The 56,958-nt window shown below is 55.0% G+C and carries 57 protein-coding genes, 1 tRNA gene, 1 other RNA gene and 1 pseudogene (1 of these 60 only partly in view); 35 read left to right on the plus strand and 25 right to left on the minus strand.

What is annotated here, in order from left to right:
• Positions 1-223: 223 nt before the first annotated feature.
• Positions 224-760, minus strand: coding sequence for a crossover junction endodeoxyribonuclease RuvC (gene ruvC, locus A7P97_RS08830; RefSeq protein ID WP_067441723.1), 537 nt, complete (start codon positions 758-760; stop codon positions 224-226).
• A gap of 208 nt (positions 761-968) precedes the next feature.
• Between ruvC and minC the strand changes: the two genes are divergently transcribed.
• The 19 genes from minC (at position 969) to rfbD (ending at position 17,167) form a co-directional block, all read left to right on the plus strand.
• Positions 969-1,688, plus strand: a complete 720-nt coding sequence (gene minC / locus A7P97_RS08835) for a septum site-determining protein MinC (protein ID WP_067529480.1) — start codon at positions 969-971, stop codon at positions 1,686-1,688.
• A 129-nt stretch (positions 1,689-1,817) separates the two neighbouring features.
• Positions 1,818-2,630 (plus strand): septum site-determining protein MinD, encoded by an 813-nt coding sequence (minD, locus tag A7P97_RS08840; RefSeq protein WP_067441717.1) that lies wholly within the window; start codon positions 1,818-1,820, stop codon positions 2,628-2,630.
• A gap of 3 nt (positions 2,631-2,633) precedes the next feature.
• Positions 2,634-2,906 (plus strand): cell division topological specificity factor MinE, encoded by a 273-nt coding sequence (gene minE / locus A7P97_RS08845; RefSeq protein ID WP_067441713.1) that lies wholly within the window; start codon positions 2,634-2,636, stop codon positions 2,904-2,906.
• Between the two features lie 3 nt (positions 2,907-2,909).
• The gene (locus A7P97_RS08850; RefSeq protein WP_067529482.1) at positions 2,910-3,830 is read left to right on the plus strand and encodes a hydrogen peroxide-inducible genes activator; all 921 of its coding nucleotides are present in this window, start codon (positions 2,910-2,912) and stop codon (positions 3,828-3,830) included.
• 124 nt (positions 3,831-3,954) lie between these two features.
• Complete coding sequence (glyQ, locus tag A7P97_RS08855) at positions 3,955-4,866, plus strand: glycine--tRNA ligase subunit alpha (protein ID WP_067529484.1); 912 nt, start codon at positions 3,955-3,957, stop codon at positions 4,864-4,866.
• A 113-nt stretch (positions 4,867-4,979) separates the two neighbouring features.
• Entirely contained in the window at positions 4,980-7,043 is a 2,064-nt protein-coding gene (gene glyS / locus A7P97_RS08860; RefSeq protein ID WP_067529486.1) for a glycine--tRNA ligase subunit beta, read from the plus strand.
• A 129-nt stretch (positions 7,044-7,172) separates the two neighbouring features.
• Entirely contained in the window at positions 7,173-8,084 is a 912-nt protein-coding gene (locus tag A7P97_RS08865) for an FkbM family methyltransferase (RefSeq protein WP_197474140.1), read from the plus strand.
• 32 nt (positions 8,085-8,116) lie between these two features.
• On the plus strand, positions 8,117-9,190 hold the full coding sequence (locus A7P97_RS09845) for a glycosyltransferase family 9 protein (protein ID WP_082887657.1): 1,074 nt from the start codon (positions 8,117-8,119) through the stop codon (positions 9,188-9,190).
• A gap of 29 nt (positions 9,191-9,219) precedes the next feature.
• On the plus strand, positions 9,220-9,801 hold the full coding sequence (locus A7P97_RS10260) for a glycosyltransferase family 9 protein (RefSeq protein ID WP_156497505.1): 582 nt from the start codon (positions 9,220-9,222) through the stop codon (positions 9,799-9,801).
• A 19-nt stretch (positions 9,802-9,820) separates the two neighbouring features.
• Positions 9,821-10,450 carry a glycosyltransferase family 9 protein gene (locus A7P97_RS08870; protein ID WP_067596351.1) on the plus strand — a complete coding sequence of 210 codons (630 nt, stop codon included), beginning with the start codon at positions 9,821-9,823 and terminating at the stop codon, positions 10,448-10,450.
• 21 nt (positions 10,451-10,471) lie between these two features.
• Positions 10,472-11,578, plus strand: a complete 1,107-nt coding sequence (locus A7P97_RS09850; RefSeq protein WP_082887658.1) for a glycosyltransferase family 9 protein — start codon at positions 10,472-10,474, stop codon at positions 11,576-11,578.
• Positions 11,571-12,632, plus strand: coding sequence for a glycosyltransferase family 4 protein (locus A7P97_RS08875; RefSeq protein ID WP_067529492.1), 1,062 nt, complete (start codon positions 11,571-11,573; stop codon positions 12,630-12,632). Before A7P97_RS09850 ends, A7P97_RS08875 begins: the two co-directional genes overlap by 8 nt.
• 21 nt (positions 12,633-12,653) lie before the next feature.
• Positions 12,654-13,724 carry a dTDP-glucose 4,6-dehydratase gene (gene rfbB / locus A7P97_RS08880; protein WP_067529494.1) on the plus strand — a complete coding sequence of 357 codons (1,071 nt, stop codon included), beginning with the start codon at positions 12,654-12,656 and terminating at the stop codon, positions 13,722-13,724.
• A 12-nt stretch (positions 13,725-13,736) separates the two neighbouring features.
• A complete protein-coding gene (locus A7P97_RS08885) occupies positions 13,737-14,111 on the plus strand; it encodes a hypothetical protein (RefSeq protein WP_082887659.1) in 375 nt (124 codons plus the stop codon).
• Between the two features lie 77 nt (positions 14,112-14,188).
• A complete protein-coding gene (rfbA, locus tag A7P97_RS08890; protein ID WP_067529496.1) occupies positions 14,189-15,055 on the plus strand; it encodes a glucose-1-phosphate thymidylyltransferase RfbA in 867 nt (288 codons plus the stop codon).
• A gap of 20 nt (positions 15,056-15,075) precedes the next feature.
• Complete coding sequence (locus tag A7P97_RS08895; RefSeq protein WP_067596352.1) at positions 15,076-15,513, plus strand: hypothetical protein; 438 nt, start codon at positions 15,076-15,078, stop codon at positions 15,511-15,513.
• A 20-nt stretch (positions 15,514-15,533) separates the two neighbouring features.
• Positions 15,534-15,731 (plus strand): hypothetical protein, encoded by a 198-nt coding sequence (locus A7P97_RS08900; RefSeq protein WP_067529500.1) that lies wholly within the window; start codon positions 15,534-15,536, stop codon positions 15,729-15,731.
• Positions 15,728-16,270, plus strand: coding sequence for a dTDP-4-dehydrorhamnose 3,5-epimerase (rfbC, locus tag A7P97_RS08905; RefSeq protein WP_067529502.1), 543 nt, complete (start codon positions 15,728-15,730; stop codon positions 16,268-16,270). The genes A7P97_RS08900 and rfbC overlap by 4 nt, the downstream gene beginning before the upstream one ends.
• A gap of 24 nt (positions 16,271-16,294) precedes the next feature.
• Complete coding sequence (gene rfbD / locus A7P97_RS08910; RefSeq protein WP_067529504.1) at positions 16,295-17,167, plus strand: dTDP-4-dehydrorhamnose reductase; 873 nt, start codon at positions 16,295-16,297, stop codon at positions 17,165-17,167.
• Positions 17,168-17,246: 79 nt separating this feature from the next.
• Here the strand turns inward: rfbD and metE are convergent.
• The 3 genes and pseudogenes from metE to A7P97_RS08925 all read right to left on the minus strand — a co-directional run bounded on the left by metE (position 17,247) and on the right by A7P97_RS08925 (position 20,988).
• Positions 17,247-19,462: pseudogene (gene metE / locus A7P97_RS08915) on the minus strand (5-methyltetrahydropteroyltriglutamate--homocysteine S-methyltransferase).
• A 341-nt stretch (positions 19,463-19,803) separates the two neighbouring features.
• The gene (locus tag A7P97_RS08920; RefSeq protein ID WP_067529506.1) at positions 19,804-20,325 is read right to left on the minus strand and encodes a hypothetical protein; all 522 of its coding nucleotides are present in this window, start codon (positions 20,323-20,325) and stop codon (positions 19,804-19,806) included.
• Positions 20,326-20,538: 213 nt separating this feature from the next.
• Entirely contained in the window at positions 20,539-20,988 is a 450-nt protein-coding gene (locus A7P97_RS08925; protein WP_067529508.1) for a hypothetical protein, read from the minus strand.
• A 134-nt stretch (positions 20,989-21,122) separates the two neighbouring features.
• Here A7P97_RS08925 and ligA point away from each other — a divergent pair, with 134 nt between their 5' ends.
• The 5 genes from ligA to A7P97_RS08950 all read left to right on the plus strand — a co-directional run bounded on the left by ligA (position 21,123) and on the right by A7P97_RS08950 (position 27,117).
• A complete protein-coding gene (gene ligA, locus A7P97_RS08930; RefSeq protein ID WP_067529510.1) occupies positions 21,123-23,462 on the plus strand; it encodes an NAD-dependent DNA ligase LigA in 2,340 nt (779 codons plus the stop codon).
• Positions 23,463-23,542: 80 nt separating this feature from the next.
• Positions 23,543-24,088, plus strand: coding sequence for a ClbS/DfsB family four-helix bundle protein (locus A7P97_RS08935; protein WP_197474142.1), 546 nt, complete (start codon positions 23,543-23,545; stop codon positions 24,086-24,088).
• A 219-nt stretch (positions 24,089-24,307) separates the two neighbouring features.
• Positions 24,308-24,961, plus strand: coding sequence for a (d)CMP kinase (cmk, locus tag A7P97_RS08940; RefSeq protein WP_067529512.1), 654 nt, complete (start codon positions 24,308-24,310; stop codon positions 24,959-24,961).
• Between the two features lie 164 nt (positions 24,962-25,125).
• Complete coding sequence (gene rpsA / locus A7P97_RS08945; protein WP_067529514.1) at positions 25,126-26,802, plus strand: 30S ribosomal protein S1; 1,677 nt, start codon at positions 25,126-25,128, stop codon at positions 26,800-26,802.
• A gap of 12 nt (positions 26,803-26,814) precedes the next feature.
• Positions 26,815-27,117 carry an integration host factor subunit beta gene (locus tag A7P97_RS08950; protein ID WP_067448486.1) on the plus strand — a complete coding sequence of 101 codons (303 nt, stop codon included), beginning with the start codon at positions 26,815-26,817 and terminating at the stop codon, positions 27,115-27,117.
• Positions 27,118-27,351: 234 nt separating this feature from the next.
• Here the strand turns inward: A7P97_RS08950 and A7P97_RS08955 are convergent, their stop codons facing one another.
• Positions 27,352-27,903: a nitroreductase family protein gene (locus tag A7P97_RS08955; protein WP_067529516.1), complete on the minus strand. Its 552-nt coding sequence runs from the start codon at positions 27,901-27,903 to the stop codon at positions 27,352-27,354.
• Between the two features lie 128 nt (positions 27,904-28,031).
• Here A7P97_RS08955 and A7P97_RS08960 point away from each other — a divergent pair, with 128 nt between their 5' ends.
• From A7P97_RS08960 to guaA, 6 genes are all read left to right on the plus strand, one after another.
• Entirely contained in the window at positions 28,032-28,478 is a 447-nt protein-coding gene (locus A7P97_RS08960; RefSeq protein ID WP_067529518.1) for a peroxiredoxin, read from the plus strand.
• A gap of 12 nt (positions 28,479-28,490) precedes the next feature.
• Positions 28,491-28,952, plus strand: a complete 462-nt coding sequence (locus tag A7P97_RS08965; RefSeq protein WP_067529520.1) for a methylated-DNA--[protein]-cysteine S-methyltransferase — start codon at positions 28,491-28,493, stop codon at positions 28,950-28,952.
• On the plus strand, positions 28,946-29,851 hold the full coding sequence (gene xerD, locus A7P97_RS08970) for a site-specific tyrosine recombinase XerD (RefSeq protein ID WP_067529522.1): 906 nt from the start codon (positions 28,946-28,948) through the stop codon (positions 29,849-29,851). Before A7P97_RS08965 ends, xerD begins: the two co-directional genes overlap by 7 nt.
• A 129-nt stretch (positions 29,852-29,980) precedes the next feature.
• Positions 29,981-30,517: an RNA pyrophosphohydrolase gene (locus tag A7P97_RS08975; protein ID WP_067529524.1), complete on the plus strand. Its 537-nt coding sequence runs from the start codon at positions 29,981-29,983 to the stop codon at positions 30,515-30,517.
• Positions 30,514-31,233, plus strand: coding sequence for an indole-3-glycerol phosphate synthase TrpC (locus A7P97_RS08980; protein WP_067529526.1), 720 nt, complete (start codon positions 30,514-30,516; stop codon positions 31,231-31,233). Before A7P97_RS08975 ends, A7P97_RS08980 begins: the two co-directional genes overlap by 4 nt.
• A gap of 326 nt (positions 31,234-31,559) precedes the next feature.
• Positions 31,560-33,128 carry a glutamine-hydrolyzing GMP synthase gene (guaA, locus tag A7P97_RS08985; RefSeq protein ID WP_067529528.1) on the plus strand — a complete coding sequence of 523 codons (1,569 nt, stop codon included), beginning with the start codon at positions 31,560-31,562 and terminating at the stop codon, positions 33,126-33,128.
• Between the two features lie 181 nt (positions 33,129-33,309).
• Here the strand turns inward: guaA and A7P97_RS10915 are convergent, their stop codons facing one another.
• The 3 genes from A7P97_RS10915 to tgt all read right to left on the minus strand — a co-directional run bounded on the left by A7P97_RS10915 (position 33,310) and on the right by tgt (position 36,695).
• On the minus strand, positions 33,310-33,435 hold the full coding sequence (locus A7P97_RS10915) for a hypothetical protein (protein WP_255361651.1): 126 nt from the start codon (positions 33,433-33,435) through the stop codon (positions 33,310-33,312).
• Between the two features lie 294 nt (positions 33,436-33,729).
• Positions 33,730-35,355 carry a DUF4874 domain-containing protein gene (locus A7P97_RS09855; protein ID WP_082887661.1) on the minus strand — a complete coding sequence of 542 codons (1,626 nt, stop codon included), beginning with the start codon at positions 35,353-35,355 and terminating at the stop codon, positions 33,730-33,732.
• Positions 35,356-35,579: 224 nt separating this feature from the next.
• Entirely contained in the window at positions 35,580-36,695 is a 1,116-nt protein-coding gene (gene tgt / locus A7P97_RS09005; protein ID WP_067529536.1) for a tRNA guanosine(34) transglycosylase Tgt, read from the minus strand.
• A 213-nt stretch (positions 36,696-36,908) separates the two neighbouring features.
• On the opposite strand from tgt, the gene A7P97_RS09010 reads away from it, so the two are divergent.
• Positions 36,909-36,985, plus strand: a tRNA-Val gene (locus A7P97_RS09010).
• Positions 36,986-37,348: 363 nt separating this feature from the next.
• Positions 37,349-39,256 (plus strand): threonine--tRNA ligase, encoded by a 1,908-nt coding sequence (gene thrS / locus A7P97_RS09015; protein WP_067529538.1) that lies wholly within the window; start codon positions 37,349-37,351, stop codon positions 39,254-39,256.
• Positions 39,257-39,410: 154 nt separating this feature from the next.
• Here the strand turns inward: thrS and metK are convergent, their stop codons facing one another.
• From metK to A7P97_RS09085, 16 genes are all read right to left on the minus strand, one after another.
• Entirely contained in the window at positions 39,411-40,580 is a 1,170-nt protein-coding gene (metK, locus tag A7P97_RS09020; protein ID WP_067529540.1) for a methionine adenosyltransferase, read from the minus strand.
• 49 nt (positions 40,581-40,629) lie between these two features.
• Positions 40,630-40,752: a hypothetical protein gene (locus A7P97_RS10920; RefSeq protein ID WP_255361652.1), complete on the minus strand. Its 123-nt coding sequence runs from the start codon at positions 40,750-40,752 to the stop codon at positions 40,630-40,632.
• 183 nt (positions 40,753-40,935) lie between these two features.
• The gene (gene hscA / locus A7P97_RS09025) at positions 40,936-42,795 is read right to left on the minus strand and encodes a Fe-S protein assembly chaperone HscA (RefSeq protein WP_067529541.1); all 1,860 of its coding nucleotides are present in this window, start codon (positions 42,793-42,795) and stop codon (positions 40,936-40,938) included.
• Positions 42,796-43,035: 240 nt separating this feature from the next.
• Positions 43,036-43,214: non-coding RNA, 6S RNA (gene ssrS / locus A7P97_RS09030), on the minus strand.
• A gap of 17 nt (positions 43,215-43,231) precedes the next feature.
• Complete coding sequence (locus tag A7P97_RS09035; protein WP_067529543.1) at positions 43,232-43,528, minus strand: cell division protein ZapA; 297 nt, start codon at positions 43,526-43,528, stop codon at positions 43,232-43,234.
• Positions 43,525-43,902 carry a hypothetical protein gene (locus tag A7P97_RS09040; RefSeq protein ID WP_156497506.1) on the minus strand — a complete coding sequence of 126 codons (378 nt, stop codon included), beginning with the start codon at positions 43,900-43,902 and terminating at the stop codon, positions 43,525-43,527. The genes A7P97_RS09035 and A7P97_RS09040 overlap by 4 nt, the downstream gene beginning before the upstream one ends.
• A gap of 114 nt (positions 43,903-44,016) precedes the next feature.
• Positions 44,017-44,997, minus strand: coding sequence for an NAD(P)H-dependent glycerol-3-phosphate dehydrogenase (locus tag A7P97_RS09045; protein ID WP_067529546.1), 981 nt, complete (start codon positions 44,995-44,997; stop codon positions 44,017-44,019).
• Between the two features lie 129 nt (positions 44,998-45,126).
• A complete protein-coding gene (gene fabF / locus A7P97_RS09050) occupies positions 45,127-46,374 on the minus strand; it encodes a beta-ketoacyl-ACP synthase II (RefSeq protein ID WP_067529548.1) in 1,248 nt (415 codons plus the stop codon).
• A gap of 117 nt (positions 46,375-46,491) precedes the next feature.
• The gene (gene acpP / locus A7P97_RS09055) at positions 46,492-46,728 is read right to left on the minus strand and encodes an acyl carrier protein (protein WP_003824915.1); all 237 of its coding nucleotides are present in this window, start codon (positions 46,726-46,728) and stop codon (positions 46,492-46,494) included.
• 278 nt (positions 46,729-47,006) lie between these two features.
• Positions 47,007-49,025 (minus strand): prolyl oligopeptidase family protein, encoded by a 2,019-nt coding sequence (locus A7P97_RS09060; RefSeq protein WP_067529550.1) that lies wholly within the window; start codon positions 49,023-49,025, stop codon positions 47,007-47,009.
• Positions 49,026-49,151: 126 nt separating this feature from the next.
• Positions 49,152-49,673 (minus strand): DUF4189 domain-containing protein, encoded by a 522-nt coding sequence (locus tag A7P97_RS09860; protein WP_197474144.1) that lies wholly within the window; start codon positions 49,671-49,673, stop codon positions 49,152-49,154.
• Between the two features lie 229 nt (positions 49,674-49,902).
• Positions 49,903-50,466, minus strand: a complete 564-nt coding sequence (locus tag A7P97_RS09070; protein WP_067529553.1) for a TIGR01440 family protein — start codon at positions 50,464-50,466, stop codon at positions 49,903-49,905.
• Positions 50,467-50,629: 163 nt separating this feature from the next.
• Positions 50,630-51,256, minus strand: coding sequence for a recombination mediator RecR (recR, locus tag A7P97_RS09075; protein ID WP_067529637.1), 627 nt, complete (start codon positions 51,254-51,256; stop codon positions 50,630-50,632).
• Positions 51,257-51,373: 117 nt separating this feature from the next.
• Positions 51,374-52,558, minus strand: a complete 1,185-nt coding sequence (locus A7P97_RS09080; protein WP_067529555.1) for an LD-carboxypeptidase — start codon at positions 52,556-52,558, stop codon at positions 51,374-51,376.
• A 65-nt stretch (positions 52,559-52,623) separates the two neighbouring features.
• Positions 52,624-52,773 carry a hypothetical protein gene (locus tag A7P97_RS10265; protein ID WP_156497507.1) on the minus strand — a complete coding sequence of 50 codons (150 nt, stop codon included), beginning with the start codon at positions 52,771-52,773 and terminating at the stop codon, positions 52,624-52,626.
• Positions 52,774-52,831: 58 nt separating this feature from the next.
• Positions 52,832-53,263, minus strand: coding sequence for an HIT family protein (locus A7P97_RS09085; RefSeq protein WP_067529558.1), 432 nt, complete (start codon positions 53,261-53,263; stop codon positions 52,832-52,834).
• 304 nt (positions 53,264-53,567) lie between these two features.
• On the opposite strand from A7P97_RS09085, the gene A7P97_RS10820 reads away from it, so the two are divergent.
• The 3 genes from A7P97_RS10820 (at position 53,568) to A7P97_RS09100 (ending at position 55,930) form a co-directional block, all read left to right on the plus strand.
• Entirely contained in the window at positions 53,568-54,494 is a 927-nt protein-coding gene (locus tag A7P97_RS10820; RefSeq protein WP_067529560.1) for a M48 family metalloprotease, read from the plus strand.
• Complete coding sequence (locus tag A7P97_RS10825) at positions 54,494-55,366, plus strand: hypothetical protein (protein ID WP_067529562.1); 873 nt, start codon at positions 54,494-54,496, stop codon at positions 55,364-55,366. The genes A7P97_RS10820 and A7P97_RS10825 overlap by 1 nt, the downstream gene beginning before the upstream one ends.
• A gap of 66 nt (positions 55,367-55,432) precedes the next feature.
• Entirely contained in the window at positions 55,433-55,930 is a 498-nt protein-coding gene (locus tag A7P97_RS09100; protein ID WP_067529564.1) for a hypothetical protein, read from the plus strand.
• Between the two features lie 93 nt (positions 55,931-56,023).
• On the opposite strand, the gene hslU is transcribed toward A7P97_RS09100, so the two are convergent.
• Positions 56,024-56,958: the 3' portion of an ATP-dependent protease ATPase subunit HslU gene (gene hslU, locus A7P97_RS09105; RefSeq protein ID WP_197474145.1), read on the minus strand. Its footprint extends 403 nt past the window's final position; only the last 935 of its 1,338 coding nucleotides appear in the window; the start codon falls outside the window, past its right edge; the stop codon is at positions 56,024-56,026.

The raw sequence follows: 56,958 nt of genomic DNA on the forward strand, positions 1-56,958 counted from the left end.
AAAACACCCACACTTATCGGTAATCTGATTGTTAAAGAGCTGCTGAACCGTAAAACCGACAACAAAACCGTGCCGTAAGGAACAGCGAAGATGCGGACTATACGCCTACCAAAATATTTTGTCAAATACCGGAAAACAAAATATCCACAAACAAAAACTAAATCACTAAGGTGAAATGAAATTTACCCGGCATAAATACAACTGACTACTGGCTGCCTGAAAATCAAATCTGAAACCGGCCACCTTTAATTTGCGAAGCATTGCGCAATTTCGCTGCCAAACTATGATTACGTAACGCATGGGTAAGCGCCACGGCTAAGCCGTCGGCCGCATCGGCTTGCGGCTTCCCTGACAGCCTCAGCATCTGCACCACCATATGCTGCACCTGTTCCTTGGCTGCCTTACCCTGCCCCACCACCGCCTGTTTCACCTGCAAAGCCGTGTATTCATACACAGGCAACCCGCGCAGCACCAACGCCGCCACTGCTGCCCCGCGCGCCTGCCCCAGCATCAACGTGGCAGCGGGATTGACGTTCACAAACACCTGCTCCACCGCCGCTTGGTTCGGTCGATAAGTATCGATAATCTCGCCGATGTGCTGCACGATAATGCCGATTCGTCCGGCCAGCTCGTCGCCGGGAATGGTTTTGATGCGGCCGGATGCCACATAGCTCTGATTCTGCCCCAGCACATCAATAACGCCAAATCCCGTTACCCGGCTGCCCGGGTCGATGCCCAAAATCCGTATCGGCTTCCGCATAGTTTTTCCCTTTAAATTACTCAAACTGGTTTTCAGGTATCCTCCAGCTTGCCAAGCAGGCTACCTGAAAACCGATTCGCCGCATTATTATAAGCCAAGTTTTCAGGTAGCCTGATATAAGCCAAGAGTCACACAGATTTGAAGTAGCCTACATAAAACGGTAAACTGCGAGCCGTTTCAATTCTTAAATTACGACTCCATCGCACCGATGAAGCCAGCATTCGACATCAAATCCGCCCGTCTCGACGCGCTCGCCATCCAGCTCAACACCGCCGAGCTGGCGACCATCCGACAAACCCTCACCGAGCGCGCCGCACAATACCGCGAGCTCAGCGATATGCCGCTGCTGCTCGACGTGCAGGCATTCGACTCGCCAGATAATCTGGATTTAGACAGCCTGCTCGGCCTGTTTGCCGAACACAGCCTGCCCATCGGCGCCCTGCGCCATCACGACGAACAATGGCAGGCAGCCGCCCGCGCCCATCATTTAGCCTTTTGCAGCGATAACGCCAATGGTGAAGAACACAAAAGGCTACCTGAAAATACGCAACACGAAACGCCCAACACCCCGCCCGCCCCTGCCGTGCGCCAAACCCTTGTGGTGGAGAAACCTATCCGCACCGGTCAGCAGGTGTATGCCGAAAATGCCGACCTCATTGTACTGGGCTTGGTAAACGAAGGGGCCGAAGTCATTGCCGACGGCCATATCCACATTTACGCTCCCCTGCGTGGCCGCGCCCTGGCTGGCGCCAGCGGCAACCAAAATACCCGCATTTTCGCCCAATCGATGCAGGCCGAGTTGGTATCCATCGCCGGCATCTACCGCACTTTCGACCAACAGCTGCCGCCGCACCTCCACCGTCAGGCCGTGCAGATATATTTGCAAAAAGAGCGGCTGTCCATCGCCGCCCTCAACAAGATTATTTGAAACAACTTTATTTAGCTACACAATACAAACGGCGGCAAACCATTTTCAGGTAGCCTCCTTCAGGTAGCCCGCCAAACGTAACAACCCATTTCAACAAAACAGATTCACATAAGGGAAAGGATCATAACCGTGGCAAAAATTATTGTAGTAACCTCCGGTAAAGGCGGTGTGGGCAAAACCACCACCAGTGCCAGCATCGCCAGCGGCCTGGCTCTAAAAGGACACAAAACCGCCGTTATCGATTTCGACGTCGGCCTGCGCAACCTTGACCTCATCATGGGTTGCGAACGCCGTGTGGTGTACGACTTAATCAACGTTATCCAAAACGAAGCCTCGCTGCGCCAAGCGCTGATTAAAGACAAGCACTGCGACAACCTGTTCATTCTACCCGCCTCGCAAACCCGCGACAAAGACGCGCTCACTCGCGAAGGCGTGGAACACGTGCTCACCGAGCTCACCGAAAAAATGGACTTCGAATTTGTGATTTGCGATTCGCCCGCCGGTATCGAAACCGGCGCACTGATGGCACTGTATTTTGCCGATGAAGCCATCGTTACCACCAACCCCGAAGTATCCAGCGTGCGCGATTCCGACCGCATTTTGGGCATTTTGCAGAGCAAGAGCCGCCATGCCGAAAAAGGCGAGCAAGTGAAAGAACACCTGTTGATTACCCGCTACAATCCCGATCGTGTAGAAAGCGGCGAAATGCTTTCGGTAAAAGACATCGAAGACGTACTGCGCATCCCGCTCTTGGGTGTGATTCCCGAATCGCAAAACGTGCTGCAAGCCTCCAACGTCGGCCTGCCTGTGATCCATCAAGAAGGCGTACCTGCCGCCGAAGCCTATAAAGACGTGGTGGCCCGCCTACTGGGCGAAAACCGGCCAATGCGTTTTTTGGAAGCAGAGAGAAAAGGCTTCCTGCAACGCCTGTTCGGAGGGTAAGCCATGTCATTGATTGATATATTGTTCGGCAAAAAGCCCAAATCCGCCAGCATCGCCCGCGACCGCCTGCAAATCATCATTGCACAGGAGCGCGTGAAATCCCAAGCACCGGACTACCTGCCCACCCTACAGAAAGAGCTGTTGGGGGTATTATCGAAATACGTGCACGTTTCCCTCGACGATATCCGTATCTCACAGGAAACACAAAACGGTGTGGACGTGCTGGAGCTCAACATCATCCTGCCTGACTTCCAACGCAAAAGCGAAGAAGGCTAAGCCATGACCCTGACCGAATTGCGCTATATTGTGGCCGTTGCACAAGAACGCCACTTCGGCCGTGCCGCCCAACGCTGCTTCGTCAGCCAGCCCACCCTCTCCATCGCCATTAAAAAGTTGGAGGAAGAACTCTCGGTTTCGCTATTCGACCGCAGTAGCAACGAAGTCAGGCCCACCGAAACCGGCGAGCGCATCATCACCCAGGCGCACCGTGTTTTGGAAGAAGCCGACCGTATCAAACATCTGGCCGCCTCCGAGCAAAATGAGCTGGCTGGCGTGTTCAAGTTGGGGCTGATTTTTACCGTGGCTCCCTATCTTTTGCCGCGTCTGATTTTATCGCTGCGCAAAGTGGCACCCGATATGCCCCTGATGCTGGAAGAGCACCACACCGCCAACCTCACCGATTCCCTGAAAAAAGGCGAATTGGACGCCATCGTGGTGGCCGAGCCCTTCCAAGAGCCCGGTATCATCACCGAGCCGCTTTATAGCGAACCGTTTTTCGTTATCGTGCCGAAGGAGCACGAATTTGAAGAGCTCGATGCCATATCTGTGCAGCAGCTGACGGAACAGCAAGTGTTACTGCTCAGTGAAGGCAACTGCATGCGCGACCAAGTTTTAGAAAGCTGTAGCAAACTGGCCTCCCGCCAGCGCATTCTCGGCCTGGCCAACACCCTGCAAGGCAGCTCCATCAACACCATCCGCCACATGGTGGCCAGCGGCTTGGGCATCAGCGTGCTGCCTTCCAGCGCCCTCACCGATAACGACCACTTGCTGTTTTCCATCATCCCCTTCGAGCCGCCAGTGCCCAACCGCCGCATCGTATTGGCCTCGCGCCGCAACTTCATACGCCCCCAAGCCCTGCAGGCGCTGCGCCGGGCCATCCTGAAATCCCAGCTCACTGGTGTGCGTTTTGCCGAAGCCTAGCCGGCTTGGAAGAGGCTACCTGAAAATCACCCAACCATTTTTCAGGTAGCCTTTGGCTTTGTTTTGTTTAATCGGCAAACCAAGTACAATACCGCCATTATTTTTCCAACTTTCCCACACAACCATGCTCACCTTCCAACAAATCATCTTCAAACTGCAAAACTACTGGGCCGCCCAAGGCTGCACCCTGCTCCAGCCGCTCGATATGGAAGTTGGCGCCGGCACATCCCACCCCGCCACCTGCCTGCGCGCACTCGGCCCCGAACCGTGGTTTGCCGCCTATGTTCAACCCAGCCGCCGCCCCAAAGACGGCCGCTACGGCAACAATCCCAATCGCCTGCAGCACTATTACCAATTCCAAGTCGCCCTCAAACCCGCCCCGGCCAATATCCAAGACCTCTATCTCGATTCCCTGCGCGAATTGGGCATCGACCCCAAAGTGCACGACATCCGCTTTGTGGAAGACGACTGGGAAAACCCCACCCTCGGCGCATGGGGTTTGGGCTGGGAAGTTTGGCTCAACGGCATGGAAGTCACCCAGTTCACCTACTTCCAACAAGTCGGCGGCATCGACTGCACCCCCGTGCTAGGCGAAATCACCTACGGCATCGAACGCCTGGCGATGTACCTGCAAGGCGTGGAAAACGTTTATGACCTCGTTTGGGCAAAAACGCTGGACGGCAACACCATAACTTACGGCGACGTGTACCACCAAAACGAAGTCGAACAATCCACCTACAACTTCGAATACAGCGATGCCGACTGGCTGCTGCGCCAATTCAACGACTACGAAGCGCAAGCCAAACGCCTGCTGGCCGTGGAAGACACCAGCCTCGCCCTCCCCGCCTACGAACTCGTCCTCAAAGCCGGCCACACTTTCAACCTCTTAGACGCACGCGGCGCTATTTCCGTCACCGAACGTGCCACCTACATTGGCCGCATCCGTGCGCTGAGCCGCACCGTGGCACAGAAATATGTGGAAAGCCGTGAGAAACTGGGCTTCCCGCTCATTAAAAACAAGGCGCAAGCAGCCTGAAAATGCTAGAATTCTCACCAACCTAACAAACAAGTGCCGCCTGCCCCCTGATTAAAAACTCAACACCATCTACAGCAATGGCAGGCTACCTGGAACCCAAACGACACGCTGCAATGAACACCCAAACCCTTCTAATCGAACTCCTTACCGAAGAACTCCCACCAAAAGCCCTAAATAATTTAGGCAACCACTTTGCCGCTTCTGTTGCCGAAGGCTTGAAAAAAGCACAACTGATTGACGGTGCAGCTGAATTTACCGCCTACGCCTCGCCGCGCCGTTTGGCCGTTCAAATCAAAAACGTAAAGGCCGTTCAAGCTAACCAGAAAATCGTGAAAAAAGGCCCTGCCGTGGCGAATGCCATGAAAGACGGTGCGCCGACCAAGGCTTTGGAAGGTTTCGCACGCGGTGCAGGCGCGAAAATCGAAGACTTGACCATCGTCCACGACGGCAAGCAGGATGTGTACGCCTACGAATACGTCCAAACCGGCAAACCGTTGGGCGAACTTTTGGAAGACATTATCAATCAATCAGTTAAGAAACTGCCGATTCCAAAAGTGATGCGTTGGGGCAGCAGCACGTTTACCTTTGCGCGCCCCGTTCACGGGCTGATTGTGCTGCACGGCGGCGACATCGTGAACGTCAGCGTTTTGGGTTTGCAAAGCGGCAATCAAACCTTGGGACACCGCTTCCTTTCCAGCGGAGAAATCACCATTGAAAACGCCGACAGCTATGCCGTGCAAATGCGCGGGCAAGGCAAAGTCGTTGCTTCGTTTGCCGAGCGCAAGGCTGCGATTCAGACAGCCTTAAACGAGCAGGCAGGTCGTCTGAAAGCCACCGTTGCCGCCGATGAAGCCCTGCTGGACGAAGTAACCGCGTTGGTCGAATACCCCATTGTTTTGGAAGCTGGTTTTGAAGAACATTTCCTCACCGTGCCGCAAGAATGCCTGATTCTGACCATGCAACAAAACCAAAAATACTTCCCGCTGCTCGACCAAAACGGCAAACTGATGAACCGCTTCCTGCTGGTCTCCAACCTGCAAACCGAAGACCCGTCGCACATCATCCAAGGCAACGAACGCGTCTTGCGCGCGCGCCTGTCTGATGCCGAGTTCTTCTACAAACAAGACCAGAAAGCGACTTTGGAAAGCCGCCTGCCCAAACTGGCGAACGTGGTTTACCACAACAAAATTGGTTCGCAAACCGAACGCATCGAGCGCCTGCAAAGCATCGCCGCCCACATCGCCAAAGCACTGGGCGCAGATGCCGCCGCAGCCGAGCGTGCCGCGCGTTTGGCAAAAGCCGACTTGGTTACCGAAATGGTCGGCGAGTTCCCCGAACTGCAAGGCACGATGGGCAAATACTATGCCTGCTTGGATGGCGAAACCGAAGAAATCGCCGAAGCCATCGAGCAGCACTATCAACCGCGTTTTGCCGGCGATAGGCTACCTGAAAGCAAAACCGCCACCGCCGTTGCGCTGGCCGACAAACTGGAAACCTTGGTCGGCATTTGGGGCATCGGTCTGATTCCTACCGGCGACAAAGACCCCTACGCCCTGCGTCGCGCCGCTTTGGGCATTCTGCGGATGCTGATGCAGTATGGTTTGGACGTGAACGAGCTGATTCAGACGACCTTTGCCAGCTTCCCCAAAGGCTTGCTCAACGAAAAAACGCCGTCTGAAACCGCCGACTTCATGCAGGCGCGCCTTGCCATATTGCTGCAAAACGACTATCCGCAAGACATCGTTGCCGCCGTACTTGCCAATCAGCCGCGCCGTTTGGACGATTTGACTGCCAAACTACAAGCCGTCGCCGCGTTCAAACAACTGCCCGAAGCCGCTGCGCTCGCCGCCGCCAACAAACGGGTACAAAACTTGCTGAAAAAAGCTGATGCCTCGCTGGGAGAAGTCGATAAAAGCCTGCTGAAACAGGACGAAGAAAAAGCCCTGTACGCCGCCGCTCAAGGCTTGCAACCAAAAATTACCGCCGCCATTGCCGAAGGCAATTTCCAGACGGCCTTATCCGAACTGGCCTCCGTCAAGCCGCAAGTCGATGCCTTCTTCGACGGCGTGATGGTAATGACGAAAGACCCCGCCGTAAAACAAAACCGCCTGAACCTGCTGAACCGCTTGGCAGAGCAGATGAACGCGGTGGCGGATATTGCTGTGTTGAGCGAGTAGCTAAATTTACCTGAAATATCAAGCATTTTATTACTAATCTCAACTTTAATACTTGGAAATAATTTTATGAAGCATATTCACCGCCCGTTACCATTCGTGCTGACATCTACAAATACCGGAACAATGATCGTGAATCACCAAGATTATGCCTATGATCAACAAGGTAATTGTTATGGAGTAGGATATCAATATCTCAGCCAAGGTAGTTTCGACCCTTCCGAAATCGAACTAGTTCTGAACCTACTGAATTTACGTAAGAATTATCATGGTGAAGGAGTGGTTGCACTAGATTGTGGTGCGAATATAGGTGCACATACCATTGCCTGGGGCATAGAAATGACAGGATGGGGTAACGTTATTTCTTTTGAAGCTCAAGAACGTATTTATTATGCCTTAGCAGGAAACATAGCTTTAAATAACTGTTTCAATGTAAAAGCCATTCACGCTGCTTTAGGTAATACCAAAATACTACCAGATCCATCTACCCACTTCTTGGATATACCAGTTCCTGACTATACCAAACATGCATCGTTTGGTAGCTTAGAACTACGCCCTTCTGACCATAATGAGTTTATTGGCCAACAAATAGACTATCAGAAGCATACGCAAAAAGTACCATTGCTATCTATTGACACTTTAGATTTGTCACGAATTGACTTAATCAAAATGGATGTGGAAGGAATGGAAATAGAAGTGTTAAATGGCGCAACAGATAGCATTAAAAAAAATAGACCCGTTATGTTGGTCGAAATCTTAAAATCTGGCGGAGATAAAATAGTTGATTTTTTCCAAAGCCTTGGATACACATTCTTCACCAAAGATATCAACCTATTAGCCATTCACAAAAGTGACCCAATCTTAGATCACCTTAAGGTAGGGCATAGTGAATACCGCTTACTTTCCAAACGGCTATGGCAAAAAAAAGAACATTCTGAAGCCTTACACTATTATGCAATATATCTGAAACAGCGAATAAATAAGGATAATGAGCTTACAGATGTCCATTTATTTCATCCTGACGTAGACAAGCCAAACTTTTAAACAATTTATCTTAATTAACGGCTTATAATTATATGAAATTATCCAAAGTGATTATTGCTTATTTATTTGGGAGAAAAAAGAAGTGCAACAACTTTGATTTGAATAATATATCATCAATTCTAATTCGCCCATTTGGTTTTGCCTTAGGTGATAGCCTGATACATCTCGCTTTTGCAGAACAATTAAGGAGTATATATCCAAATCTAAAGTTAGGTATTATGGCTGGACGAAACCGAGATTTATTTATAGCAAGTAATCTCTTTGATAAAATTATTCCTTGTAATTTTCTTGAATATACGAAAAATCATAAAAAATGGCAGTTACTATTAGACTTCAGAGAAACATACAATACCCCTGATTTAATCGCTGATAAAATCTTATCTCCTGAGACGACAATAATTTTCTCTAAACAAGATAAAGAATACTATAATCGCGAGACAATTTCTAATTATGATTTCTGCTGCCCGTTTGATCCAAATAGTCATGTCGTAAATCATCTTCAGACTTCTATATTTGGTCAATATTTCGACTTACCGAGAATTATTCCGAAATTAACAATTCCACACGTGGAAATAGATAAAGTGTCGCCTATTTGGGATAGGCTATTTACCCTACCTGCCAATCTTGGCAAGACTTTAAATATACTGCTAGCCCCTCAAGGGAATGCTCAATTGAAAAAACAAGTTCCCCCCTCAGAGTTAGCACAACTACTTAACGAAAGTCTTCCCGTATCCTCCAGAATCAGGGTATTAATGGGATACACAATTGGTAGCAAAGAATATTTCCAAACTCTCAAGGAATTATGCCGTTATGACATACTATTAGGTCTATCACCACCCACTACTTTAAAAGAATATTTAGCTTTATCAGCATCAGCAGATATTATCATTGGCGTAGATAGCGGAACTGTCCATCTAGCGTGTGCATTACAAAAACCATTATTAAGCTTCTATGCACGACATAATATAGATACTTGGCATCCATTATCAAATCCAAATACTCCTCACTTGATGATTACCGCCTCTCAAAACAATAACAACCCAGTAGCTACTGAAAATTTCCCTATTGAGTTGGCAGTAAAATGGTTATCCCAACAAATTTCGTAATGTCGGTTGGTTGTATAATAAAGATCAAAATGTCACTTAAATATAAGTTAAAATTATGGAATTATAAGCGTAAATTTACCTACAAGAAGGCAAAAATTTTCTTCTATTACTTACCTTTATTAGCTATCGACACAATATTTGCAAGAAACCCTGTATCCAACTTACCCAAAAAAGGCAATATATTATTAATATTCAATAATGTAATTGGTGACACTGTAGTCTGTACTGGCCTGCTTAGAAACTTAGTAGAATTAGGTTATGAAGTTTCTGTTTCATCACGAAAACAATCTTTGGATTTATTAAAATATAACCCTTATATAAAAGAAACCTTTCTTTACAATGATAACAAAATAACAAATTTCTTTTACTCCTTATTATTACTTAGGAAAAAGAATTTTGATTTAGCCATCGAAGTACGCATTGCGAGAAAACCCTCCTATAAAGACTTACTTTATTATGCATTGATAAAATCACCAATATTAATTGGTTGTAATAAGGATATGTTTAAAACTTTTAATGTAACTATCCCTTGCAAATTGCAACAAGTACATGTAATCGAACCTTTAACATGTAATCGAACCTTTAAGAAGAATATTAGATATATTTGGTAAAAATATAACTTATAGAGACATGTCTTATGACTTATTTTTTTCTCAAGCTGAAGAGGACTATGTTGCAAGCCAAGTATCTGAGAAAAATTTCATAATATTTAATCCACTTGGTAGTAAAAACACGCACTGTTTATCCCCAAAACAAGCTCAATGCATATACGATCAACTGAATATCTTAGGGTATAAAATCTTTATTACTGGAGAAAAAGAAAAACTAAGCATACTAGGATTTGGCGAAAGCATTATTTTTCAATCTAGAAATATTATTGATATAATTCCTTTGGTGAAGAAAGCAAAGTTAATTGTTAGTGTTGACACATCAATTATTCACATTGCAACCACTTTCAATAAGAATACCATCGCCATTTACCCACACTCATCCAAAGTTCATATACCAAGCCCTCCACAGAGCGAATTAGATCTAATAAAATACAACTACTGGCTATATTACACCCAAATGGAATATGGTTTATATGGCATACCAGTTAACAAAATATCTAACTTCTTCTCTATTGGCACGGTTTTCTGGCATCCAAATAACCCAAACAGCATACAAATTGTTGTGGACTATGACTATATATCCAAAGCTAGCTCAATAGATTTAACTTATCGCATCAATGAAGCCATCGACTCTTTAGAAGTGTTCTAGTAATTCATTACCATTAACATTATGAACATTCCATTTTCAAAAAAAATTATTATCCGCCTGTTTGGTCAAAAGCGACACTCTATTGGCTTTGATTTTAATAATATAAAATCCATCCTAATCCGCCCATTAGGGGATGCTGTCGGCGATGCAATTATCAATCTAGCTTATGCCAAGCAATTAAAAAACATTTACTCAAATATCCAATTGGGCGTACTGGTTACTAATAGAAATAAAAATATTTTTTCCAACTCTCCATTAATAGATAAAACGATAGATAGAACTCCTATCAACTATCTTAGGCAGCGAAAAAAATGGGATTTACTCCTAGACTTTGGTGAATGCCTGGATAGTAGAAGTATTACTGCTTCATCTATTCTTTCTCCTCGTGCTATTATGATTTTTAAAAAACGGGCACGTAAATATTACTCTATGCAAAATGTTCATAACTATGACTTTTACTGTCCCTACAATCCAAAGGATCACGTAGTTCGACATTTACATACATCATCTTTTTCCCAATACTTCTCTATCCCAGAGGCTATCCCAGAATTAAAAATCCATCTAACTGAACAAATTTCTGGGAAATTCTGGCAATGTGATACCGAAAAGAAGATTCGTATATTTTTAGCACCGCAGGGTAGCGTTCCTTTTAAATGCTTGCCAGAAAAAGAGTTATCAGAGTTACTGAACTTGTTCAATAAAAATTATTTTAGTCAAGCTAAATTTATTGTATGCAACACTAAAAACTCAGAAGAATATTTTAAAAAATTAAAACTATTATGTGCTTCTGACATTGATTTATCACTTGCTCCAAAGACCTCACTAGAAGAATATATTGCGCTAACAGCATCATCTGATATTGTTATTGGGGTAGATAGTGGCACAGTGCATTTAGCGTGTGCCCTGAAAAAACCTCTTCTAAGTTTTTATGTTGACCATAATATAAATACATGGGGGCCACTGCATCACAAAGATGTTCCCCATTTTATGGCAGTTTCCCACTCTGAGAAATGTTTTTCAGAAAGTGAGGAAATTAGCTGGCAACATCGTGGGGATTTCCCTATTGCAAAAGCTGCAAACTGGTTAAACCAACAAATCACCACCATTTTGGAGCAACGAAATGCATAAGTCCATCGCATTAAGTACCCATAAATTCGCCACTGGTGGGGGAATAGAAAGTTATACGATTGATTTGGCAAAGCAGCTTTCAAATGATGGAAAAAAAGTTAAGGTTTATGCCTCGAAATTTGATCATAGTTTACCGGAATACTCCAAAATTCAACCGGTATTAATTAATCAAAAGCATACTCTGAAAAAACTGCGGCCATTTTTCTTTACCAGACAGTTAAATAAAATTCATCACACTGATGAATATCTGATTGCCTGCAACCCTTCTGATTATGCCGATATTTATATTTGTGGTGGGACTCATTTAGGCTACCTGAAAGCCATGGAGCAATCGCCAAACTTGATTGACAAATTGGCTGTATATCGAAATCGTACCAATTATACCACTGCAAAATCCATTATGGCGCACTCAGAAATGATGCGTCAGGAGCTGATTAATCTATATAATATTCCGGCACAAAAAATCCAAACAATCCACCCGCCTGCCGATACAAACCGCTTCACCCGCCATTCAGAAGGAATTGCCTCTATCCGGCAACAATATGGGTGGAAAGATGAGGATGTTATTTTCCTATTCCCGTCCACAGGCCATAAACGCAAAGGATTAGATTTATTGGCAGATTATTTTAAAACCACTACCTTGCCCATCCGGCTTGCCGTTGCCGGGTCACCGCTTCCTTATCCGATTGCAAACGTGCAGGAATTAGGCTTTTGCAAAAATATGCCAGATCTTTACCGCGCCGCTGATTACACCATCATGGCCTCGCTATATGAGCCTTTCGGCTTAGTGGGCGTGGAATCAGTGTTATGCGGCACTCGTGTTGTTTTATCGGAAAATATAGCATGCTGCGAAGTTATGAATAACGAGGCAGGCTTCTTCTTCTCGCGGGAAGATAAGCACAGTTTGGATCAAGCTATTCGCCAAGCTGTTGCTCTTAAACAGCAAGGCCGACATAAAATCGACAAACCACTATCGGCATTAGCTTACAATCCTACTCTTGAGTATCATATAACCAAGCTCTATGCCATGCTGGAAGAGCTGGAACATAATTAGAACACTCCAAGTATCTGCTTTATGCACCTCCTCATCACCGGTGGAGCCGGCTTTATCGGCTCGGCAGTTATCCGCCATATCATCCATCACACTCGAGATTCTGTTATCAACCTCGACAAGCTCACCTACGCAGGCAACCTCGAATCCTTGGCAGAAGTTTCAGGTAGCCCCCGTTATACCTTTGAGCAAATTGATATTTGCAACCGTGCCGAGCTCGACCGCATATTTGCCCAGCATCAGCCCGACGCGGTGATGCACCTGGCAGCAGAAAGCCATGTGGATAGGAGCATAGACAGCGCTGGCGAATTTATCCAAACCAATATTGTCGGCACCTTTAACCTGCTCGAAGCAGCCCGCTCCTATTGGCAAAGGCTACCTGAAAGCCGCCGCGTGGCATTCCGCTTCCACCATATCTCCACCGATGAGGTGTTTGGCGACTTGCACGGCACCAGCGATTTGTTTACAGAAACTACGCCCTATGCCCCGTCCAGCCCCTATTCTGCCAGCAAGGCTTCCAGCGACCACCTTGTGCGCGCCTGGCTACGTACCTACGGCCTACCCGCCATCATTACCAACTGTTCCAACAACTACGGCCCCTACCACTTCCCCGAAAAACTCATTCCGCTGATGACTCTGAACGCCCTAGCCGGCAAACCCCTGCCTGTCTACGGCAACGGGCAACAAATCCGCGATTGGCTCTTTGTGGAAGACCATGCCCGTGCGCTGTATCAAGTCATTACCCAAGGCAAAATCGGCGAGAGCTACAATATCGGCGGCCACAACGAAAAAACCAATCTTGAAGTGGTACAAACCATCTGTACCCTGCTGGAAGAACTTGCTCCCGAAAAACCCATTGGCGTGTCGCGTTATGCTGACCTAATTACCTTTGTGCCCGACCGCCCAGGCCATGATCTGCGCTATGCCATTGATGCCGCCAAAATCGGCCGCGAGCTGAGTTGGCAGCCGCAGGAAACATTTGAATCCGGTATGCGCAAAACCGTACAATGGTACTTGGATAACAAAATCTGGTGGCAACGCATCCTCGATGGCCGTTACCGCCTGGAGCGGCTTGGCCACTTATCAATTCCATAATTCGGAGATCCTATGAACATCCGTAATAGCATACTGCTCAACTTCCTTGCCCTCGGCCTCGCTCTCTCCGGCGGTGTGGAAGCCAAAAACCACCCCCACCGCGCACCTGCTGCCACCCAGCAGCAGCAACGCGCCGACGGCAGCAGCCAAGAGCGCGCCGTGGTTATCCACGAAAACGACACCCCGCGCGGCATTGCTGCCGAAAACCGCTGGATTGCCCAAAACATGCCAGGCTACCGTAAAATTGGCCAAGCCCTAATTCAAGGCCAAAACGGCATTTACGACCGCATCAGCGTAGTCGGCCCTCATGGTGAGCGCAAAGAAGTATTCTTTGAAATCAGCGAATTCTTCGGCCGCTACAACGGCAAACTGCTGGGCGCGGAATAGGCATAGCAAACCATAAAAAGGCTACCTGAAGCATTTATTTGTTTTCAGGTAGCCTTCTGCCACAGAAAGGCAACCGTATGAAAGGCATTATTCTCGCCGGCGGCAGCGGCTCCCGTCTTTATCCTCTTACGCGCGGTGCTGCCAAACAGCTTCTGCCCGTATACGACAAACCGATGATTTACTACCCCCTATCGGTGTTAATGCTCGCCGGCATCCGCGACATCCTCATCATCACCACCCCCGAAGACAATGCTGCCTTCCGCCGCCTGCTCGGCAACGGCAGCGACTTCGGCATCCGCCTGCAATACGCTGTACAACCCAGCCCGGACGGCCTTGCCCAAGCCTTCATCATCGGCGAAGAATTTATCGGCAGCGACAACGTCTGCCTCGTATTGGGCGACAACATCTTCTACGGCCAATCCTTCACCCAAACCCTGCAGCAAGCCGCCGCCCAAACCCATGGCGCCACCGTATTCGCCTACCAAGTGAAAGACCCCGAACGCTTCGGCGTGGTCGAATTCGACCCGCACCTCAAAGCCCTCTCTATAGAAGAAAAACCCAAACAACCCAAATCCAACTGGGCGGTAACCGGCCTCTATTTCTACGACAAACGCGTAGTCGGATTCGCCAAACAAATCAAACCATCCGCACGCGGCGAGCTCGAAATCTCCGACCTCAACCAGCTCTATCTCGAAGACGGCAGCCTTTCCGTGCAACTGCTCGGCCGCGGCTTCGCCTGGCTCGACACCGGCACACACGAAAGCCTGCACGAAGCCGCCTCCTTCGTGCGCACCATCCAAAACGTGCAAGCCCTTCAGGTAGCCTGCCTCGAAGAAATCGCCTGGCGCAACGGCTGGCTTTCCAACGGGCAATTGGCCGATTTGGCCAAACCCATGGCCAAAAACCAATACGGCCAATACCTGCTGCGGCTGCTAGAAAAATAACCTCACTCTGCTTACCAATCATGAAACCAATCCTCCTCATCCTCCTGCTCGCTGCCCCATTCGCCTGCGCTGATATCTCCTTTGTTCATCCCATGAGCACAGCCGAATGCAAACAAGCCGTTATCGACAGCATGGAAATGTATGTTGACAGCCGCTACTGCGAAAAAGGCGACACCGGACAAACCCGACACCAAGCCATGATCGGCTGGTATACCATTGGCGAGCTCAACAGCAAATCCGGCAATGAAGAATTCAACCGCTGCGCCCTCACTCCAGAGCAACGCCAAGAACTCTCCGACTTAACAAAGCACTACGAAGCCATTATGTACAGCCCTGAGCGCCTGCAACAATTCTGCACCCCTGCCAACCGCGCCCGCATCGCACCGCTCTACCCCCGCTATATGCACCTGCTACAAGAGATGGAAAACATCCGCAACCGGCGTAGCGAACATCCGTAACCCCCTTTTCAGGTAGCCCCATGCACCAAGCCCTACTCCTTGCCGCCATGCCCGCTACCGCCCAAGCGCAAAACAACGGCTGGACACATTTCCGCCTCACCAACACCGAAGGCAAACCCATCAGTTTCTACAGCAACACCCAAGTGCTGAACCAGCTCAACCGCAAGAAATTACCCAGGCTACCTAAAACCGCCAACTACCAAAGTGCCCTATTATGAATATCCTCCCCACTGCCCTTCCCGATGTCAAACTCCTCCAGCCCCAAGTCCACGGCGACAAACGCGGCTTCTTTATGGAAACCTTCCGCGACAACTGGTTTCGCGAACACATCGCCCCGCGCACCTTCGTGCAGGAAAATCACTCCAAATCCGGCCAGGGTGTCTTACGCGGCCTGCACTACCAAACCGAAAACACCCAAAACAAACTCGTGCGCGTGATTGCCGGCGAAGTGTTCGACGTAGCTGTCGACCTGCGCCGCAGCTCCCCCACCTTCGGCCAATGGGCCGGCGCCATCCTCTCCGACGAAAACAAACACCAGCTCTGGGTACCCGAAGGCTTCGCCCACGGCTTCTATGTATTGAGTGAAGAGGCCGAATTCGTTTACAAATGCACCGACTACTACAACCCCAAAGCCAAGCACTCCCTGCTGTGGAACGACCCCGCAGTCGGCATCGAATGGCCGCTGCAAGGCGAGCCCAAACTCTCACCCAAAGACCTCGCCGGCAAACCGCTGAACCAAGCCGTATTGTTTGATTAAACATCCCAACTTCAGGTAGCCCCCATGAAACTCCTCATCACCAGCCACCATGGCCAAGTTGGCCAAGCCCTCATCCAGCAGGCCGCCGATCATAATTTTCAGGTAGCCGCTTACAACCGCAGCGAACTCGACATCGCCGACCGTGCCGCCGTATTGCAGGCCGTCGAGCGCGAGCAGCCCGCTGTTATCATCAACGCCGCCGCCTACACCGCCGTAGACAAAGCCGAAAGCGAACCGGCCGCCGCCTATACCGCCAACGCCGAAGGTGCCGAAAACCTCGCCCGCGCCGCCCACACCGCAGGCGCCGCCATCTTGCATATTTCCACCGACTACGTTTTCAACGGCCGCACCGAACGCCCCTACCGCGAAACTGACGCCCCCGATCCCCAAACCATATACGGCCAAAGCAAACTGGCCGGCGAACAAGCCGTGCAGGCCGCCTGCCCGCGCCACATCATCCTGCGCACCGCCTGGGTGTTTGGCGAACACGGCCATAACTTCGTGAAAACCATGCTCCGCCTCGACCGCGAACGCGACAGCCTTGGCATCGTGGCCGACCAAAGCGGCGCCCCCACCTATGCCGGCCACATCGCCGCCGCCCTGCTGCACATCGCCGGGCGCACCCAAACCGAAAACTGCCCCTACGGCCTCTACCACTTTTCAGGTAGCCCCTACACCACCTGGCACGGCTTTGCCGCCGAAATCTTCCGCCGCGCCGCCGAGCAAGGCATCCTGCCCCGCGTGCCCGAACTGCGCGCCATCACCACCGCCGACTACCCCACCCCTGCCCGCCGCCCCGCCGACTCCCGCCTCGACTGCAGCAAAATCCACACCGCCTTCGGCATCGCCCCCAGCGATTGGCAAAGCGCATTGGGCAATCTGGCCGACTATCTTTAAAGCATCCAAAAATTTTGGCTTCGCAGAAATTCTGCGTCGCTCATTTTCAGGTAGCCTATTATTCCAACTGCCTCAGTGTTTAGCGGGTAATATTTTTATCCGCCAATTCTTTACGCAGTTTTTTGGTAACCGCCATCATCACTTCAAGCTGTTCCAAGGTTTCTTTCCAGCCACGGGTTTTCAGGCCGCAGTCGGGGTTGACCCACAGGCGCTCTACGGGCACCACTTCCATGGCTTTGCGCAGCAGGCGTTCCACTTCGGCTTCGGTGGGTACGCGCGGGCTGTGGATGTCGTACACGCCGGGGCCGATGTCGTTCGGGTATTTGAAGTCGCTGAACGCGGTGAGCAATTCTATGTCGGAACGTGAAGTTTCAATGGTAATCACGTCTGCATCCATGCTGGCGATAGCGGGCAGGATGTCGTTGAACTTGGAGTAGCACATATGGGTGTGGATTTGGGTGCTGTCTTCCGCACCGGTGCTGCTCAAACGGAAGGCTTCGCAGGCCCAGGTCAGGTATTCGTCCCACTGCGCTTTTTTCAGCGGCATGGCTTCGCGGATGGCGGGCTCGTCGATCTGGATAACCTTAATGCCGGCTTTTTCCAAATCCAGCACTTCATCGTTCAGCGCCAGTGCGATTTGCTTGGCCACCACGCTCAGCGGCACGTCGTCGCGCACAAACGACCATTTAAACATGGTTACCGGGCCGGTAAGCATGCCTTTCATCGGGCGTTTGGTGAGGCTTTGCGCGTAGGTGGACCAATAAACGGTCATCGGATTGGGGCGGGACACGTCGCCGAAAATAATCGGCGGTTTTACGCAGCGGCTGCCGTAGCTCTGCACCCAGCCGAACTGGCTGAAGCAGTAGCCGGCCAGCTGTTCGCCGAAGTATTCCGCCATGTCGTTGCGCTCGGCTTCGCCGTGTACGGGCACGTCCAGCTCCAATTTTTCTTGGATTTCCACGCAGTAGGCGATTTCTTTCTTCATCGCGGCATCGTAGTCGGCGGCGGAGAGCTCGCCTTTCTTGAATGCGGCGCGCGCTTGGCGGATTTCGGCGGTTTGCGGGAAGGAGCCGATGGTGGTGGTGGGCAGCACGGGCAGCTTCATCCATTCCTGCTGTGCCTTAATGCGCTGGGCAAACGGCGATTTGCGTTGGTCGGCGCCTTTGGGCAGGTCGGCCACGCGTTTTTGTACGGCTGCGTTGTGGATTTTCTTGTTGGTGGCGCGGTCGGCAGCGGCGGCATCGGATTCGGCCAAGGCAGCCTGAACGGCGGGTTTGCCGTGTGCCAGCGCTTGTTTCACCACGCCCAGTTCCACCAGTTTCTGCGCGGCAAAGGCCATCCAAGATTTGATTTCGCCGTCCAGTTTTTCTTCCACGGCCAAGTCTTGCGGGCTGTGCAGCAGCGAGCAGGAGGGGCAATCCACAAATTGTTGCCGAATTTGGCTTTCACGGGCTCGAGCGTGTCGATTACCTTGTCCAGGTTGGCGCGCCACACGTTGCGGCCGTCAATCAGGCCCACAGACAGCACGCGGTTGTCCGGCCAGCCTTCGGCAAACACGGAGAGTTGCTCCGGCACGCGCACGCAGTCGATGTGCACGCCGTGTACGGGCAGGGATTTCAGCAGGTTCAGATGTTCGGCCACGGAGGCGAAATAAGTGCCGATGACGATGCGCACGCCGGTGTTGGCCAATTCCTGATACACGGGGGCGAATGCGTCCAGCCACACTTGTGAAGCTTCGGCAGCCAAAATCGGCTCGTCAATCTGAATCCAATCCACGCCTTCGGCAGCCAGCTCGCGCAAGAGTTGTGCGTAAGCAGGCAGCAGTTTGGGCAGCAGCAGTTTGGCTACGCGGCAGCCGAAGTCTTCTTTTTTCTTGCCCAGCCAAGCCAGCGTAACCGGGCCCACCAGCGTGGGCTTGATTTCGTGGCCTTGCGCTTTGGCTTCTTTGATTTGGGCAATCAGGTTTTTGGTGTTTACCTTAAATTCAGTGTCGGCAGACCATTCGGGCACGATGAAGTGGTAGTTGGTGTCGAACCATTTGGTCATTTCCATCGCAAACTGGGTGGCGTTGCCGCGTGCCAGCTGGAAGTATTTCGGCAGGGTTAGTTTGGCTGCGTCGAAGCCGAAACGAGAGGGAATACCGCCCAGAATGCACAGTAAATCCGCATCAATAGCTTTGGGGGTGGCCCAGTTGATGCGATAAATGTCGACCGCTACGGCTTACATCTCAGCCTCGCATTTCACACCCTTCCAAAAGGCTTCAACAACAAATTTCAGCTCGCGCTTCGTGCCAATGCGCGGGTAGCCGGAGAGGTGGAATGGTGTTTATGGATACTCCTTCAAAAGTAGGTGAATAATAAAACACCATGCGTAAAATTTCTCAGTGAGTAAGTTTGCAGCACAGCAATATGCAAGCGATAAATCTGCTGCTTTGCAAGAATGCAATTAATGCAAACAGCTTGATTTTCTATTATTTTTCAAATTATTGAGTCAGTTTTAAAATTTCTTCCTAGTTTCAACCATTTCCCATCTTTATAAACAAATGGATAGAAGAAAAAAGTCTAAGCTGGATATTTTCAGGTAGCCTTTCCATCACCCACAAAAAGCTACCTGAAAACACAACTACACTCCCGCCCTCAAAACCACTTCGGCCATAGTTCGCGGCTTTTCGGATTGGCGAAAAACGGCTGCAACAGGCGTTGCAGCTGCGGCAGGTAGGGGGTGGCCACTGGGTCGCAGCAAAGAGCGGCGCGGTAATACAGGGCGAAGATTTCAGCCTGCTGCTCCATATTGAGGCGGTTTAAGTGTGGCACGGTGTCGAGCATGGGCAGGCGGTAGGCGCGGTTTTTCAGGTAGCCCAAATGCAAAGCCAGCAAACTGCCGCCAAACCACACGGGAAAGCCGTTTTGATGCTGCCAAACATGCGCTAGCTCGTGCACCAGCCAAGCGCGTTCGATCAAGGGGCGCTGGGCGAAATCGGGGCAGAACCGGTTGGTGGGGAAGTAAACATGGCCGAAGGGGGCAATGGCAATATTGCGGGTAGGCAGCCACCACGCGCCTCCATGCAAGCAGATGCGTTCATAGCGCAGCCCGCTGCCAAACACGCTGCGGGCGAGTTTGATTTCGGCGGGGGTGAGCGGGCGGGAACGTGGGGGCATGGGCGGTTTATCAATCAATAGGGTAAGAGGCTACCTGAAAATTACTGGCCATGTGGAAACAATAGCTTGCAGTTTAACTAGCAGCAACTCGGCTTGCTTCACTTCATTACAGCCTCGGCCTGCTCCGCAGAAACTCGTCTTCCTGTGGAAGCCTCGTTTTAACTTCGTTGAAGCTGCGCTTTCAGGTAGCCTTAAATGGTAAAACAACGCGGCTCAATGCTTACGGCTGTGGTTTTCGATGTCCTCGCACACGGTGGCGAGGAAGTCGAGGTATTTCGGGTCTTCACCCGCCCACATTTCCTCTTCGCCCAACGCGTAGGCGCGGATGAGTTCGTCGGCGTCACGCTCGAAGTGGCCCAATTCAAATTGCGCCTGGCCGAGCCGCAGATGCAGAAAGGGGTTGCCGATGGCGTTTGGGCAGTGCATGGCGTGGCTGAGGGCATCGCGGGCGGCTTCGTGGCTGCCGCGCAAAAATTCGGTGTCGCCCACCACGGCCAGTATCCAAGTGGCAGCTTCCCATTCGGTTTGCGGCGCGGGCAGCAAATCCCATGCCTGCCAAAAGCGTTCGATGGCTTCGGCATAGCGTTCTGCATCGGCCAGCTCGTCGCCCTCTTCGCACAACGCGGTGATTTGCTCGTAGATATGGTCGTTCAGTTCGGCCATGGCGGGCTCCTTCTTTAGAGATGCCGCGTATTATACAGGCTACCTGAAAGCCTTTATTCCCTCCTTTCAGGTAGCCTCTTCCCCTTGGGCACGTGATAATATGCGCCGTTTTATTTTGTTTCCACCCCACCGTCATGACCGCCCAACAACGTATCCAAGCCCTCACCCGCCAGCTCAACCGCTACGCCCACGAATACTACACTTTGGACGCGCCCAGCGTGCCCGATGCCGAATACGACCGGCTCTACCGCGAGCTGGAAGCCCTGGAAGCCGAATATCCGCAGTTCAGGCTGCCCGAAAGCCCCACGCAGCGGGTGGGCGGCGCGGTGCTGGACGGCTTTGAAACCGTGGTGCACGCCGTGCCGATGTTGTCGCTGAACAACGCGTTTTCGCCGCGCGACGACGAAACGGGCGCGTTCGACCACGCCGAATTTTTGGCGTTTGACGAGCGCGTGTGCAAAGAACTGGGCGTGGCGCAGGTGGAATACGCGGCCGAACCGAAGTTTGACGGGCTGGCCGTCAGCCTGTTGTATCAAAACGGGATTTTGGTGCAGGCGGCCACGCGCGGCGACGGCACCACGGGCGAAAACGTGACCGAAAACATCAAAACCGTGCGCAACATCCCGCTGAAACTGCACGGCGAAAAGCAGCCTGCACTGTTGGAAGTGCGCGGCGAAGTGCTGATGCTCAAAGCCGATTTTGCCGCGCTGAACCAACGCCAGCTCGAAGCCGGCCAAAAGCCTTTCGCCAACCCACGCAACGCCGCCGCAGGCAGCCTGCGCCAGCTCGATTCCAAAATCACCGCGCAGCGCAAACTGCATTTCTTCGCCTACGGCATCGCCCAGCTTTCCGGCGCAGAAAGGCTACCTGAAAGCCATATCGAAGAGCTCGCGCTGCTGCACGAACTCGGCTTTTCCCTGCCCGAAGGCTATTTCGGCGCGTACACCGGCGCGGCGGCCGTGTTGCGCGAATACGAACGGCTGGCCGAACACCGCCCCCGCCTGCCGTATGAAATCGACGGCATGGTCGTCAAAGTGAACTCGTTGGCCGAACAACAACAACTCGGCTTCGTGTCGCGCGCGCCGCGTTGGGCGATTGCGCACAAATTCCCCGCCGAAGAAGCGCTCACCACCGTGGAAGCGATTGACGTGCAGGTCGGCCGCACCGGCGCGATAACCCCCGTGGCGCGGCTTGCGCCCGTGTTCGTGGGCGGCGTAACCGTGACCAACGCCACGCTGCACAATCAGGACGAAGTGGCGCGCAAAGATGTGCGCGTGGGCGACACCGTGGTCGTGCGCCGCGCAGGCGACGTGATTCCCGAAGTAGTGCGCGTGCTGTTGGAACGCCGCCCGATGCAGCCTGTTGATTTATTGGGCGAAAAAATGGCAGCGAAGTACGAGCCATTCAGGCTACCTGAAACCTGCCCCGTGTGCGGCAGCGCCGTCGAACGCGAAGCAGGCGAAGCCGTCGCCCGCTGCACCGGCGGCATGCTCTGCCAAGCCCAGCGCGCACAAGGGCTTATCCACTTCGCCAGCCGCAAAGCCATGGACATCGCCGGCTTGGGCGACAAGCAAATCGAAGCCCTCGCCGCCGCCGACGTATTGCACAGCTTTTCCGATATTTATCAGCTGGACATCGCCAAGCTGCAAACCATCAAAGACAGCAAATCCGCCGCCACCAAATGGGCGCAAAACATCTTGGACAGCATCGCCCAAAGCCGCACCCCTCCACTCGCCCGCTTCCTGTTCGCCCTCGGCATCCGCCACGTCGGCGAAAGCACCGCCAAACAGCTGGCATCCGCATTCGGCAACCTCGACACCGTGCGCCGCGCCCCCGAACCCATACTCGCCTGCCTGCCCGACATCGGCAGCGTCGTCGCCCACGCCATCGCCCACTATTTCAGGCAGCCTGCACAGCAAAAAATGCTGGACGACCTATTGCAGCACGTCGCCCCCCAAGCCGCCGCCCCGTCGCCGCAAACCCGCACCCACGCTGCCCCCGAACAATGGCTGCAACGCCTGCCCGACATCAAACTCAGCGAAAAACGCGCCGCCGAACTCTGGCAGCTCGCAGGCAGCCTGCACGCCCTGCAAACCGACCAAGCCCTGCCGCAAGACTGGCAAGACTGGCGCAGGCAGCCTGCACACGCCGCCTTGCTGCAAGAAATCACCGCCTTCACCGAAGGGCTGCCCGAACAAGGCGCAGACCCCATTTCAGGCAGCCTGCACCCCGAAAACAGCCCAATCGCCGGCAAAACCTTTGTCCTGACCGGCACCCTGCCCACCCTGAAACGCGATCAAGCCGCCGCCTTCATCGAAGCCGCCGGCGGCAAAGTGAGCGGCAGCGTGTCCAAAAAAACCGATTTCGTGGTGGCGGGCGAAGCCGCAGGCAGCAAACTGGAAAAAGCACAGGCGCTGGACGTGGCCGTGTTGAGCGAGGAAGAGTTGCTGGGGATGCTGGGGGAAGCGGATTAAAAGGCTGGATGGGAACCTGTTTCCTTATCTGCAACCCACTTGGGCGCATGATGGTTTGGCTAAGTGATAACCCAAATTGCATGCCCGCAAATCAACACAAAGACAGCTCCATGAAAACCTACGCCATCGCCGCCGAACTGATTACGGCCATCCACACCGCGCTAGACAAATACCTCGCTGAATTTGCCGACATTGCCGAAGCCGACAAACACTGCCGTGCCGTGCCTGACGGCAAAACTCTGGCCGAACATCTGGCCTACCAGCTCGGTTGGACCGGCCTGCTGTTGCAATGGGAGCAAGACGAGAAGGCAGGCCAAACCGTTCACACACCCGCCGAAGGCCACAAATGGAACGATTTGGGCGGGCTGTACCAGCAGTTTTACCGGCAATACGGCAGCCTCACGCTGCAAGAGGCGCAAACCCAACTGCGCGGGCAGGTTGCCCAAATCTGCACATGGCTGGAAACGCTGTCCGAACAGGAGTTATTTGAGCCCAACCAGCGCAGATGGGCAAATAACCAGGCAAAATGGCCGATCTGGAAATGGGTGCACATCAATACGGTTGCGCCGTTTACCAATTTCCGAGTGCATATCCGCAAATGGAAAAAGCAGAATCTGCATGACTAGACACATGCTGTAGAGGCGCACTCAATTAGAAATACTACCCATGTGCACAAGTTCCGCACCCTGCTAAAACAGTCTTAAAGGCTACCTGAAAACCTGTTCCCTACAATTTAGCCGCCCCATTTTTCAGGTATTTTCTGCCCACACCGCCCCTATCTGCGCCATCCCTGCCCCGCTCATCGGTAATCTCGGGTAAGATGGCATTTTTTTTCGGAGACAGCTATGCCGCAAAAAGTAATCGCAATCGACGGGCCGAGCGCATCAGGCAAAGGCACGGTAGCACAGCGGGTGGCGGATGCCTTGGGCTGGCGTTATCTGGATTCGGGCGCGCTCTACCGCATCACCGCGCTCTATGCGCGCAACCGCCAAACCGCTTGGGATAACGAAGCTGCGGTAGCCGCGCTGGCGCAGGCTTTGCCGGTGGAGTTTGTCGAGGGCGCGGTGCTGTTGGACGGGGAAGATGTTTCCGCCGCCATCCGCAGCGAGGAAATCGGCATGGGGGCATCACGGGTGGCGGCGCTGCCAGCGGTGCGCACGGCTTTGTTGCAGCGGCAGCGCGCGTTTCTAACCAAACAGGGGCTGGTGGCCGACGGGCGCGATATGGGCTCGGTGGTATTCCCCGATGCCGTGCTCAAGGTTTTCCTCACTGCTTCGCCACAGGTGCGTGCCGAACGCCGTGCCAAACAAATCGGCGTACCGCTTGCGGGCGCGGGTTTCGAGCGCATTTTGGCCGATATCGAAGCACGCGACGAAGCCGACCGCAACCGCGCCGTTGCGCCGCTGCAAAAGCTGCCGGAAGCCCAGCTGCTCGACACTTCGGCACTAACGATTGAAGAATCGGTAAAAAAAGTGCTTGATTGGTATCGGGAAAAATAAAGTTACTGTATAATGCCACGTTTTCAACGCACCCGTTCCGCTTGGGCGCGGTTGTGTTGCATAAACAATTGATTTAACTCACGCCTGCCATGCCAAGGGTGGCAGGCTTCTATCAACTCCAACCCTCCGCACTCCTTGGCCGTGCGTGGAAAAGACAAAACCTTATGGAAAATTTTGCCCAGTTACTGGAAGAATACTCAGCCGTACAAGAAATGAATCAGGGCGAGGTAATTACCGCCGAAGTGGTGGCGATTACCGACAAACACGTTATCGTGAACGCCGGCCTGAAATCCGAATCCCTGATTGATTTGAACGAATTCAAAAACGCCCAGGGCGAACTGGAAGTTAAAGTCGGCGATTTCGTTACCGTAACCATCGAATCCGTAGAAAACGGCTTCGGCGAAACCAAACTCTCCCGCGAAAAAGCCAAACGCGCCGCCGATTGGCTGGCTTTGGAAGAAGCCATGGAAAGCGGCGAGATCCTCTCCGGCGTGATCAACGGCAAGGTCAAAGGCGGCCTCACCGTGATGATCAACAGCATCCGCGCTTTCCTACCAGGCTCTCTGGTAGACGTGCGCCCGGTGAAAGACACTTCTCACTTTGAAGGCAAAGAAGTTGAATTCAAAGTGATCAAACTGGATCGCAAACGCAACAACGTAGTGGTATCCCGCCGCGCCGTGCTGGAAGAAACCCTGGGCGAAGAACGCCAAGCCCTGCTGGAAACCCTGCAGGAAGGCACCGTGGTGAAAGGTATCGTGAAGAACATCACCGACTACGGCGCATTCGTAGACTTGGGCGGTATCGACGGCCTGTTGCACATCACCGATTTGGCATGGCGCCGCGTGAAACACCCCAGCGAAGTGCTGGAAATGGGCCAGGAAGTGGAAGCCAAAGTATTGAAATTCGACCAAGACCGCAGCCGCGTATCTTTGGGCATGAAACAGCTGGGCGAAGACCCCTGGAGCGGCCTCGCCCGCCGTTATCCCGCCCGCACCCGCCTGTTCGGCAAGGTGTCCAACCTCACCGATTACGGCGCGTTCGTTGAAATCGAACAGGGTATCGAAGGCTTGGTACACGTTTCCGAAATGGACTGGACCAACAAAAACGTTCACCCGAGCAAAGTGGTTCAGCTGGGCGACGAAGTAGAAGTGATGATTCTGGATATCGACGAAGACCGCCGCCGCATCAGCCTGGGCATGAAACAATGCCAAGCCAATCCGTGGGAAGAATTTGCCGCCAACTTCAACAAAGGCGACAAACTCACCGGCGCGGTTAAATCCATCACCGATTTCGGTATTTTCGTGGGCCTGCCCGGCAACATCGACGGCCTGGTACACCTCTCCGACCTCTCTTGGAGCGAAAGCGGCGAAGAAGCCGTACGCAAATACAAAAAAGGCGAGGATGTGGAAGCCGTTGTATTGTCTATCGATGTAGAGAAAGAACGCATCAGCTTGGGCATCAAACAGCTCGAAGGCGACCCCTTCGGCAGCTACATCAGCATCAACGACAAAGGCGCCTTGGTGAAAGGCACCGTGAAATCCGTTGAAGCCAAAGGTGCCGAAGTGCAGCTGGCCGATGAAGTGGTAGCCTACCTACCCGCTTCCGAATTCGACAGTGAGCGCGTGGAAGACTTAACCACCAAGCTTAAAGAAGGCGACGAAGTGGAAGCTGTCATCGTTACTGTAGACCGCAAAAACCGCAATATCAAGCTGTCGGTAAAAGCCCGCACTGCCAAAGAAAACCGCGAAGCGCTCAACACCGTGAACGCAGCGGCCAGCCATGCCGGCACCACCAGCCTGGGCGATTTGCTCAAGGCCAAGCTTGGCGGCGAAAATGAATAAGGATAGCACAAAATGACCAAATCAGAGTTGATGGGCCATCTGGCCGAGAAGTACCTGGCTCAAGGGCATTCCCGCCTAACTGTTAAGGATGTGGAGCAAAGCGTGAAGGTTTTGGTAGACGCCATGACCCGGGCACTGGCTCGTGGTCAGCGTATCGAGATTCGTGGGTTTGGCAGTTTCGACCTGAACCACCGTCCGGCACGTATCGGCCGCAACCCGAAAACCGGCGAGAAAGTAAACGTACCTGAAAAATACGTGCCACATTTCAAAGCCGGCAAGGAGTTGCGCGAACGCGTAGACCAAGCTGCCAAGTAAGATTGACATTAAGCTGAATAATAAAAGGCTACGTGAAAATTTCAGGTAGCCTTTTTGTTGTTTGGACAATCCAGATAGTGCTATGCAACAGACTACCTGAAAGCTTCAGCTGCAACAAAGCTAAAGCCAAGTAACGGGCAGCTTGGGCTCCCGCACATCAGCTGCAATTCCACGATAAGTTGGAACCATCTGCTCCCAGTAAAGAGTCGGCAAAAGGCTACCTGAAATTCTTAATTACCAACGGCTGACCAACTCGCTCAAATCCGTATTTTTCGGGCCGCTGGCCTCTTTCTGCGCCGTGCCGATCATCAGCAGGCCGATGATTTTATCGTGTTCGCCGCAGCCGAAGGCTTCGCGCAGCGCGGCGGTATTAACCCACAGGCCGGTAATCCACACATTATCGAATCCTTGCGCCTTGGCGGCCAGTTGGGCGGCATAGGCGGCACAACCGGCGCTGAGCATCTGCTCCCACTCCGGCTTCGGCTTGAGGCAGTCCAGCTTGGGCTTGGACACCACGCCGATCATCATCGGCGCCATCTGCCCCAGCACTTCGGCCTTGCGCGCCGCTTCGCCGCCGATTTCTTCGGCACACTGCTTCAAAATATGGCGGAAGGCCTGCCGGCCTGCTTCGCTTTGCACCACCACGAAATGCCACGGCGTGTGGTTGCCGTGGTCGGGCACTTGCGTGGCGGCCTGCAAAATGATTTCCAGCTGGGCATCGTTGGGGGCGGGTTCGGCAAGGTGTCGCACCGAGCGGCGGGTGGTGAGCAAATCGATTGCGTTCATGGGGTTAATCCTTAAAGTGTGCGTTGAAAACAAAACGCCGTGCTTATACCACACATTAAGGCTACCTGAAACACACACCCCGGTTTAACGTTATAATGCCAGCCGATTTCATCCCGTTAGGAGCCGCCATGAGCACCAATTACCTTTTCACCCTGCCCGACCAAAACGGCAACGATTTCGCCGCCGCCGACCACCTGCCGCTGGTGCTGTATTTCTACCCCAAAGACAACACGCCCGGCTGCACCACCGAAGCGCAGGAATTCAGTGCGCTCTTGCCCGAATTTCAGGCGCTCGGTTTTCAGGTAGCCGGCGTATCGCGCGACAGCGTGGCCAGCCACCAGAAATTCGTGTGCAAATATGCGCTGGAAGTGCCGCTCTTGTCGGATAAGGATGAAACCGTGTGCCGCTTGTTTGATGTCATCAAAGAGAAAAACATGTATGGCAAAAAAGTGTTCGGCATCGAACGCAGCACCTTCGTTTTGGATGCACAAGGCAACATTTCGCGCGAATGGCGCAAAGTGAAAGCCGCCGGCCACGCCCAAGCCGTGCTCGACGCGCTGCGTGAAACAGCCTAGCGGAACACCGCCATGCAATACTGCTACCAAGCCCCCTTCGGCACGCTGCTGTGCCGCCTGCACGACGGCCTGCCCGCCGAAATCCTGCTGCAGCACAGCGCCGCGCCCTTCCTGCCCGCACTGCCAAACGAAACCCCGCTGGCACAATGGCTGGACAGCTACTTTTCAGGTAGCCCTGCCCCGCTGCCGCCATTTGTGCCACCCGCAGGTACGGCGTTTCAACAGGCCGTGTGGGCGCAGATTGCCCAGATTCCGTTCGGCGAAACCCGCAGCTACCAATGGATTGCCGGGCGCATCGGCAGCCACCCGCGCCCCGTGGGCGGCGCCTGCGGCAAAAACCCGCTGCCGCTGCTGATCCCCTGCCACCGCGTGCTCTCAACCAACGGGCTGGGCGGCTTCAGCATGGGCGGCGATGCCGAGCGCAGCCTAGCAGTGAAACGCTGGCTGCTCGCGCATGAAGGAGTGGCATGGTGAACCCGGCCGAGCCGCTGCCCGCCGCCTGGCAAGAGCCCATCGAGCAAACGCTGGACGAGCTCTTCCTCACCCGCCGCCTCGCCGCCAACACCCTGGCCGGCTACCGGCGCGATTTGGAAAAAATCGCCCGCCGCCTGCACGCGCAAGGGTTGGATTGGCAGCAGGCCGATGCCGACGCCTTGGCCGATGCCGTGTATGCCCCGGATGAAAAACCCGCTTCCCAAGCCCGCGCCCTCTCCGCCGTCAAACAGCTCTACGGCTTTTTGCAGCTGCAAAACCGCCGCAGCGACAACCCCGCGCAACACCTGCGCCCACCGCGCCAAGGCCGCGCCCTGCCGCCGCTGATCGGCGAAGCGCAAATCGACGCGCTGTTGGCCGCGCCCGACACGGAAACCGTCTTCGGCCTGCGCGACAAAGCCGTGCTGGAAACCCTGTATGCCACCGGCCTGCGCGTGTCCGAAGCCGCCCAAATGCAGCTGCAGGATTTAGACTTGCAGCGCGGCGTGGTTACCGTCATCGGCAAGGGCAACAAGCAGCGCATCGTGCCGCTGGGCGCGGAAGCCGTGCATTGGCTGGAACGCTACCTGAAAACCGCGCGCGGCGAATTGCTCAAACACACCCCGTGCGATTTCGTGTTCGTGGGGCAAAAACGCAGCGGCATCAGCCGCCAATTGGTGTGGCAGATGGTGAAACGCTACGCCGCAGAAGCCGGCATCAGCGAGCTCAGCCCGCACGGCCTGCGCCACGCCTTCGCCACCCATCTGGTGAACCACGGCGCCGACCTGCGCAGCGTGCAGATGATGCTCGGCCACGCCAGCCTGAACACCACGCAAATCTACACCCACGTGGCCAACGAGCGGCTCAAACAGCTGGTGGCGCAACACCACCCGCGTGGGTAAACAAGATAGCGGATTCAAATGGAAATAGAGCAAGGCGGCAGGCTACCTGAAAGCTTTCAGGTAGCCTGCCGTGCCGTTTTGTGGGAAAATCCGCACGTTTAAAATTATTCAAATCGGGCGAAAAATATTATGTTGGACAGAGAAGGTTATCGCCCCAATGTCGGCATCATCATCACCAACCAGCGCAACGAAGTGTTCTGGGGCAAACGCGTGCAGGAGCATTCCTGGCAGTTTCCGCAGGGCGGCATCAAGCCCGGCGAAAGCCCCGAGGCCGCCATGTATCGCGAGCTGGCCGAAGAAGTCGGCCTGTTGCCGCACCACGTGAAAATCCTCGGCCGCACCCGCGACTGGCTGCGCTACGACGTGCCCGGCAACTGGGTGCGCCGCCAATGGCGCGGCGCGTATCGCGGGCAGAAACAGATTTGGTATTTGCTGCGGCTCACCGGCCGCGAAAGCGATGTGCACCTGCGCGCCAGCAGCCAGCCGGAATTCGACGCCTGGCGCTGGCACGACTATTGGGCGCCCATCGGCGAAGTGATTGAATTCAAAAAAGACGTATACGCCAACGCCCTGCAGGAGCTTTCGCGCTTCCTGCACAATCTGGAAACCCTGGAGCAATTCAACCGGCGCCAAGCCGCCCTGCCCGAAGAGCACACCCCCCGATGAGCGACATCCTCACCCGCATCCTCGCCACCAAACAGCAAGAAGTGGCCGCCGCCCAAGCCGCCCTGCCCTTGGCCGAACTGCGCGCCCGGGCTGCCGATATGCCGCCGCCGCGCGGCTTCGTGCAGGCCATGCGCACCCAACACGGCCAAGGCCGCGCCGCGCTGATTGCCGAAATCAAAAAAGCCAGCCCCAGCAAGGGGCTGATCCGGCCGGACTTCCATCCCGAGCAGCTGGCGCGCGCCTACGAAGCCGCCCGCGCCGCCGTGTCGCTGCCCGTATTGCGCAAAGACTTTATGGTGAGCGCCTATCAAATCCCCCAATCCCGCGCCATGGGCGCCGACGCCGTGCTGCTGATTGCCGCCGCGCTCAGCCAAACCCAGCTGGAAGAATTCGAAGGCATCGCCCACGAGTTAGGCATGGCCGTGTTGCTGGAGCTGCACCACGCCGACGAATTGGAAAAATGCCGCCGCCTCGACACCCCGCTGCGCGGCGTGAACAACCGCAATTTGCGTACCTTTGAAGTGAGCCTGCAGCAAACGCTGGATTTGCTGCCCGAAATCGCCGGCGAAGGCCGCATCGTGATTACCGAAAGCGGCATCCGCAGCCGCGAAGACGTGCAATTCATGCGCAGCCACGGCGTGCACAGCTTCCTAATCGGCGAAACCTTCATGCGTGCCGACGATGTGGGCGCGGAAGTGAAAAAACTGTTTGCTTGAGTTTTCAGGTAGCCTGCCATGATGGTGAGGCTACCTGAAAACCCTATCCCGATGCTTCGTTTGCCTGCTTTCCCCACGCCGGGGGGCACATCGGCAAAACGGCACGCAAGAGCAAGCCGGGCACGCCCGTTATGACACCGATGCCGACACGGCAGCATTGCATTGGCAGCGCCGCACCCATTCAGCACATCCTACGGCGCTACCGTTAAGCCGACCAAGCTTGCCGCGCTTAACCCCAGATTTCAGGTAGCCTGAGCTTCCGCCCAAAGCGTACAGAGGCTACCTGAAACCAGAAATCCCATCCCAATCCACACAGAGATACCGCTATGACCAGCCCCGACAAAATCCTCATCCTCGACTTCGGTTCGCAAGTCGCCCAGCTCATCGCCCGCCGCGTGCGCGAAGCCCATGTGTATTGCGAGCTGCACCCCTACGACATGCCGCTGGCCGACATTAAAGCCTTCAACCCCAAAGGCATCATCCTTTCCGGCGGCCCCAATTCCGTGTACGACAGCGAATATCAGGCCGACACGGGGCTGTTCGATTTGGGCGTGCCCGTGCTCGGCATCTGCTACGGCATGCAGTTTATGGCGCACCACTTGGGCGGCGAAGTGCAGGCCGGCAACCAGCGCGAATTCGGTTACGCGCAAGTGCAAACGCAAGACAGCGCGCTCACCGACGGCATTCACGACGGCGCACCGAACACCTTGGACGTATGGATGAGCCACGGCGACAAAGTGTGCAGGCTGCCTGAAAACTTCCGCACCATCGGCAGCACGCCCTCCTGCCCCATCGCCATGATGGAAAACGCCGAGCGTCGCTTCTACGGCATCCAATTCCACCCCGAAGTGACCCACACCAAACAAGGCCGCGCCCTCATCAACCGCTTCGTGCTCGACATCTGCGGCGCACAGCCCAGCTGGACCATGCCGAACTACATCGACGAAGCCGTGGCCAAAATCCGCGAACAAGTCGGCAGCGACGAAGTGATTTTGGGCTTGTCCGGCGGCGTGGATTCCTCCGTGGCCGCCGCGCTCATCCACCGCGCCATCAGCAACCAGCTCACCTGCGTGTTCGTCGACCACGGCCTGCTGCGCCTGAACGAAGCTGAGAACGTGATGAAGATGTTTGCCGACAACTTGGGCGTGCGCGTGATTCACGTGGATGCGAGCGAACAGTTTATGGCGAAGCTCGCCGGCGTTACCGACCCCGAACAAAAACGCAAAATCATCGGCGCAGAATTTATTGAAGTGTTTGACGCCGAAGAGAAAAAACTCACCAACGCCAAATGGCTGGCGCAAGGCACGATTTACCCCGACGTAATCGAATCCGCCGGCGCGAAAACCAAAAAAGCCCACGCCATCAAATCGCACCACAATGTGGGCGGGCTACCTGAAAACATGAAGCTGAAACTGCTCGAACCGCTGCGCGATTTGTTCAAAGACGAAGTGCGCGAACTGGGCGTGGCGCTCGGCCTGCCGCGCGAAATGGTGTACCGCCACCCCTTCCCCGGCCCCGGCCTGGGCGTGCGGATTTTGGGCGAAGTGAAGCGCGAATACGCCGACCTGCTGCGCCAGGCAGACGACATTTTCATTCAGGAACTGCGCAACCATAAAGACGAAAACGGCACCTCTTGGTACGACCTCACCAGCCAGGCATTTGCCGTGTTCCTGCCCGTGAAATCCGTGGGCGTGATGGGCGACGGGCGAACTTACGACTACGTGGTCGCCCTGCGCGCCGTCATCACCAGCGACTTCATGACCGCACACTGGACGGAACTGCCCTATTCGCTGCTGAGCAAAGTGTCCAACCGCATCATCAACGAAATGCGCGGCATCAACCGCGTAGTGTACGACATCAGCGGCAAACCGCCTGCCACGATCGAGTGGGAATAAGCCGGAATTGAAACACAACGCAACAAAGCCCTGCCGAATGGCAGGGCTTTGTTCTGGTGGAGAAGGCCACCTGAATTTAAAACATAAAGCTCTGCTATCTACCACCTGATCCGTATCATTGTAATGTGCCGGCCAGCGGATGTCTGCGCCGTCTGCTTACGGAATCAGCACCGCTTCCTGCTTAAAACGTGGGGTGTGTGCAGCAAAATCCATCCACCGCCTGTACACTCGGGTAGTCTTCCTGAACGGTTTGCAGACTGCTGCGAATGCCGCCGTTGACCAACTCGGCGGCCAATTGCTTCTGCATGGGGTAATCAGTTTGATTTACTGTTCGATTTCGGCTTGGCGGCGATGACTAGAATAGTGAGTGGGAAACAAGAACAGAGTAGCGATTGCGCCGAGGCAGAAGGCGGCAAAGTTTTTTGGGGAACATGGCCGTATCTCGATAGATTGGGTATTTGATTATGGTATTTATGCTTTCAGGTAGCCTGTCGCGCGGGAAGGCTACTTGAAAATCTAACCATGTTGTTCCTGTTCGTCATAAACAGGCAGCAGGGAAACTTCAAAACAGAAGTTTCCCTGCTGTGTTGGCCAAATTAGCTTAGATTGACAACAGCCATTTGAGTGCCAACCCGGTGCTGAATGAGCCGTCCTTTACTTTTTGTGCGTTGGCATCATCTGCATTGGCAAATTGCAGCGGATGCGGACCGGAATAATTGGCGTCTTCTGTATCAATCAGCAGAATCGGCGCTTTTCCGTTCAGCTGGCTCTTCAAGAAGCTGCCACGGAAGCTTTGCGCAGTGCTGGGTTGCACTGAGAATCTTTTGTCCAACAAGATTTTTTCACCGTTTACCACGAGATAGAGTCTATAGCCCCAATCAGGTGCATTAGCCCAGCCTCGGTTGGCAATTTTTGCCGACCAATGGATGATATTACTGTTTTGCTGGTCAGCATAAGCACTGAGTTCTTCCACTACATAACGATAGCCCATTCTCTTACGAACTTCTGTCATACAGGAGCCAGATTCCCAATTATTGATAAAGGTTTTGTGGTAATCGTAGTTCAGATACGATACGTGATACTCACGACCCTCTCTCAAAATGTCAGCACAGCTCGTACGAGCGCCTGCTTGCGGTTCACAGGTTTCGCCACCGAATACCTGGTGTATGCTATTAGCTCGTACAAAGCTACGCAAAGCTTCGGATGAACGCCCGTTATGTGGGAAATAGGTACCTACATCGTGCGTTCCTGCCATAAAACAGTCATTATGCATACCTGTAAAGACCACCCCCTTAGGCAAATTACTGTTATTGAGAAAATCCATCAAGTCGCCGGGGTAACGCAACTGGAGTTTGGCATGGATACCGTTGTTGTTGGCATTCAGCAACGCCTTAAATACTTCGGCTTTATTTTGATCTGTATCCAAATGATTGGCAGAGGAATGCCATTCACCCCATGCGCCAATGAACCCCGCCTGCCATACGAAAATGTTGTCACGGTTTTTAGCCAAAATCGGACGCAATTGCGCGATATGGCGACGAACCTGCGCCAGATTGGTATCTTGCCCGGCTGCTGTGTAGTCGTATGAAAAACGCAAGATGGCATTAACATTTTTCATTTTGGATAAACCCTGATCCAGTGCATTTAAATACGACTGGGGCAAATCCTGATTCCGCCATTGGGATAAATCTGCCGGCATATACATCAGGTGGTAGCCTGCGCGATGGGCATCTTCCAAGTCGGCATCGGTAATTTGGGAAGGGTCTTTACCATAACGGTAAAAACCACGCCCGTAGCCAGGCACATCACCAACTGCTTCCTTCAAGAAGACGGTTTTAATGTTGTTATTTCCATTATTATCGTTCCTGTTATTGTTATTGGCATTATTAGCAACATTATTTCCAGAATTGTTGCCATTAGTAATTCTGGGGTTGCCATTGCCATTTCCATTACTATTACCCGTACCTACACTAATATTTTGATTCCGTGGAGAGTTTTCTATTCCCGGTATGTCCAGATTAGTCGCACCCTCATTTTGCTTTGCCACAGGTTGAGTTATCTGCTGGTTTGAGTCAGTATTACCGGATGCACCGAGTTCGTCTTTTTTGCAGGCTGATAAGGCCAAAGCACAAACCAAAATTGAAAGTAACTTTTTATTCATGTTATTCATGATGACGATTTCCCGAAATCTTTGCAATAAAGCGTCTACTGCTAAAATTAATGCCATAAAACTTAGTAGTCCTACTATACCAAACAATTTATTGTCAAAAATTCAAAAGTCTGTATTCCATATTTAATAATTATGACTATATATGATCAGAATCGTTCTATCAAAAAGTTTGCCAAACCATTACTTGCCATTTAAAACTTAAAAAATCCGATAAATTTTTGATGCTTGGTTCATCATTCCAAATTAACTCGGGTTGTTTTTCAGGCAACCTTTTCTACAACTCAATCTACCCCTCTCCCCCGATTCTCGTGGAATTGCTCCTGCCAGTCGGCAAATTTGCCCTGTTCGATAGTTTCGCGCATTTCGGCCATTATGGTTTGGTAAAAATGCAGGTTATGGATAGTGTTCAACTGCGCACCCAAAATCTCGCCGGCACGGTGCAAGTGGTGCAGGTAGGCGCGGTTGAAATGCGTACAAGCGTAGCAGGTGCATGATTCGTCGAGCGGGTGGGTGTCGTGTTTGTACTTGGCGTTTTTGATTTTGATGTCGCCGAAACGGGTAAACAGCCAGCCATTGCGGGCGTTGCGGGTGGGCATCACACAGTCGAACATATCCACACCATTCGCCACGCCGTAAACGAGGTCTTCTGGTGTACCGACGCCCATCAGGTAATGCGGTTTGTGTTCTGGTAGCATGAGGCCGACAGCACGCAGCATTCGGTACATTTCGGGTTTGGGTTCGCCCACCGATAAGCCGCCGATAGCCAGCCCGGGGAAGTTTAGCTGTTCCAGCCCGCGCAGGGATTGCTCGCGCAAGTCTTCATACATCGCGCCTTGCACGATGCCGAACAGGGCGTTGGGGTTGTTCAAATCTTCAAAGGCTTTTTTGCTGCGTTCCGCCCAGCGCAGGCTCATTTGCAGCGATTTTTCGGCCTGTTCGCGCGTGGCTTCGCCAGGCGTGCATTCGTCGAGCTGCATGGCGATGTCGGAGTTGAGCACGGTTTGGATTTTCATCGAGATTTCAGGCGAGAGGAAAAGTTTGTCGCCATTAATCGGGCTTTTGAAGGTGCAGCCTTCTTCGGTGAGTTTGCGCATGTCGGATAGCGAAAACACTTGGAAACCGCCGGAGTCGGTCAAAATCGGTTTGTTCCAGCCGATAAAGTCGTGCAGGCCACCGAATTGTTCGATGACTTCGAGGCCGGGGCGCAGCCATAAATGGTAGGTATTGCCGAGGATGATTTGGGAGCCGATGTCGAGCAGGTTTTGCGGGGTCATGGCTTTGACCGAGCCGTAGGTGCCAACGGGCATAAATACGGGAGTTTCGATGCTGCCATGGTTGAGTTCGATGGTGGCGCGGCGGGCGTGGCCATCTTTTTTGTGTAAGGTGAATTTGAGCATGGGGAATAACACGTTATCAATAATCCGGCGATTATAGCTAAAGCACTTATTTCTTCCTACTGCATTAGCTCGCTTTGTCGTATTACCCATACTGTTTGCGACTCGCTGCCTGGTAGGGGAAAATGATTACTTCAGCGATATCGCAAACCGCTGCCGGCCCTGTGCTTTCTTTGCGCGGGGTGTGGGAAAACAGTATAATGCTGCCCCTTAAACAGGCACGTAGCTCAGTTGGTTAGAGCATCACCTTGACATGGTGGGGGTCGTTGGTTCGAATCCAATCGTGCCTACCAGAATTCGTGGGAACAGCAGGGGTTTCTGGGGAACTTCAGTTGTTCTTTTTTGTTTGGCCGCCCGCTACTAGTTTTAACTTTGCAGAAACCTAGCTTCCTTTAGAAACATTGTTTCAGGTAGCCTTTTGGATTGCTGTTAAGGCTACCTGAAACTCCGACCAAACCGCTGCAAGGAACCCGCCATATGCGCCGTTTACCTCCCGCGCTTGCGCTATTGCTCACACTGGCCGCATTGGCCGCCATAGCATTTGCCGGCCTGTTCCTGCTGTTTTACTTTTTCGGTTTCGCCTAATGCAACGATAAAGGCTACCTGAAACCCAAACCATTCATCCGTTTATCCATTTCAAAGAAAGACAAACCATCATGTCCCAAATCAACATCACCCTGCCCGACGGCAGCATCCGCCAATACGAATCCCCCGTAACCGTTGCCCAAATCGCCGCATCCATCGGCTCGGGACTGGCCAAAGCCACCGTGGCCGGCAAAGTGAACGGCGTATTGCGCGATGCTTGCGACCCGATTACTGAAGACGCCGCCGTGCAAATCATCACGCCCAAAGACCCGGAAGGCGTGGAAATCATCCGTCATTCCTGCGCGCACTTGGTCGGCCATGCCGTGAAACAGCTCTATCCCAATGCCAAAATGGTGATCGGCCCGGTGATTGAAGAAGGCTTCTACTACGACATCGCCACGGAAAAACCCTTCACACCCGAAGACGTAGCCGCCATCGAAGCACGGATGAAAGAGTTGATCAATCAAGATTACGATGTGATCAAGATCATGACCCCGCGCGCCGAAACCATCAAAATCTTCCAAGAGCGCGGCGAAGAATACAAACTGCGCCTGATTGAAGATATGCCCGAAGTGGAAGCCATTGGCATGTACCACCACCAAGAATACGTGGATATGTGCCGCGGCCCGCACGTGCCCAACACCCGCTTTTTAAAGAACTTCAAGCTCACCAAGCTGGCCGGCGCCTATTGGCGCGGCGACAGCAACAACGAAATGCTGCAGCGCATCTACGGCACAGCCTGGGTCACCAAAGACGAGCTCAAAGCCTACATCACGCGCATTGAAGAAGCCGAAAAACGCGACCACCGCCGCCTCGGCAAACAGCTCGACCTCTTCCACCTGCAAGACGAAGCGCCCGGCATGGTGTTCTGGCACCCACGCGGCTGGACGCTGTGGCAAACCATCGAGCAGCATATGCGCCGCGAGCTCGATGCCGCAGGCTACCGCGAAATCCGCACCCCCATGGTGATGGATAGGATTTTGTGGGAAAAATCAGGCCACTGGGAAAACTACCACGAAAACATGTTCATCACTGAATCGGAAAAACGCACCTATGCCGTAAAACCGATGAACTGCCCCGGCCACGTGCAAATCTTCAACCACGGCCTGCGTTCCTACCGCGATCTGCCCATGCGCCTGGCCGAATTCGGCTCCTGCCACCGCAACGAGCCTTCCGGCGCGCTGCACGGCCTGATGCGCGTGCGCGGCTTCGTGCAAGACGACGCCCATATCTTCTGTACCGAAGACCAAATCGCCGAAGAAACCCGCGCCTTCAACCAGCTGGTGATGAAAATTTACAAACAATTCGGCTTCGAGCACGTCAGCATCAAACTCTCGCTGCGCCCCGAACAGCGTGCCGGCACCGACGAAACTTGGGATAAAGCCGAACAAGGCCTGCGCGACGCGCTCACCGCCTGCGGCGTGCAATGGGAAGAACTGCCCGGCGAAGGCGCCTTCTACGGCCCCAAAGTGGAATATCACATCAAAGACGCGCTCGGCCGTTCTTGGCAGTGCGGCACCATCCAGCTCGACTTCGTGCTGCCCGAGCGCCTGGGTGCCGAATACGTCACCGAAGACAACGGCCGCGCCCGCCCCGTGATGCTGCACCGCGCCATTTTGGGCTCGCTGGAGCGCTTCATCGGCATCCTGATTGAAGAGCACGCCGGCTCCTTCCCGCTGTGGCTCGCGCCCGTGCAGATGGTGGTGATGAACATCACCGAAAAACAGGCCGATTACTGCCTGGAAGTGGTCAACAAACTCAAAGCCGCCGGCCTGCGCGCCGAAGCCGACCTGCGCAACGAAAAAATCGGCTACAAAATCCGCGACAACAGCCAAATGCGCTACCCCTACCAAGTGGTGGTGGGCGATAAGGAAATGGAAAACGGCCAAGTGGCCGTACGCCGCAAAGGCGAGGATTTGGGCAGCATGCAGATAGAAGAGTTTATTGCCCGCTTGCAGCAAAAATTGGCAGTAGTTTAAAGATTGTAATTTCACAGAAACCACGCCGCACTTCGTTTTAAGCCCACACTTTCAGGTAGCCTTTTGAGGCTACCTGAAATATAAAACTGCTTGATTGCATAAGAAGAGGCTACCTGAAATTTCAGGTAGCCTCTAATCTGTTTGGCAAACGGGATTACAAACCTGCCGCTGCTTTCAAAGCCGCGGCCTTATCGGTGCGCTCCCAAGTAAACTCGGGTTCTTCGCGGCCGAAGTGGCCGTAGGCGGCGGATTTGCTGTAAATCGGGCGCAGGAGGTCGAGCATCTGCACAATGCCTTTCGGGCGCAGGTCGAAGTGTTCGCGCACGATGGCGATGAGTTTGTCTTCACTGATTTTGCCCGTGCCGAAAGTGTCGATGGCGATGGAAGTGGGCTCGGCAATGCCGATGGCGTAAGACACTTGGATTTGGCATTGGGTGGCCAGGCCGGCGGCCACAATGTTTTTCGCCACATAGCGGCAGGCGTAGGCAGCGGAGCGGTCTACTTTGCTCGGGTCTTTGCCGGAGAATGCACCGCCGCCGTGCGGGGCTGCGCCGCCGTAGGTATCGACAATGATTTTGCGGCCGGTGAGCCCACAGTCACCCTGCGGCCCGCCAATCACGAAGCGGCCGGTGGGATTGATGAGGTATTTGGTTTCAGTGGTAAGCATTTCAGGCGGCAGCACGGGCTTGATAATGTGCTCGATAACGGCTTGGTTCAGTTCTTCATGGTTGATAGAAGGATCGTGCTGGGTGGAGAGCACCACGGTGTCTATGCGTTTTACTTTGCCGGTTTCGCTGTCGTACACGGCAGTGATTTGCGCTTTGGCATCGGGACGCAGCCAAGGCAGCTGGCCGCTTTTGCGCACTTCACTTTGGCGCTGCATCAGGCGGTGGCTGTAGTAGATGGCAAAGGGCATCAGGGTGGGGGTTTCGTCGCAGGCATAGCCGAACATCAGGCCTTGGTCACCCGCGCCTTGGTTCAGGTCGATACCTTCGCCTTCGTTCACGCCTTGGGCGATGTCGGGTGATTGCTGGTCGTAATACACGCCCACCGCGCAGCCGTTGGCATCAAAGCCGAGCTCGGAAGAGTTGTAGCCGATTTTGGCAATGGTTTCGCGTACCACTTTGATGTAGTCAACGTGCGCGGTGGTGGTAATTTCCCCGGCCAGCACGCACAGGCCGGTGTTCACCAGCGTTTCGGCAGCTACACGGGCTTTGGGGTCTTGGGCAAGGACGGCATCGAGAATGGCATCGGATACTTGATCGGCCACTTTGTCGGGATGACCTTCGGAAACAGATTCGGAGGTGAAGAGGTATTCGCTCATAATATGTCTTTCGGATAATAGATAAACCTTGCGGCCTAGCAAGGAGGGCTCAGCGGGCAATAAAAAATCCCGCACCGGGCAGGAAGAGATATTGCCCGGCCTGATTCAGACGAGCCACATCGGCCTCTCGGCCGTCCACTTTACGCGCCGTTTGCGGCAGGCAGGTTGGCATGGATTCCCAACTCTTAATGGGCCGCAGATGATAACAAATCCCGTCTGCTGCGGCAAGCGGCGGGATGGGTTTCAGGCAGCCTCAATGGGAAGAAAGCTACCTGAAATTTTCAGCTTCGCAGAAACTCCACTTCTTTTTTCAGAAACCTCGTTTTCAGGTAGCCTCTATCAAACTCTGCCTTATTCACGCCATATCTTCCACCCGCTGACCGGTGAGGGCGCGCTGGATATTGCGGTCCATGCGTTTGGCAGCGAAGTCGTCGGTACCGGCGGCAAGGGCGGCGGTGGCGTTGCGGATGGGGTTGGCTTCAGCCTCAGGAAGCAGGCTTTGCAAGGTGGCGATTTGGGCGCGAATGGCGGCAAGGCTGCCCTCATCGAGCAGGTCGCCGTCCAGCTCCAACGCGGCTTCCACTGCATCAATCAGGCTTTCGGCTTCCACCACGGCTTCGGTACGGGCACGGGCGGCGGCATCGCCGCCAGCATGGCTGATGCTGTCGGCCAGCATACGGGTGATGGTTTCGTCGTCGAGGCCGTAGGAGGGTTTCACTTCGATTTGCGCCTGCACACCGGTGGTTTGCTCGCGAGCAGACACGGAAAGCAGGCCGTCGGCATCGATTTGGAAAGTTACGCGGATGCGGGCAGCACCAGCCACCATCGGCGGAATGCCGCGCAGGGTGAATTTGGCGAGGCTGCGGCAATCGGCCACCAGTTCGCGCTCACCCTGCACCACATGGATGGTCATGGCGGTTTGGCCGTCTTTGAAGGTGGTGAATTCTTGGGCGCGGGCGGTGGGCAGGGTGCTGTTGCGCGGGATGATTTTTTCGGCCAGCCCGCCGTAGGTTTCGAGGCCGAGCGAGAGGGGGGTAACGTCGAGCAATAGCCAGTCGCTGTCGCGCTTGTTGCCGGCCAGCACGTCGGCCTGCATGGCGGCGCCGAGTGCGACCACTTGGTCGGGATCTAGGTTGGTGAGCGGGGTTTGGCCGAAGAAGTTGGCCACGGCCTGTTGCACATGCAGCATACGGGTGGCACCACCCACCATAATCACGCCGCCGATATCGCCTTTGCTGATGCCGGCGTCTTTCAACGCCTGCTTCACCGGCACAAGGGTTTGTGCCACGAGGTGCTGGGTAAGGGCATGGAATTGGGTACGGGTGAAGATGGTATCGATCGATGTACCATCGCTTAGCACGGCTTGAATACGGCTTTCAGGTAGCCTGCTAAACTCTTCTTTGGCACGGCGCACCAGGCTGAGCAGCAGGCGGCTGTCTTGGGCATTGGTGATAGAAAGACGATTCACTTCAATCAGGTGGCACAGCATGCGGTGGTCGAAATCGTCACCACCAAGCGCGGAATTGCCACCGGTAGCCTTCACTTCAAACAGGCCTTTGGAGAGCTGCAAAATGGATACGTCGAAGGTACCGCCGCCGAGGTCGTACACCACAAATGTGCCTTCAGCAGCATTATCCAGCCCGTAGGCGATGGCGGCTGCGGTGGGCTCGTTGAGCAGGCGCAGCACGTTCAGCCCGGCCAGGCGGGCAGCATCTTTGGTGGCTTGGCGCTGAGCATCGTCAAAATAGGCCGGCACGGTAATGACCGCACCCACCAGCTCGCCACCAAGGCTCTGTTCAGCGCGGGCTTTGAGTGCGCGCAGGATGTCGGCGGATACGTCGATCGGCGTTTTTGAGCCTTGGCGGGTATGCAGGTCGATAAGTTGGTTAGATTGGCCGAAACGGTAGGGCAGATGGCTGGTATCGATGTCTTCCAATTTGCGGCCGATCAGGCGTTTGGCGGAGCTGACGGTGTTGGCCGGGTCGGCAGTTTGGCTTTGCAGGGCGGCCTGGCCGGTGATGATTTGCCCGTCTGTACCATAGCGCACCACCGAAGGCAGTAGAAAGCGGCCTTCTTCATCAGGCAGGCAGGCGGCATAGCCACTTTTCACGGTGGCAACTAGGCTATTGGTGGTACCCAGATCGATGCCGACGGTTAGGCGATGTTGATGTGAAACGGCAGAGAGGCCAAGCTCGGCGATTTGCAGGAGTGCCATGGTGGTTGGTGTGTGTTTGAGTGTGGGAATAAGAGTTATAGCTAAAATACTTACTTTCTTCATACTGCGTTGGATCGCTCTGTATGAAAAATATGCTTTAGCTATATTTTAACATATTGCATTGGCCGAGTGGGTCGGTCGGAATTAGCCTTTTCAGACAGTCTCTATTCAAGTTAAGGCCGCCTGAAAACCTTGCCACCAAAGTAAAAACCAGCATCTTGGATGCCGGCTTTTACTTTGGGTAACCCCGCGAATGCCGCTTTGGCTCGATTCGCTTGAACCTCGAATCAAGGTTGGCCACTTCCGGCAGTTTCGGGTACGTCCACGAGGAACGCGCACGCCCACCACTCAATCTGCAGCCTGAAGCGAAATTATTGGTTCAAAGGAATAGTGTGCCTTCACAAACACCGCAGGGTTATAAAGAGGAATAATCGGTTTACTTTTCCAAATCAAGTGCTTTATCGCAACTATCTATCATGGCACTTATTCTACGCTCAATTTCGCCAATTGCCAAACCGTCTTTCGCGCTCATTTTAAGCAGGTCGTGAGTGAGGTTCAGCGCAGCCATAATCACGATCTTGTCGGTTTCCACAATCCGGCCGGAAGATTGGATCACGCCAATTTTCTGGTTCAACATATGCACTGCCTGCAGCAGGGTTTCTTTCTCGCTGTTGGGCGTGCCGATGTTGAACTGGCGGCCTAGGATATCTACATTGACTTGTTCGATACTCATACAACCTGCTCCTTGGCGGCGGGCACCGGCAAGCGTTGTAGCAAGGCGCGGATATCCGCGGCACTTTGCTCCAATAGCTTGCGGTAAACGGCGTTTTCTTGCTGCAAAGCTTCAATCTGGCTGGAGAGCTCATGCTCCAGGCGCGACATTCTTTCGCTGTAGGCCAATTGCAAGCCATCCATGGTAGCGCGATGGTCATGGCGCTGTTTCTGCCATGCCGCATCCATCTCGCTGATTTTCTTGCTCAGCGCCTGCTTTTCACGCACAGCAGCCTGATAACGGCTCACCAGCGTTTCGATGGAATTTTGCAAATGTTCAAGTTGATTATTCATGAATCTGTCTCTTGCTAAATCTCTGGCTGCCAGAATCAGCAACCTGGCCGCATTATACTGAAACTTGCGCCATACGGAACAAGCACCGGAAAATATAATTAAATACCTTCTTTAAAATCCGCTCGCATTACGATGGCAAGATAGGTTCGGCGGTGATTATTCGCTGCGGATTTCGCGCAGCATCAGTCGCTCGGCCACATCATTCACATCAACACGGCCGTCTAAAAGCTCGTTCAGGATGCGCGTGATGGGCATTTCAATACCAAGTTTGGCCGCCTGCGCACCAGCTTCTCGGATGGTGTACACGCCTTCGGCCACATGGCCGAGTTCGGACAAAATCACGGGCAACGGTTTGCCCTCGGCCAGTTTGAGGCCGACTTGTCGGTTGCGCGAGAGCGAGCCGGTGCAGGTGAGGATCAGGTCGCCCATGCCGGCCAAACCCATCAGGGTGGTTTGCTTTGCACCCAAGGCCAGCGCCAGGCGGTTGATTTCGGCCAGACCGCGCGTCATCAAGGCAGCACGGGCATTGAGGCCGTATTGCAGGCCATCGGCGATGCCCACCGCGATGGCCATCACATTTTTCACTGCACCGCCCACTCCCACGCCCACCATATCGTCGTTGGCATATAGGCGCAGCACGGCGGAGCTGAGCACGGCGGCGAGCGATTCAATCCAGGCAGTGTTGTCGGAAGCGAGAGTCACAGCGCAGGGCAGCTGTTGCGCCAATTCTTGGGCAAAACTGGGACCGGACAAAATACCGATGCGCGGGTTATCCGGCAGCTCTTCGCGCACCACTTGGTGCGGCAGCAGGCCGCTGCCTTGCTCGAAACCTTTGCAGGCAGTGAGCACGGGAATATCACCCCAACCCCATTGCCGCATGGTTTGCAGGCTGCCGCGCAGGCCGGCGGTGGGCGTGGCGATGATAACAAGCTCTGGCTTGGGCGGCGGTGTGTCGGCAATGTTGAGCGCTTCAGGGAAGGGGAAATCTTTCAGGTAGCCTGAGTTGATGCGCTCGGCACGCATGGCGGCGGCATGTTCGGTTTCGCGTGTCCACAGGCAAACTTGCTGGCCGTTTTGGGCAAAGTGGATGGCCAATGCCGTGCCCCAAGCGCCGGCGCCGATGATGCAGATTTGCATGGTGTGCTCCTGTGTTGGTTGCTTGTGATAAAGGCTACCTGAAAAACGGCAAACGGGTTTTAGCTTTGCAGAAACTCCGCTTCGTTGCGTTTTCAGGTAGCCTTTTATACTCTAAATACCGGTGTTTAATCAGCCGTTAAAACGTTTGAACGCAAGCGTGCCGTTGGTGCCGCCGAAGCCGAATGAGTTGGAAATAGCTGCACGGATAGGCAGATCGCGGGCAACGTTTGCGCAGTAATCCAAATCGCAGCCGCCTTCAATGTCTTGCTCGAAGATATTGATGGTGGGCGGTGATTTTTGGTGGTACAGCGCCAACACGGAATACACGGCTTCCACACCGCCGGCACCGCCGAGCAGGTGGCCGGTCATGGATTTGGTGGAATTAACCACCAGTTTTTTGGCGTGTTCGCCGAAGGCAAGTTTCAGCGCGGTGGTTTCGTTGGCATCACCCAGCGGGGTAGACGTACCGTGCGCGTTCACATAATCGATATCGCTCGGGTTGAGACCGGCATCTTTCAGGGCGTGTGCCACGGCCAAGGCGGGGCCTTCGGCATTGGGCGCGGTAATGTGGTGCGCATCGGAGCTCATACCGAAACCGGCCAGTTCGGCGTAGATTTTCGCGCCGCGTTTTTTGGCGTGTTCGTATTCTTCCAACACCAGCACGCCGGCACCTTCGCCCATCACGAAGCCGTCGCGGTCTTTATCCCACGGACGGGAAGCAGTGGCGGGGTCGTCATTGCGGGTAGACAACGCCTTCATGGCGGCAAAACCGCCCACGCCGAGCATACACACCGCGCCTTCGGCACCGCCGGCCACCATCACGTCGGCATCGCCGTATTGAATCATGCGGGCGGCATCGCCGATGCAGTGCGCGCCGGTGGTACAGGCAGACACAATGCCGTAGCTGGGGCCTTGATAGCCTTTAAGGATGGTGACGTGGCCGGCAATCAGGTTGATCAACGAGCCGGGAATAAAGAAGGGGTTGATGCGGCGCGGGCCGTTTTCGTGCACCACAATGCCGGTTTCTTCAATGGAAGGCAGGCCGCCAATGCCGGAACCGATGTTCACGCCCACACGGGTTTTATCCAGGGCGGGATAATCGTCCAGCCCGGCGTCGGCCACGGCTTGCAAGGCAGCGGCAATGCCGTAGTGGATGAAGGCATCCATGCGGCGCGCTTCTTTGGCGCCGATATAATCGCCGATTTGGAAATCTTTCACTTCGCCGGCAATTTGGGCGCTCAGTTCGCCCGCGTCAAAACGGGTAATCCGGCCAATGCCGCTCACGCCTGCCAACAGGTTTTGCCAGGCATCGGCCACATTGTTGCCCACCGGGGAAATCTGCCCCAGCCCAGTTACCACCACTCTTCTCTGACTCATGATTAGTTATCTATCCTCCGGCCTGCCCAAAAGCGGCCGCAATAACAAAAACCCCTGCCCTTGGCGGGAAATGCGCCGGGGCAGAGGCTGATATTCTGCTGTTAAACCTGCTGCCGATTAGTTGGAGCGGGAAGTAACAAAGTCAATGGCTTGTTGAACGGTAGTGATTTTTTCGGCTTCTTCATCGGGGATGTCGCAGCCAAAAGCTTCTTCCAAAGCCATTACCAGCTCAACCACGTCCAGAGAGTCGGCGCCCAAATCTTCGCTGAAAGAAGATTCGTTTTTCACTTCGCTTTCACTCTTACCCAATTGTTCGGCAACGATTTTCTTCACACGTTGTTCGATATTTTCCATTGCGGGGTCCTTGTCCTTAAATAAACGGGGAAAAAATTTTTAAAGGTAGTTCTCTAAAAACGGCATTGTAACGGATTTATATGCGTTTTGCTATCCGTGCCCTGCAAAGATTTGAGGCTACCTGAAAACAACGGTGCGCATATTAGCATAGCGCACGGCCTTTGCAAACTGCGCCAAAAAGCCGATATAAACAAGCAATAGCAGGCATCTGCCTTTATAGTGAAATTTCGGCAACCGCTGCGGCATTCGCCAACCCGGTATCCGCTGCAGCCATGCCGCTATTTGCCCACTGTTTGCCGCAAAAACACCAGCACGGCAGCCAGCTCGGCGGCCACTTCTTCCTGCGAGGCATTGCCCGCATGACCGCCGGTTTCGGGGGCGTAGAGGCGGCTGTTCACGCCGATTTCGCGCAGGCGGGCGTGGAATTTGAGCGCGTGGGCGGGGTGCACACGGTCGTCGCTCAGATTGGTGGTGATGAGGGCGGGCGGGTAGGTTTGGCCATCGTGCAGATTGTGGTAGGGCGAAAGTTTTTTCAGGTAGCCTCTATCCGACTCAGCATCGGGATTACCGTATTCTTCCTGCCACGAAGCACCGGCCAAGAGGCGCGGATAGCGCAACATATCGGTGAGCGGCACTTCGCACACCATGCCGCCGATGCTCTGCGGCGCGGCACAATAAGCAGCGGCGCACACCAGCCCGCCGTTGCTGCCGCCCTGCAACACGATGCGTTCGGGCGCAGACAAACCGCGCGCGGCCAAATCCTGCGCCACGGCCATCAAATCTTCCGCGCTTTTATGTTTGCGTGCCGCGCCTTGGGCGGAAGCGTGCCAAGCCGGGCCGAATTCGCCGCCGCCCCGGATGTTGGCCAACACAAACGCACCGCCCTGCGCAAGCCAATGCCGGCCGATGATGCCCAAATAATGCGGCAGTTCCGGCACGCCGAAGCCGCCGTAGGCATACACCAGCGCGGGCGCGTTTGGCTCGCCGTTGCCCACGTGGTAATACGGAATGCGCTCGCCATCGGCTGACACGGCGTGCAACTGCTGCACGCCCAACCCCTCCGGATCAAACTGCGCAGGCTGGCGGCGCATCACGCACCACTCCTGCCGCTGCAAATCCAGCGTATAGAGCGTGAGCGGCGAAAGGAAGCTGCTGGCCGCGATATACAGCACATCGCCGCCCCAAGGCTGGTCGGCAAACTCCAGCACGCCCGCCCCTTCCAGCGGCAGCTCGGGCACTTCGGCCGGCTGCCACTGCCCCTGCTGCAAACGCCAGGCTTTGAGGCTACCTGAAACATTATCCAGCAAAGTAGCGGCCACAAAATGGCGCGTGGTTTCCACTCCCTCCACCGACTGCCCCGCCTGCGGCGCAAACAGACATTGCGCCTGCCCCAGCACGCCCTTGTTCAGCTTCACCGCCACCAGGCTGCCCGCCGCATAGCTTTGATTTGCCCGCTGCCAGTCGTGCTTGAGCAACACCAGCAGCCAGCCGCCCAAATAGCCGCAGATTTCACAAGTTTCAGGTAGCCCCAAAGGCAGCAGCGCCCCATCCGAGGCTACCTGAAAATAACGGCGGCTGAAAAAGCCCGTGCTTTCTTCCAGCAAATCCAGCGGCGCGCCCTGCGCATCCAGATAACGCCAAGCGTGCACCCACACCGACTCCGCCGCCGTTTGCAGCAGCGGCTGCGCCTCCTCAAAGCTCTGCCCGCGCCGCAACAGCCACGCCTCGCGCGGATAGCCCGAAGCCGTGAGCTGGCGCTCGTCCCAAGCCGGGCATACCCACACGCTGTCTTCATCACGCCAGGCAATATGGTTTTTGCCCGCCGGAAAGTGAAACCCGTTGGGCACTACTTGGCGCGTTTCCAAATCGAATTCCAGCGTAAACGCCGCATCGCCGCCGCCCGGGCTGAGCGAGAGCAACACCCGGTTCGGCTGCTCCACATAGTGCGACACGCCGTCTAAATACACACCCGCACCCAGCACCTCATCGAAATCCGCCACCGAAAACAACACCTCCCATTCCGGCAGCCCGGCGCGGTACGAAGCCGCGCCGCACACGCGGTACACACCCTTCGGAAACTCCTCGCTCTGATAAAAGTGATACATCCGCGCGCGGTGCTCCTGGCAAAACGGAATCTGCTGCTCGTCTTGCAACACCGCCAAAATATCGCGGCGCAGCGGCTCGTAATCCGGCCGGCTCTCCAGCCAGGCTTGCGTTTGCGCGTGTTCGGCGGCAGCGAAAGCACTGGTTTCGGGGGCGTTTAGGTTTTCAAACACGGCATAACGGTCGGCAGACATTTCAGGTAGCCTTTGGCGAGTGGTTTCGGAAGGCGGGCATTGTAGCAGCATTGGCGGGGCGGCAAGAGGAAAGGCTACCTGAAAATATTTCAGGTAGCCTTTTCAGCCTCCAACCGGGGATTTTATCTACTGCCCGTACGCACTGTAATCGTAGCCCGTACAGAATGCCGTGCCATGTTTAGTTGCCACGGAGGAATATCCACAATTACCCCGCCCGTTTGCCCGCTCGCATTGCTGCATGGATTTTTCTGCCGCGAGTTTGTCGTCTGTGTCGTAGCCGAAGAATAAATCAGACGGTGCCTTCACTCCGCTGTCTGGCGTGGTCAGCACCGCGCAGGTGTTGTTGAATACCGCCACCACTCGGCAATCGGATGTCGAGCACCGGCGCATTGCCTTTTGCCGCGCCACTTGCTCACTCTTAAAACCGGCTACCCACAACAACTTGCTGGCAGAAAAATCAAACACAACCACTCCATAAAACGGCGTGCGGCGCAGTTCTGCGATTTCGGCTTGCACTTCCGCCTCGCGCTGCTCCAAGGCGCGTATTTCGGCGGCGGCGGGGCCGGAGTAGGTTGGCTGTTGTTGTATCCCGTGATTGCCACGCAACACTTCTTCGTTGATATAGCCCTCACTTACGCCTTGTGCCAAAGCTGCGCCGCCAACACGCCCGCTGCCGTGTTCATCATGGTTTGCTTCATCTTGCCGCTCCTGTCTGTTTTGAAAGGGGAAAAGGGTATTGCCGATGATCGGATTGTAACAAAAAACAAGATATTGTAAACATCTCTCCCGCTGCTTGAAGGCTACCTGAAAAGTGCGCCGTGATTTGAACTGCGTTGCGGTTCACGCTTTCAGGTAGCCTTTGTCCTGCCGCTTGGCTTCACACGCGGCGGATGCTGTCTTTGTAGTGTCCGGCGCGTTCGCCGCCGATCAGGCGCGGGCGGCTGGCCAGGGCGCAGACGTGGGCGGAGCCCAGTTCGCGCTGTTGCGGGCGCAGGGGGATTTGCACGTGTTTGATGTGCATGCCGATGGAAGTGTCGCCGATGTCGAGCCCGGCGTGGGCGGCGATGAATTCCACTTCCACCGGGTCGCGCATATATTTGAAGGCGGCCAGCTGCGCACTGCCGCCGGCATGCAGGCCGGGCAATACGTTCACGATTTCCAGCCCGTATTGTTCGGCCAGCTCGCGCTCCACGGCCAAGGCGCGGTTGATGTGCTCGCAGCCTTGCACGGCGAGGTAGATTTTGCGTTCGTTCAGGATGTCGAGCAGGGTTTTCACGATCACTTCGCCCACTTCCTGATTGGAATTTTTGCCGATACGGCCGCCGACCACTTCGCTGGTGGAAAGGCCGAGCACGAAAATCTGCCCTTCGCCGATGGCGGATTGGTGCAGGATATCGAGCGCAAGGGCGCGGGTTTGTTCGGCTAATCGGGTTAGATCCATGAGATGCCTCCTTTATGCTGATCGCCGCAAACTGTGCGGCATGAGGGATTTTAGCAGCTTCGGGCGGAAGTAGTTTTGATAAAGAATAAAATACGGCTTGTCGGTGTGCGGAAAAGGCTGCCTGAACCTTTCAGGTAGCCTCTTTTCCTTTCCTGCCCACTGGCTATTCGCCCTTTCCGCCCTGCTCTTTCACTAGCCGCCGTTCATACACGGATTGCGCCAGTGTGCCAGCGTCGATGTATTCCAGCTCGCTGCCCAGCGGCATGCCCTGCGCCAGTCGGCTCACGCGGTAGGGCAGATTTTTAAAAAGCTCGGCCAACACATAGGCGGTGGCATTGCCTTCTGGGGTGAAGGCGGTGGCGATAATCACTTCTTCCACTTCGCTCTCTTGCAGGCGGGCAACGAGTTTGTCGAGCGCGATGTGCTGCAAATCCATGCCCTGCGCAGGGCTGATTTGCCCCATGAGCACGAAATAGAGGCCGTCGTGGCAATGGGCGGCTTCCATGCCGGCCACGTCGGCGGGCAGGTGCACAATCATCAGGCGGCGGCCGTCGCGCGAGGGGTCGGCGCAGATGGCGCAGAGCTCGCCTTCGCAGAAGGTGTTGCACAGGCGGCAATGCTGCACGGCGGTGAGGGCGTGCTGCAGGGCGGCGGCCAGCTCGGCGGTGCCTTCGCGCTTGTGGCGCAACAGTTCGTAGGCCATGCGGCGGGCGGATTTGGGGCCGACGTTGGGCAAAACTTCGAGGGCTTGGGTGAGGCGGGTGAAGGCGTCGGTTTTTTTGCGGGTCATGGTTTGGGTTTCAGGTAGCCCTTGGCTGGCAAGGGATTGGGCGGCAGAATGCATACTGCTGCTTGTTATTTTTCAGGTAGCCTTTTTGCTTTGAAATGGCTACCTGAAATCCTGCGGCTATTCGCTGGCTTCGCTGTTGTCTTCCGCTGCGGCCGGGCTGTCGAACGAGGGCGGGGGCGGCAGCAGGTTGTTGAGCGTGAGGGCGGCGGGGTTGAGCGTGGGATGGCCGCTGAAGGAGGCGCTGTAGCCGCCGGTGCTGTTGCCGCGGATGGTGGTTTGCACACCCAGCGGGAAGGTGGCGATGTCGCTGATGTGGCCGAAGGGGAAGCCGGTGAGCACGGGGATGCCGCTGATGCGGCGCAGGGTGCGGATCACGCTGGAGAGGTCGTAGCCGCCGTCGTATACGTCGCGCGCGCTGCCCATGCGGAAGTTGCCGAGCACGATAGCCTGCTGCCGTTTGAGGATACCGGCCAGATGCAGGGTTTGCAGCATGCGTTCGAGGCGGTAGGGCTGTTCGCCCACGTCTTCTAGGAAGAGGATGCCGCCTTCGGGCTGCGGCAGGTAGGCCGAGCCGGCCAATGAGGCAATCACGCTGAGGTTGCCGCCCCACATGGTGCCGTGCAGGGTGGGCACGTTGGCGGCCTGCACTTCCGATACCTGAATACTCAAATCGGCGCTGGTGCTGCCGTCGATAAAGGCTTGCATGGTGTATACCGAGGGCGGGGCTTTGCCGAAGCCGCTATAAAGCATGGGGCCGGCGAAGCTGCACATATTGCCTTGGGCGAGCAGGGCGAGCTGGATGGCGCACACGTCGCTGAAACCGAAAAGCTGGGTGCCGTGTTCGCGCATGCGTGCGCCGAGCAAGGGCCAGTCGATATGGGGCAGCAGGCGCACTGCGCCGTAGCCGCCGCGCATGCCCATCAGCACTTGCGGAGTGGGCACTTTGCCGGAAGCCACGTCTTGGAAATCGGCGATGCGTTCGGCGTCTGTGCCGGCAAACCGCTGGCTGCGGCGCTCCACGGCCTGCTGGTTGGCGATGGTGAAACCGGCGTTATACAGGCGCAACAGCCCGGCCTGCGCCTGTTCGGCTCGGGGCGCAAAGCCGGAAGGAGCCACCACGCGCAAGGTGGTGCCGCTACCGCTGCGGGTGGGGCGGGCTGACGTATTGCCGCTGTCGGTGTTGTTTTGGTTGGACGGCGACACGGGCATCGCCGGCGTGCTACACGCCTGCAACATGCCTGCACCGGCCAGGGTGGCGGAGGCACTGAGAAAACGGCGGCGGGAAAGATGGGGGAGGAGCATGGGGTTTCCTTAATCGGTTGAGGTGGTGTTGGGAAGCAGGCGGCCTTGGGGCTACCTGAAAGCGTTTATGCCAAATCAAATTCTTGTTTCATCCGCTCTTGTTCTTTTTCGTTGAACAGGCAGATACACAAAGCCTGGCAGTCGTATCTGCTCCAGCCGTTTTGCACTTCAAAGTCAAACAGGGCTTGCGACAGGGCTTCATCATTGTCTGCCACATTGCCGAATGCGGCTTGGAGCGTTCAGGTAGCCTTTGCATTGGGCAGACGGCGGGCATTATACCAGCCCGTCTGTTTCTTCCTCCTTAGCCAATAGCTCGGCCACTTGCCGCTGCCAGTTTGCCGGCAGCGTGGGCACGGCTTCGCGGCGTGGCGCGGCCCAGATCGAATCGGGGAAAAACGCATCGTTTTCAAAGCGGGCAATCACGTGCCAATGCAGGTGCGGCACTTGGTTGCCGAAGCTGGCCAGATTGATTTTGGCCGGGCGCAACACCCGGCGCATCGCCGCTTCGGTGCGCCACACCGCCGCCATCATTTCCTGCCGAGCTGTGGCGGGCAGATCCGTCATCTCGGCCACATGGTCGCACCAAATCACGCAGCAAAACGCGGGTGCGGCGGGCGTGTCGTTTACGGCAATCACGCGCAAGCAGCTGTTTTGCCACAGCACGGTTTCATTTTCGGCACGGCACAGCGGGCAGGAGGCAGGCATTTCAGTTCCTTCAAGGTGGTTTAACGAATCGGGGCAAGGGTATAGCACGACGGCGGGTTTGCCAAGTGGAGCGGCAGAAAGGCTACCTGAAAGCACAGCTTCAACGAAGTTAAAACTCCTCTTTCAGGTAGCCTTTACCTCGCCCGCTAGATTGGCTATATTCAAGCTATAGCTAAAATATTGATTCATTCCTACTGCGTTGGCTTACCTTGCCGTACTGCCTGTACCGTCTGCGGCTCGACACCTTGTTAGGAAGAAATCATAATTTCAGCCACATTCCTCCCCCTTCACTCAGGATTTCCCCATGCGCTTCTTCCACCACCAGCAGCAATCGCGCCGCCGCACCGTGCGGCTGGTGGTGTTCTATGTGCTGGCACTAATCGGCACAGTCGCCATCACTTCCGCCGGGCTTGGCAGCCTGCCGTTTTTGTTCGGCGCCAAAGTACAGCACAGCCTGTGGTGGTACTACCTGCCGCCCGCCCTGTTTGTGTGTGTGCTCACCATCGGTCTGAGCCTGCACCGCCTGCGTGAACTGCGGCGCGGCGGCGAAGCGATAGCCAAGCGGCTGGGCGGCAAGGCCTTGCAGCTGGCCAACGCCACCTTTGCCGAGCGGCGGCTGCTCAACGTGGTGGCGGAAACCGCGCTTTCCGCCGGCCTGCCCGCCACGCCGGTGTACCTGCTGCGCCGCGATGGCAGCATCAACGCCTTTGCCGCCGGCATGAGCCCGCGCAGCGCCGTAATCGGCGTTACCCAAGGCGCCATAAACCTGCTCACGCGCGACGAGCTGCAAGCCATCGTCGCCCATGAATTCAGCCACATCCGCAACGGCGACATGCGCCTCAACTGCTACCTGGCCGCCTGGCTGCACGGCCTGCAGGGCATCGCCAGCAGCGGGCGCTATTTCCTCTACGGCCGCGACAATGAACATTATCTGGAATACCGCCGCCGCAAAAATGTAGACAACCATCCTTTCGACAACGGCGTGGAAATCATCATGCAGACCCTGCCACTGCAAGCCCTCGGCGCACTTCTGATTGCGCTGGGCTCGGTGGGTAGCGTGTTTGCCCTCTGGCTGCAGGCCGCCGTGTGCCGCGAGCGCGAATTTATGGCCGACGCTTCCGCCGTGCAGCTCACCCGCCAAACCGCCCCGCTCATCGAAGCGCTGCGCAAAAGTGCCCGCACCACCTCCTGCCGCCTCTCCTCCCCCGAAGCCCCGAATACGCCCACCTGATGTTCGGCCGCATCCGCCCCGGCGACCTCGCCGCCACCCACCCGCCGCTTATCGAACGTATCCGCAGGCTTGATGCCGCCGCTGCCCGCCGACTGGCCGGAGAACTGGCCGACGCCGACAGCCTCACCCTGCCTTCCCCCGTTCACCTCAGCTTCGCCGCTCCCCAGCTGATGAGCGCCGAAGCCGAAGAAGCCGAAAACCTCTACCACCAGCGGCAGGCCCTGATGCAGGCGCGCATCCACCGCCACCGCCCGTCTGCCCCATATCTGCCCCTGCAAGCCGACTGGCTGGCCGCCGCCTACGATGGCGAATATGCCTCTGCCGCCCTGCTCTGCCTGTTCCAGGTGCCCACCCTGCCCGCCAGCCGCTGGCACCAAACTGAACACAACGGCGGCATCAGCCCCTTCGTTTGGCAGCAGCTCGCCCGCCTGCAGCAGCATCCCCTGCTGCCCAGCACCGAGCTGCTCGAACACCTCCTACCCGCCCTCGTAATGCAGGAAGACCATGTCCTGCAAGCCCTACTCGACCAAATCCGCAACCGCTTCCGCCAACACGGCACCAACCTCGAGCAAGCCTACCTCTGGCTGCTGCTCAAAGCCTATCTTGCCCCCACCCCGCCAACTGGCCGCCTCGCGCAACACCCCGCTGCCGCAGCCCTGACCCGCGCCGCCGAACTCACGCCCGAACAGCTGCACACCGCCGTAAACGCCGCCCTGCTGCTCACCGACTCCGCCAAAACCGCCCTGCTGCGCCCCCTTGCCGCCACCCTCCCCGCCGGCAGCCCCCTGCTCTGGCGCTACCTCTGCGTGCGCCTCGATGTCGGCGCCTGGCACTTCGGCCTGGCAGGCAGCAAAGGCCGAAAGGCTACCTGAAACCTCCCCGCTGCCGTTTTTCAGGTAGCCTTCAGCCAAACAAAAACACATCCCAAAAGGAAAGCCATGAAATGTCTGCCCGCTCTCCTCTCCTGCCTCTTCCTTCTCACCGCCTGCCAGAAAGACCCCGCCATGCCCACCACCGCCTCCAGCCCACAACCCACGCAAACTAACGAACCACAAACCAGCGAACCACAAACTACCGAGCCGCAAACCAACGAAGAAATCCACGCCACCGCCGAAAACCTCCTTGCCCAATACCGCTATCTCGATGCCGCCTCCTGGGCATACCAACTCCAACAGCGAGGCGTGACCCTGCCGCCGCACCTGCAGGCCGTGCTGGACGAAATGTACTACGACCCCAAAGCCCCCTCTCCACTGGTAGCATCTTCTTCCTCAATCCACAGCAAATCGCCCGCCTGCAACCCAAAGCCGAAAACGGCGACACTACCGCCGCCATCCGCCTCGCCCAATACTACAGCTTCGCCACCGAACGCCCCCGAAAACGAACGCCTAGCCAACTATAATTGGGAAGCTAAAGCTGCCTGCGGCCGACTGAAATAAAGCTGTATACAGAGGAAAAGGCTACCTGAAAACGAGCTCGCGAGTTTCTGCGAAGCTAAAATTTTCAGGTAGCCTTTTCCTTATCCGAACAGCTTACAGCACATACCGCGCCAAATCTTCCTGTTCGGCCACTTCGGCCAGCCGCTCGTCCACATAGGCGGCGGTAATCTGTGTGGTGCCTTGCGGAGCGTGGAAGGATACGTCTTCCAGCAGTTTTTCCAGCACAGTGTGCAGGCGGCGGGCGCCGATGTTTTCGGTTTTCTCGTTCACCTGGAAGGCGATTTCGGCCAGGCGGGTGATGCCGTCAGGAGCAAAATCGAGCTCTACGCCGTCGGTTGCCAGTAGGGCTTGATATTGCTTGGTAAGGCTGGCATCGGTGCTGGTGAGAATGGCTTGGAAGTCTTCCACGGTGAGGCTGCTCAACTCCACGCGAATGGGGAAGCGGCCTTGCAGCTCGGGAATCAGGTCGCTGGGTTTACTTAAATGGAAGGCGCCGGAAGCGATGAAGAGGATGTGGTCGGTTTTAATCATGCCATATTTGGTTTGCACGGTGGTGCCTTCCACCAACGGCAGAAGGTCGCGTTGCACGCCTTGACGCGACACGTCGCCGCCAGGCCGGTTGCTGTCGGTCGCGATTTTGTCGATTTCGTCAAGGAACACGATGCCGTGCTGCTCCACAGCGTGTACGGCCTGCTCGCGCAGTTCTTCTTCGTTAATCAGTTTGGCGGCTTCCTCGTCCAGCAAGAGCTTCATGGCGGCAGCCACTTTGATTTTGTGCGGCTTGGTGCGGCCTTTGCTGAGGTTGGCAAACATGTCTTGCAGCTGGCTGCTGAATTCTTCCATGCCGGGCGGGCCCATCACTTGCATAGAAGCTGGGGAGGCTTGGCTCAGTTCGATATTGATTTCTTTATCATCCAATTCGCCCCGGCGCAGCATTTCGCGGAATTTTTTGCGAGTGTGGCTTTCGGGCTGCGGTTCGGCCGGCTCACCTTCAAAGCCGGTTTGCGGCGGAGGCGGCAAAAGCGCGT

Origin of the sequence: Eikenella sp. NML070372 (assembly GCF_001648415.1) — a bacterium.
Taxonomy (GTDB): Bacteria; Pseudomonadota; Gammaproteobacteria; order Burkholderiales; family Neisseriaceae; genus Eikenella; species Eikenella exigua.

Bases quoted from the DNA above. Each gene is read 5' to 3' on its own strand.
- xerD (WP_067529522.1), top strand. From the start codon at position 28,946: ATGGTGAACCCGGCCGAGCCGCTGCCCGCCGCCTGGCAAGAGCCCATC.
- A7P97_RS08950 (WP_067448486.1), top strand. From the start codon at position 26,815: ATGACCAAATCAGAGTTGATGGGCCATCTGGCCGAGAAGTACCTGGCT.
- A7P97_RS10825 (WP_067529562.1), top strand. From the start codon at position 54,494: ATGTTCGGCCGCATCCGCCCCGGCGACCTCGCCGCCACCCACCCGCCG.
- A7P97_RS10820 (WP_067529560.1), top strand. From the start codon at position 53,568: ATGCGCTTCTTCCACCACCAGCAGCAATCGCGCCGCCGCACCGTGCGG.
- minC (WP_067529480.1), top strand. From the start codon at position 969: ATGAAGCCAGCATTCGACATCAAATCCGCCCGTCTCGACGCGCTCGCC.
- A7P97_RS08920 (WP_067529506.1), bottom strand. From the start codon at position 20,325: ATGCCCCCACGTTCCCGCCCGCTCACCCCCGCCGAAATCAAACTCGCC.
- A7P97_RS08850 (WP_067529482.1), top strand. From the start codon at position 2,910: ATGACCCTGACCGAATTGCGCTATATTGTGGCCGTTGCACAAGAACGC.
- guaA (WP_067529528.1), top strand. From the start codon at position 31,560: ATGACCAGCCCCGACAAAATCCTCATCCTCGACTTCGGTTCGCAAGTC.
- A7P97_RS09045 (WP_067529546.1), bottom strand. From the start codon at position 44,997: ATGCAAATCTGCATCATCGGCGCCGGCGCTTGGGGCACGGCATTGGCC.
- A7P97_RS10920 (WP_255361652.1), bottom strand. From the start codon at position 40,752: ATGCCAACCTGCCTGCCGCAAACGGCGCGTAAAGTGGACGGCCGAGAG.
- A7P97_RS09100 (WP_067529564.1), top strand. From the start codon at position 55,433: ATGAAATGTCTGCCCGCTCTCCTCTCCTGCCTCTTCCTTCTCACCGCC.
- acpP (WP_003824915.1), bottom strand. From the start codon at position 46,728: ATGGAAAATATCGAACAACGTGTGAAGAAAATCGTTGCCGAACAATTG.
- A7P97_RS08960 (WP_067529518.1), top strand. From the start codon at position 28,032: ATGAGCACCAATTACCTTTTCACCCTGCCCGACCAAAACGGCAACGAT.
- A7P97_RS08895 (WP_067596352.1), top strand. From the start codon at position 15,076: ATGAAACCAATCCTCCTCATCCTCCTGCTCGCTGCCCCATTCGCCTGC.
- A7P97_RS08975 (WP_067529524.1), top strand. From the start codon at position 29,981: ATGTTGGACAGAGAAGGTTATCGCCCCAATGTCGGCATCATCATCACC.
- rfbA (WP_067529496.1), top strand. From the start codon at position 14,189: ATGAAAGGCATTATTCTCGCCGGCGGCAGCGGCTCCCGTCTTTATCCT.
- A7P97_RS09080 (WP_067529555.1), bottom strand. From the start codon at position 52,558: ATGCTCCTCCCCCATCTTTCCCGCCGCCGTTTTCTCAGTGCCTCCGCC.
- A7P97_RS09845 (WP_082887657.1), top strand. From the start codon at position 8,117: ATGAAATTATCCAAAGTGATTATTGCTTATTTATTTGGGAGAAAAAAG.
- hscA (WP_067529541.1), bottom strand. From the start codon at position 42,795: ATGGCACTCCTGCAAATCGCCGAGCTTGGCCTCTCTGCCGTTTCACAT.
- A7P97_RS08935 (WP_197474142.1), top strand. From the start codon at position 23,543: ATGCCCGCAAATCAACACAAAGACAGCTCCATGAAAACCTACGCCATC.
- cmk (WP_067529512.1), top strand. From the start codon at position 24,308: ATGCCGCAAAAAGTAATCGCAATCGACGGGCCGAGCGCATCAGGCAAA.
- rfbB (WP_067529494.1), top strand. From the start codon at position 12,654: ATGCACCTCCTCATCACCGGTGGAGCCGGCTTTATCGGCTCGGCAGTT.
- A7P97_RS08980 (WP_067529526.1), top strand. From the start codon at position 30,514: ATGAGCGACATCCTCACCCGCATCCTCGCCACCAAACAGCAAGAAGTG.
- metK (WP_067529540.1), bottom strand. From the start codon at position 40,580: ATGAGCGAATACCTCTTCACCTCCGAATCTGTTTCCGAAGGTCATCCC.
- A7P97_RS10260 (WP_156497505.1), top strand. From the start codon at position 9,220: ATGTCACTTAAATATAAGTTAAAATTATGGAATTATAAGCGTAAATTT.
- rfbD (WP_067529504.1), top strand. From the start codon at position 16,295: ATGAAACTCCTCATCACCAGCCACCATGGCCAAGTTGGCCAAGCCCTC.
- minE (WP_067441713.1), top strand. From the start codon at position 2,634: ATGTCATTGATTGATATATTGTTCGGCAAAAAGCCCAAATCCGCCAGC.
- recR (WP_067529637.1), bottom strand. From the start codon at position 51,256: ATGACCCGCAAAAAAACCGACGCCTTCACCCGCCTCACCCAAGCCCTC.
- A7P97_RS09060 (WP_067529550.1), bottom strand. From the start codon at position 49,025: ATGTCTGCCGACCGTTATGCCGTGTTTGAAAACCTAAACGCCCCCGAA.
- A7P97_RS08885 (WP_082887659.1), top strand. From the start codon at position 13,737: ATGAACATCCGTAATAGCATACTGCTCAACTTCCTTGCCCTCGGCCTC.
- A7P97_RS08925 (WP_067529508.1), bottom strand. From the start codon at position 20,988: ATGGCCGAACTGAACGACCATATCTACGAGCAAATCACCGCGTTGTGC.
- A7P97_RS10915 (WP_255361651.1), bottom strand. From the start codon at position 33,435: ATGCAGAAGCAATTGGCCGCCGAGTTGGTCAACGGCGGCATTCGCAGC.
- rfbC (WP_067529502.1), top strand. From the start codon at position 15,728: ATGAATATCCTCCCCACTGCCCTTCCCGATGTCAAACTCCTCCAGCCC.
- A7P97_RS09850 (WP_082887658.1), top strand. From the start codon at position 10,472: ATGAACATTCCATTTTCAAAAAAAATTATTATCCGCCTGTTTGGTCAA.
- A7P97_RS08955 (WP_067529516.1), bottom strand. From the start codon at position 27,903: ATGAACGCAATCGATTTGCTCACCACCCGCCGCTCGGTGCGACACCTT.
- A7P97_RS09085 (WP_067529558.1), bottom strand. From the start codon at position 53,263: ATGCCTGCCTCCTGCCCGCTGTGCCGTGCCGAAAATGAAACCGTGCTG.
- A7P97_RS08875 (WP_067529492.1), top strand. From the start codon at position 11,571: ATGCATAAGTCCATCGCATTAAGTACCCATAAATTCGCCACTGGTGGG.
- ligA (WP_067529510.1), top strand. From the start codon at position 21,123: ATGACCGCCCAACAACGTATCCAAGCCCTCACCCGCCAGCTCAACCGC.
- A7P97_RS09035 (WP_067529543.1), bottom strand. From the start codon at position 43,528: ATGAGTATCGAACAAGTCAATGTAGATATCCTAGGCCGCCAGTTCAAC.
- glyQ (WP_067529484.1), top strand. From the start codon at position 3,955: ATGCTCACCTTCCAACAAATCATCTTCAAACTGCAAAACTACTGGGCC.
- thrS (WP_067529538.1), top strand. From the start codon at position 37,349: ATGTCCCAAATCAACATCACCCTGCCCGACGGCAGCATCCGCCAATAC.
- fabF (WP_067529548.1), bottom strand. From the start codon at position 46,374: ATGAGTCAGAGAAGAGTGGTGGTAACTGGGCTGGGGCAGATTTCCCCG.
- tgt (WP_067529536.1), bottom strand. From the start codon at position 36,695: ATGCTCAAATTCACCTTACACAAAAAAGATGGCCACGCCCGCCGCGCC.
- A7P97_RS08965 (WP_067529520.1), top strand. From the start codon at position 28,491: ATGCAATACTGCTACCAAGCCCCCTTCGGCACGCTGCTGTGCCGCCTG.
- ruvC (WP_067441723.1), bottom strand. From the start codon at position 760: ATGCGGAAGCCGATACGGATTTTGGGCATCGACCCGGGCAGCCGGGTA.
- A7P97_RS09070 (WP_067529553.1), bottom strand. From the start codon at position 50,466: ATGGATCTAACCCGATTAGCCGAACAAACCCGCGCCCTTGCGCTCGAT.
- A7P97_RS08870 (WP_067596351.1), top strand. From the start codon at position 9,821: ATGTCTTATGACTTATTTTTTTCTCAAGCTGAAGAGGACTATGTTGCA.
- A7P97_RS09855 (WP_082887661.1), bottom strand. From the start codon at position 35,355: ATGGCATTAATTTTAGCAGTAGACGCTTTATTGCAAAGATTTCGGGAA.
- rpsA (WP_067529514.1), top strand. From the start codon at position 25,126: ATGGAAAATTTTGCCCAGTTACTGGAAGAATACTCAGCCGTACAAGAA.
- A7P97_RS08900 (WP_067529500.1), top strand. From the start codon at position 15,534: ATGCACCAAGCCCTACTCCTTGCCGCCATGCCCGCTACCGCCCAAGCG.
- glyS (WP_067529486.1), top strand. From the start codon at position 4,980: ATGAACACCCAAACCCTTCTAATCGAACTCCTTACCGAAGAACTCCCA.